Genomic DNA, 55316 nt, shown 5'->3' with positions numbered 1-55316 from the left:
TGACCTTGCCGAAGACGTCGGCGCGGATGTCGCGGCCGGCGCCCATCGCGGCGCGCGCGGCGAAGAAGGTCGCCGTGACCGAGGCGATGATCTGCCCCAGCGACACCGCGAGCATGAACAGACCCGTGCCCCAGATGTAGGCGGTGTCACCCTGGGCGACACCCTTGTCGATGATGTCGGCGTTCAGGCGCGGGAGGTAGAGGGTCGCCGCGGCGCTGGCGAGCTGGAACACCAGCACGCCGAGCAGCAGCCACCGGTATCGAGAGAGATAGCGGAAGAGGATTTTTCCCAGCACAGGCGAACTTTCTAGGAAGGATGAAACGGCGGGTTTCTCGGCAGACGGATGCCGACCGACAACCGGCCACAAGACAGAGTGCCACGAACCGTGGACATTCGTATCCCCCTCGAGGCTGACCTTCGCTGACAGCGAACCCCTCCACCCGGGGATCATCCGTTTCTGCACGCGGGCGAACAAGTGACGAGCCCGACCGCAGCGCTTCTTGTGTTTTCCTGTTGATACAACTTGTGATAGACATATGACACAACCGAGAACGGACCTCCCATGCTTCCGCACATCGCATCCCTGCTCGACCCGATCCAGCTGCTCGGCGGCCTCCTGTCGTTGCCGCTGGTCTCCCTGATCCTCGCGGCGATCATCGCGGTGGGGATCGCCGTCTCGCCCCGAGGGGCTGCGCGACGACGCGGTCGCGTCCGGCTCACGCCTTCGGCATCCACCGCGGTGTCCGCCCGCTATACGCCGGAGCACCGCGCCCTCGGCATCGCGGCGATCGTCGTGATCGTGATCTTCATCGCCGAGAACCTGATCACGCGGTACGTCCTGGGGATGTTCGGCGTGAGCCTCAACGGCGTCGTCGGCTGGTGGCGATACGCGACACCCGTCTTCACGGCATCCGTCGGCGTGGCCATCCTGCTGGCGATGATCGTCATGCACGGCAGCACCCCTCCGGAGCGACCCGTCGTCTCCGCGCGCCGGACCTGGCTGACCTTCAGCTCCCGCGTGGGGTCGGTGGGCACCGCCCTCGCCCTTCTCGCCCTCGCGACGACCACGCTGCTCGCCGGACTCGCATCGTCGAACCTCAACGGCGGTCCGTACGTCTACCTCGAGATCGACGTCCCCAACGAAACCATCGACCCGATCCGCCCCTGGTTCTACGGATGGGCCTACGGCATCCCCGTCCTGATCTGCACCGCCGCCCTCGTGGGAGTCGTCGTCGCGGCACTGCACGCGAACGCGGCCCGCGCGTTCCTCCGTCCCGAGACGGTCGTCGCCGAGCAGCAGGAGCGCCGCGACATCGCGAGCGGGATCGCCCGGCTCGCGGCGTCCGCGGCCCTGCTCGCTCTGGCGGGGGCGCTCCGGTTCATCGCCGAGGCGGGATCGGTCGCCGGGCTCACGATCCAGGGCGACAGCGGCAGCGACTCCTACGACGTGTTCTGGCGATACGGCGAGCTCGCCGCCATCGGCGGTTGGGTGGCTCCGGCGCTCGAGATCACCGCGTTCGTGCTCCTGTTCCTCGTGACCGCACAGCTGGCGCACGGCACAGGTCCCGCCGCCCCCGCCGAGCAGGCCGCCGAATCGAGGGCCGCACAGTGAGCCCGAGCCCGAAGCTGTCGCCGGCCGATGAGGCGAATCCAGCTCGCGACATCTACCGACAGCTGCGCGGCCTGATCGTGTCGGGACAGCTCGGCGCCGGCGAACGGCTGCCGACGGTGCGCCAGACCGCGAGCGATCTGGGTGTGGCTCCCGGCACGGCCGCACGCGCATACAAGATGCTCGAGAGCGAGGGGCTCGTGATCTCGCGCACCGCAGCGGGCACACGGGTGGCGGAGACCGCGGGTGTGCTTCCGGCATCCGTGATCCGGCGCATCCGCGAACTGGTCGAGGAGGCCGCATCCGTCGATGCCGATCCGGATGACGTGGTCGACGTGCTCCGGACGATCTGGCAGACGCGCACCCCGGATCCGTCCGCGGCCGGCGAGGGCGCGTAAGGCCGGATCCCGCGACGCGACCTCAGAACAGGGCGAGCTGCGGCACGTAGTCCCGTGCGGGGGCACCGGCATCCGGGGCGAGCTCCGCCAGTGTCGGCGGATCCCACTTCGGGTTGCGGTCCTTGTCGACCAGCTGTGCCCTGATGCCCTCGACGAGGTCAGGATGCTCGTTCACGAACCACAGCACCCGTCGGTACTCACCCTCGAGCGCCGCGCGCAGACCCGGCATCTCCCTCGCCTCGCGCACAGCGTCGAGGGTCACGGTGAGCCCGGTCGGCGCGAGCCCCTCCAGCAGTTCGGCCGTGGCGGCGGCATCCGTGTGCTCCTGCGCGCGCAGTCGATCGACGATCTCGGTCACGGTCGGCGCGGAGAAGGCCTCGTCGATCCACTCCCGCGATGCCGGAAGCTGCGTGGGCTCGGGCGTCTCGTCGAAGAGCAGCACGATCTCGCTGGGCCCGGTCGGGTCCGCGCGGAAGGCGAGCGCCTCGCTCAGGGCCTCCAGCCGCTCCGACGGCACGAAGTGGTCGGCGAAGCCGAGGTACACGGCATCCGCACCGTTCATCGTCGATCCGGTGAGCCCGAAGTACTCGCCGAAACGCCCCGGCGCCCGCCCGAGCAGCCAGGTGCCGCCCACATCGGGCGTGAAGCCGATACGGGTCTCGGGCATCGCGAGCTTCGATCGCTCGGTGACGATGCGGATGGCGGCGTGGCCGGCGAGCCCGATGCCGCCGCCCATGGTGATGCCGTCCGCGAAGGCGACGACCGGCTTCGGGTACTCGGCGATCATCGCGTTCAGGGCGTACTCGGCGCGGAAGAACTCCGCGGTCCGCTCGGCCTGCCCTGCCACGATCTGCGCGTGCAGCGCGCGCACGTCGCCGCCGGCGCACATGCCGCGCTCCCCCGCGCCGTCGATCAGCACGATCTGCACATCGGTGTCGTCGCGCCATGCGGTGAGGGTCTCGGTGAGGATCCCGATCATCTCCACGTCGAGGGCGTTGATCGCCTCCGGACGGTTGAGGGTGAGCCGCCCGAGCGCCCCTTCGGTGCGGACGAGGACACGGGAGGCAGCCTGAGAATCGGTCACGCGTGCCAGGCTACCTTTCCCGAAGGGCGGTATTCCGCGCGAAATGCGGGATCCGACAGGCTTTTCCGGCAGGATAGGGAGGAACTGTTCCACGCGACGAGAGGTCACGATGCCCGAAGGACAGGTGCTGGAGTTCACGCACGTGACGAAGCGCTTCAATGAGGTGACCGCCGTCTCGGACTTCTCCGCGCGCGTCGAGCCGGGTGCCGTCACCGCCTTCCTCGGCCCCAACGGAGCCGGCAAGACCACCACGCTGCGCATCCTGCTCGGTCAGGTGCGCGCCACCTCCGGAACCGCGACGATCGGCGGCACGGCCTACGGCGAACTCCGCCAGCCGCTGCGCACGATCGGTGCCGTGCTGGAAGAGACCGCCTACCGCCCGCGCCGCACCGCCGAGCGACAGCTGACGATCGCCGCGAAGGCGAACGGTGTGCCGCTGGCGCGCGTGGGTGAGGTCCTCTCGCTGGTCGGGCTCGACGGCGAGGGCGACTCGCGGATCGGCGGTTTCTCGCTCGGCATGCGCCAGCGGCTCAGCGTCGCGCACGCGCTTCTCGGCGACCCGGGCGCCCTGGTCTTCGACGAGCCGGCCAACGGGCTCGACCCCGAGGGGATCCGCTGGATGCGGCTGCTGATGCGCCGCCTCGCGGACGAAGGGCGCACGGTGCTCGTATCGTCGCACGTCCTCAGCGAGGTGGAGCAGGTCGCCGACAACGTGCTCGTGCTGTCGAAGGGCGAGCTGGTCCTGGCCAGTGGCATCGAGACGCTGGCCGACCCGAAGGGCGGCTCCGTCATCGTCGACGCCGCCGACCGCGATGCGCTCAGCGCTGCGCTCTCCGCAGCCGGATTCGACATCGAGGTGCTGCGCTCGGGCCTGACCGTCCGCGGCGGCGACGCCGGCACGGTCGGCGCAGTGGCCGCCGACGCAGGCATCGCGCTGAGCACGCTCGTGCAGCGCGGACCGACGCTGGAAGACGTCTTCATCGACCTGATGCGCGGCGGTAGGCACGCGCCGCCCGCCTACCCGGCCCAGGTACCGGCACCGGCACCGGCACCGATCGCGCCGCCCGTGGCCGCCGAGGCTCTGGCCGCCGACGCCACCCTCGCGCCGAACGAGTCCGTGGTCGCGATCCCCGTCGCCGCAGCGGCAGCATGGGCGGCCGAGGTCGCCGCCGCTCCCGCCGATGAGGCCGTGGCAGACGATCTCGCGGCAGTGGGCACCGCCCGCGCCGACGACGACTCCGAGGAAGAGGCGGGCGACGAGCCTCTCACCGACGAGTCCGCCGAAGAAGTTCCCGCCGAAGAGGCTCCCGCCGACGACGCGGAGAACGCCGCGCCCGTCGAGGCCGCCGACGACACCGACGGAGCGAGTGCGGACGAGGCCACCGCGGACGAGGCAACCGGCGACGAGGCGACCGGCGACGAATCCGAATCCGAATCCGAATCCGAATCCGAGACCACCGCGCCCACGGCACGGTCCTTCGACGAGATCCTGTTCGGGGCGGCGGCTCCGGTCGCGGCCGACGCACCCACGTCCACCGACGAGGCACGTCACAGCGTCGCCGAGATCTTCGACACATCCGACGACGAGCACACCGCTGATGACGCTTCCGAGCAGCAGCCTGCCGACGTCGAAGCCACCGCCGACGGCGCGGCGGGTGCACCCGAAGCCACCGACGACGTGAGCACCGGCGACAGCCCGTCAGACGACGAGGGCACGCCGCTGGACGAGGATGCGTCCGAGGTCGAGCACACGGGTGTCGAGATCTTCTCCGATCTCGCTGACGCTTCCGATGCCGACCACGACGGCGCAGAAGACGACACCGCGGACCGCGACGACTCGGACCACGACGACTCGGATGGCTCGGACGCCGACGAGGATCCGCGCTCCGCTGCCGTCAGCTCGATGCTGGCCGCAGCCGCTCGCGCCTATTACGAGGACGAGCCGAAGGACTACCCCCTCAGCCCGGAATCGGCGGACGACGCCTCGACCGAGAGCGCGCACTGGAGCATCGCATCCACCGGCGTCATCGACACGGTGCCGCTGGCCGCGTCCGATGAGGCGACCGACGACGAGTCCGCCCCGGAGGAGACTCCCGCCGAGGAGGCCGCCTCCGCAGATGGCGAGTCCGACGCCGACGCCCAGTCCGGCAGCGACGAGCATCATGACGGAGATGAGCACGAAGGTGGCGAGAACCACCACGGCTGACTCTCGTCGCCGATGAGAACCGAGAACGCCCTCCCGACCACATGGTCGCGGAGGGCGTTCCTCTGTTCGGTCAGGGGCGACCGCAGCCGTCGACGCCGTCGTCAGGCAGGTCGGGGACGGATGACCGGCCGACGGCTGCCCTTCGGGACGGCGGTGGGCGAGGTCGCGACGATCTCCTCGACGTCTGCCGGCTCCGCGGACACATCGAGGCGCAACGCCTGAGTGAGCGCGAGCCCGTGCCGCGTGGTCAGGATCAGGCGGCGGTACTGCGCGTCGCCCTCGAGGTCGATCACGACGCTCGGGCGACGCTTGCGGATCAGCACGAAGTCCAGGCTGCCGGCCGCCTTCCAACTGCCGGCGGCGAGGATGCCGGGGATGTGCGTGCCGGGGTTCGGGACGCCCCGCAGCCACGTCCACGCGTCATCCGTGAGCTGGACCTTGGTGATGGTGTCGCGCGCGATGCGGACGTTCTCACGGTGGAAGGTGGCGGCCCGTTCGAGCGGCGAGAGCACGACTTCGAGTTGCGTCTGGTCCAGCAGCAACGTCACCATGCACTCAGTCTGCCAGCGCGGCCCTGCCAGTTGTCTGGAAGTTGCTCACAGGAACGCAACGATCCCTTGTCGATTGCCACCATCCGTCGCGGTTTCTCGCGGCCGGTTCGCCGAAATCGGGTCAGGGGCGCGCAGCAGCCGCGGCATCGGCGGCAACCGGGAGTGCCCCTTCGATGAGCTGGAGCTCCCGCTCGCCGTGCGCGGCCGTGAGGAACCAGGCCTCGAAGACACTCGGCGGTAGAGCGACGCCCTGCTCCCGCAGGGAGTGGAAGAACGGGGCGTAGCGGAACGACTCCTGCGCCTGCGCCACGGCGTAGTTCCGCGGCTCGGACGCACGGAACGACGCGCTGAACAGGTTGCCGGCTCGGGCCACGGCATGCGTGACGCCGGCCGACGTGAGGGCGGCATCGAGGGCGGCCGACACCCGGGCGGATGCCGCGTCCACCGTGGCGTACACCTCTGGGGTCGCGAGTCGCAAGGTCGCCAGGCCCGCAGCGACCGACAGCGGGTTCCCCGACAGGGTTCCCGCCTGGTAGACCGGGCCGAGAGGTGCGAGCAGGTCCATGACCTCGGCGCGACCGCCGAGCGCGGCCAGGGGCATGCCTCCACCGACGACCTTGCCGAAGGTGAAGATGTCGGGCAGATAGTCCTCGCCCGCCGCCGCCTGCAGACCCCAGAACCCCGCCGGGTGCACGCGGAAGCCCGTGAGCACCTCGTCGAGGATCATGAGGGCACCATGTGCGTGCGCGGTCTCCGCGATCAGACGGTTGAAGCCGGGCAGGGGGGCGACGACTCCCATGTTCGCGGCCGACGCCTCGACGATCACCGCGGCGATGCGCGGGCCGTGCTCGGCGAACACCGCGGCCAGCGCCTCGGGGTCGTTGTAACCGATCACCAGGGTCTGCGCGGCGATCGGCGCAGGAACACCGGCCGAACCGGGGAGCGCCAGCGTCGCGACACCGGAACCCGCCTCCGCGAGAAGCCCGTCGGAGTGACCGTGGTAGTGCCCGGCGAACTTCACGAGCAGGTCGCGACCGGTCGCGCCGCGCGCGAGGCGGATCGCCGTCATGGTCGCCTCGGTGCCGGTGGACACCAGACGCACACGTTCGATCGGACGGGTCTCCCCGAAGCGGACCCGGTCGGCGATGAGCGCGGCGAGCTCGACCTCACCCTCGGTCGGGGCGCCGAACGAGAGTCCTCGAGCCGCGGCTTCCTGCACCGCAGCGACGATCTCCGGGTGCGCGTGGCCGAGGAGAGCGGGGCCCCAGGAGGCGACGAGGTCGACGTACTCGCGCCCCGCGGCATCCGTCACGGTGGCGCCCTTCGCCGAAGCGAGGAATCGCGGCGTGCCTCCCACCGAGCCGTAGGCACGCACGGGTGAGTTGACCCCACCCGGGATCACCGCGCGGGCAGCGGAGAACAGGTCGTCATTGCGGTCGGTCATGAGAGATCCTCGGAGGTATCAGTCGCGCAGCCAGCCGGCGGCCTCGGTCGCCCAGTAGGTCAGCACGGCATCGGCACCCGCGCGGCGGATGGAGAGCAGGGATTCGAGCACGGCGGCCCGGCGGTCGATCCAGCCGTTCGCGCCGGCGGCCTCGATCATCGCGTACTCGCCGGACACCTGGTACGCCCAGACCGGGATGCTCACGGTGTCGCGCACCTCGCGCAGCACGTCGAGGAAGGCCATCGCCGGCTTCACCATGACGATGTCGGCGCCCTCGGCCTCGTCGACGACGGCCTCGCGGACGCCCTCGCGCCGGTTGCCCGGATCGAGCTGGTACGTGCGACGGTCACCCTGGAGCTGAGAATCCACGGCCTCGCGGAAGGGGCCGTAGAAGGCGCTCGCATACTTGGCGGCGTAGGCGAGGAGGAGCGTGTCGGTGAAGCCCTCGGCGTCGAGCGCCGCGCGGATCACCGCGACCTGGCCGTCCATCATCCCCGACAGTCCGAGCAGCTGGGATCCGGCACGGGCCTGGGCCAGAGCCATCGAGGCGTAGCGCTCGAGCGTCGCGTCGTTGTCCACGGAGCCGTCGGCCGCGAGCACGCCGCAGTGGCCGTGATCGGTGAACTCATCGAGGCACAGGTCGGTCTGCACGACGAGCGCGTCGCCGACCTCGGCGGCCAGCGCTTCGGTCGCGACGTTCAGGATGCCGCGCGGATCGTCTGCTCCGGACCCGCGAGCGTCGCGAACCGACGGCACACCGAACAGCATCACGCCGCCGACGCCGGCCTCCGCCGCCTCGACGGCGGCAGCACGCAGCGAGTCGATCGAGTGCTGGGCGACCCCGGGCATCGAACCGATCTGCACCGGCTCCGCGATGCCTTCGCGGACGAAGAGCGGCAGGACGAGCTGTCGGGGCTGCAGCGAGGTCTCGCGCACGAGATCACGCACGGCCCGCGACTGACGCAGGCGCCTCAGTCGGACATCGGGGTGGCTCACGGCGCGAACTCGTCGGCCGCGTGCGGAAGCGTGAAGTGCGAGACCGCATCGATCAGCGCATCGATGGTCTGCCGGTCGGCGACCACCGACACCGGGAGGCCCGCACGCTGCGCATCGTTCGCGGTCCGTGGACCGATGGCGGCGAGCAGCGTCTCGTCGGGGATCTCCGGGAACTGCTCGCGCACCTGCTCGGCGACGGAGCCGCTCGTGATGAGGATCGCGTTGATCCGGCCGTTCTCGACGTCGCGGCGGATGCGCTCGGTCACCGGGACGCCCACCGTGCGGTAGGCGACCACGCCGTGCACGTCGTGACCCGCCTCGGAGAGGAGCAGGCTGAGCACGGGCTTCGCGATCTCGCTGCGGAGAGCGAGGATGCGGCGCGGCTCCTGTTCGAGAGCGATGAGCTGCTGCGCCATGCCCTCGGCCGAGTTGTCCTGCTCGGGCACCAGCGTGACCTCGTAGCCGACCGCCTGCAGGGCGGCCGCGGTGGTCTCGCCCACGGCAGCGATCTTCGTCGACCGAGGGATGACGGCTCGATGCGCGAAGAGCACATCGACGGTCGTGGCGCTCGTGACGGTCAGCCAGTCGAACTCGCCCGCGGCCAGCTGCGCCAGCGCGGTGTCGAGCGTCGCCTGATCGGTGGTCGGCGCGAAGTTGATGAGCGGCGCGACGACGGGCACCGCGCCCAGTGCGCGCAGGCTCGCGGCGACGCTGTCGCCCCACGGCCCGCCACGCGGCACAAGAATGCGCCAGCCGTCCAGCGGTCGGTCCTGCTTGATTTCGGAAGTGGTCATGAGGGTTTATTGCTCTCGGGGTACGAGGCCGGCCGCCCCTTGATCGAGCAGCCGACGGGCAACAGTGAACCCGAGCTCGCGCGCTGCGTGCACCGGGTCTGCACCATCGGCAGCATCCGCTCCATTGCCACTGCCGTTCCGACGAATATACTCCCCGTTCAGGTCTTCGGTGACGTCGAGGCCGATCCGGCGCCCGCCGTCGACGGCGTAGACGACGGTCCTGACACGGATCGAGGACCCGTCGACCACGGCGTGAGCGGCCATCGGCGCCTGGCATCCCGCGTCGAGTCCTTCGAGGATCGCGCGCTCCACCGTGATGGCGAGTCGGGTGTCGAGGTCGTCGAGACCAGCGAGCGCCGCGCGTAGCTCCTCCGGCGCGTCCTCCCGTGTTTCGACGGCGAGAGAACCCTGGCCCGGCGCGGTCGGCCACTCGGCGAGACCGAGCTCCTCGCGACGCAGCGGAGACTCCGCCCCGAGCCTCGAAAGCCCTGCCGCGGCGAGGATCACCGCGTCGAGCTCCCCGGTGGAGACCCGCGCCAGCCGGGAGTCGACGTTGCCGCGGATGTCGACGACTTCGGCGCCCGGCGCCCGCCTGCGCACCTGGGCGATGCGGCGCGGCGAGCCGGTGCCGACCGTACTCCCGGAGCGCAGCTCGTGCAGCGGGATGCCGTCACGGGTGAGCACCACGTCACGCGGATCCTCCCGCTTCGGGGTCGCCGCGATCACGAGGCCGTCGGGGATGACCGTCGGCAGATCCTTCAGGGAGTGCACCAGGAAGTCGCACTCCCCGGCGAGCAGGGCCTCGCGAAGTCGCGTGGCGAAGATGCCCTGGCCGCCGATCTCGGAGAGCGAGGCGCGATTGGTGTCACCCTCGCTGGTGATGGGGACGAGCTCGACCCGGCGCCCCGAGAGCTTCTCGAGGGCCGTGGCGACATGACCGGACTGCGCCTGCGCGAGCGCGCTGCGACGGGTGCCCAGACGGATGGGGGTGCTCATGGCGCTTACTGCAGAACGTCCGCGATCTCGTCGAACCGGAGTCTGCGCCCCGTGTAGAAGGGCACCTCCTCCTTCACGTACAGGCGGGCGTCGGTGTAGCGGAGGTCGCGCATCAGGTCGACGAGGTCGGTGAGCTCGTCGGCCTCGAGGGGCAGCAGCCACTCGTAGTCGCCGAGCGCGAACGAGGCGACCGTGTTGGCGAGCACGCCGGTGAACGCAGCGCCCTTGCGGCCGTGGTCGGCGAGCATCTTGCGACGCTCCTCCTCGGGGGCCAGGTACCACTCCGGCGTGCGCACGAACGGGTAGAGGCACAGCCAGTCCTTCGGCTCGACCCCGCGGAGGAAGCCGGGCACGTGGGCGCGGTTGAACTCGGCGTCGCGGTGCACGCCCATGACGTTCCACACCGGGAGGAGCGGGCGGAGCAGTTCGGTGCGGCGCAGGCGACGCAGCGCCTTCTGCAGCTCCTCGGCGGTCTCGCCGTGCAGCCAGACCATGAGATCAGCGTCGGCCTTGAGGCCGGAGACGTCGTAGAAGCCGCGGACGGTCACGCCGGAGTCCTCGACGTAGGAGACGATCGTCTCGAGCTCGGTCGACTCGGTCTCCGTCACGGGAACGTCGGGGTTTCGTCGCCAGACGGCCCAGAGGGTGAAGCCGGACGGGTTCTCATCGCGCTCTTCGGACATCATGCTCCCCAGTCTGCCTCGTTTGCGCAGGAGCCGCTAATCCCCCCGACCGGGGGAATCAGCGGCATCCTGGAATGCGGTCGTCAGCGTGAAATGGCGCGCGCGATAGCCCAGACCGCGCCCCCCACGACGGCTGCGATGCCGACGGTCGCGGCGATCGCGCCGAGCGGATTGCGGTCGGCGAAGACCCGGGCCTTCGCCGCAGCGCGGGTCGATGCCTTCTCGACACGGCGGGGGATGTTCCCCTTCACCTCGATGGCGGCAAGCGCCGCCTTCAGCTCGGCTCGAGCGGAGGTCACCGGGTCGACGATGCCTGCGGGGACGACGGTGCGCGGCAGGGACTCAGAATTCGTCATCGCCGGCCTCCTTCACGAGTCGGATGTCTTCGGCCACGGCCTGCGCCGGGTTCTGACGGCGGAGAACCTTGCGGAACTTCAGGATGCCCAGCAGCGCGAATAGCAGCACGGCGAGGATCAGGATGCCGAACACGACGATCGCCGACAGCCACACCGGCCACCAGGACGACAGCCCCGCGATCGCGAACACGAGGATCACCGGCACGGCCCAGAACAGGAAGAACAGCGCGACGACGAACCACACGGAACCGATGCCGGCATCCTTCGAGGTGCGCGAGACCCACGCCTTGGCGGCGTCGATCTCGGCCTTGACCAGATTCGTGACGAGTTCCGGAAGATCCCCGAGGAGGGTCAGCAGACTGTCGTCGGCACGATCTCGGTATCCGCGGGGCATGTCAGGCGCCGGTCTTCTTGGGTGCGGACTTCGAGGCCGTGGACTTGGAGGCCGTGGACTTGGAGGCCGTGGACTTGGAGGCAGTGGACTTCGACGCGGCCGGCTTCGACGCGGGCTTGCTCGTCTTGGCGGTCGCCTTCGCCGCCTCGACGGCCTCCTCGGTGGCCTCGGCCAGGTCTTCCGCCGCCTCGCGGCCGGTGGCGATGGCGGAGTCGAGCCGCTGTCCGGGTGTGCCGTTGCCCGTCACCGACTTGGCCACCTTGACGACGCCGGTCCAGAGAGCGCCCGGCACGGCCGCAGCCTTGTCACCGACGAAGCCCTTGACCTTGGAGACCTGCTCCTGCACGGGATCGAGTTCCCACACCTTCAGCCACTGCGTCTTGATCTGCTCATAGCGCTCACGTCCGGCACGGGTGCCGAGGACGTAGCCCACGCCGAGTCCGACGACGAGTCCGATCTTCCCCTTCATGGGGTCTCCTCACCTAGTTCCGGTTGTCCGGCCTGCTTCGCCCGGCTTGGATGGCCCGCAGGCTTCCGCTCCCCGCGACCAGGCTCCCAGCGTAGCCCCGTATGCCGATTTCGGCATCTATGGGTCAGAGGGTTGACACAGAGCGTGCACTCACTCCCACAACAGGGCGCGGCGCAGGCGGTCGGCTTCGTCGCGCGCATCCGGGATCACCTGTGCGAGGCCGGTGCCGGCGAGCCAGGCTCCCACCGCCGCGATACCGGGGACGGCCTGCACCGCGGCACGTGCGGCGGCGCGACGCTCACCGGAACCGATGATCGACGCCGGCTGCGACTGCACGAACCGACCGCGGTGGGCGGCGATCACGGCTTCGGGGGCGAGCGTGACCCCGAGCATCGTGGCGGCTTCGGTCCGCGCGAGATCGGCGGCGGCCTCGTCGCTCAGCGCCGCCGTCGCTGCGGGCTCCCCCTGCGCTCCGAACGACACCCGGACGAGGTGTCGCCGACCTGCGGCTTCCCGCACCCAGGCCCACTTCGCGGTCGAGTGCGTGAGCGCCTTGGCCGTGTGGCTGTCGGGCACCGTGAGCACGCCGGTGCCGCGCGGCGCGGCATCCAGCACGGGGGCGTCGAGCAGGAGCGTGACGATCTCGATCTCGGGCGACGCGGCGGCCTCGGCCTTCTTCAGCGCCGGCACCGCAGCGGAGAGGAGCGCGCGGGCGGCGGCCTCAGGCGTGGCGACGATGACCGCGTCGGCGGCGATCTGCTCGATCACGGGCTCGGACTCGACCGCCTCGGCCGCGTGCAGTTCGGCGACCACTGCATCAGCCTCTTCTGCGGCCGCCGGGGCGACCATCGGCACGGCCTCGGTCTCGACGTCCCACCCCTTCGCCGTCTTCCGGATGCCGCGCACCCGCACTCCGGTGCTCACCTCGGCGCCGAGACGGATCAGGTCGGCTGCCAGCGCATCGACGAGCCCGCTCATCCCGCCGGACAGCCCCTCGACCGCGGCGCCGGGGGTCTTCGCCGCCGTGGCGACGCCGGCCTTCGTTGCCGCATCGTCCCGAAGAGATTGCACCGCACCGGACAGCGACCCGACGCGGGTGAGCGCGGCATTGAGGCCGGGAGCCGCGATGTCGATGTCGACGTCGTCGGGAGATGCGGAGTAGACGCCGGTGGTCACGGGAGCGACGAGGCGGTCCCGCACCTTCGATCCCATCCGCGAGGAGACCAGCTTGCCCAGGCTCAGCTGGTGGCCGATCGTGAGCGGCGGACGCACTCGGTCGAGGTAGGCGCGCCAGACTCCGGACCACCCGAGGATGCGACGGACGTCGTCCTGGAAGGGGTTCGCGGGGATGCCGAGGATGCCGCCGACAGGCAGCGGCGCCGCACCCACGCCCGGGATGCCGGCGAGCCATGCACCGCCCGGCCGAGGGGCGACGATACGGTCGGCCAGCCCCAGCTCCTCGACCAGTGCCCGCACCAGGCCGCCCCTGGTCGCGTAGCTCTCGGCGCCGGCGTCCACGACGACTCCGTCGAGCTCGATCCGGCGGATCGCGCCACCCAGTTCGTCTGCGGCTTCGAGCAGCGTCACCTGCATGCCGACCTTGGCGCACTCGCGCGCGGCGACGAGTCCGCCGATGCCGCCGCCGATGACGACGACGTGCTTCTCCGCCGCGCGGGCGGCGAGGTCGGACGGCTCGGCGGAAGACGGCTCTGAGGTCATGCGGTCAATTCTCCCATCGGCCGTCTCGGCCTGATCGTCAGACGGTGTGCGCGAGCTCGACGATGCGGGTGAGCTGGTCGGGGTCGGTCTCGGGCGGGACGCCGTGGCCGAGGTTGAGGATGTGTGCCCGGGCCGCGCGGCCGCGCGCGATCACATCGCGCACGTGTGCCTCCAGCACGGGCCAGGGGGCGGAGAGCAGGGCGGGGTCGATGTTGCCCTGCACCGTGACATCCGGGCCGAGGATCGCGGCGGCCTCATCCAGCGGCTGACGCCAGTCGACGCCGACACCGTCGGCGATGCCGTCGAGGCGCATGTCGGCGAGGAACGGACCCGTGCCGACACCGAAGTGGATGGTCGGCAGGCCGATGCCCTCGAGTGCCGCGCGGGAGTGCGGGGCGACGAAGGCGCGGTAGTCCGCGGTGCTCAGCGAGCCGGCCCAGCTGTCGAAGAGCTGCACGACGGATGCCCCGGCATCGCGCTGGGTCTCGAGGAAGCGGCGCGAGACCTTCGCGAGCCAGCCGGCGAGACGGTTCCACGAGTCGGGGTCGGAGTGCATCATCGCCCGTGCACGCAGGTGCTCCTTGGAGGGGCCGCCCTCGACGAGGTAGGCCGCGAGAGTGAAGGGGGCACCCGCGAAGCCGATCAGCGGGGTGTCGCCGAGTTCGGCCGTGACGAGGCGCACGGCCTCCGCGATCGCCGTGCCGTCGAGGCCGTCGGGATCGATGGCCGTGATGCGATCGACGTCGGATGCGGTGCGCACCGGGTTCGCGAACACCGGCCCACGCCCCGGCTCGATCTCGACGTCGACCCCGGCGAGGCGCAGCGGGATGACGATGTCACTGAAGAAGACGGCCGCATCCACCCCGTGGCGGCGTACCGGCTGCAGCGTGATCTCGGCGGCGAGGTCGGGGGTGAGACAGGCATCGAGCATCCGCGTCCCGACCCGCAGGTCGCGGTACTCCGGGAGCGACCTGCCGGCCTGCCGCATGAACCACACCGGAGCGTGGGCGGGGCGGGAGCCTGCGAGGGCGCGCAGGAGCGGAGCATCGGAGAGGGCCATGCCCCCATCCTCCCATTCCGCCCTTATGCGGCCGCCGAGTTCGCCCGGTCGAATCTCGGTCGCCACGCTCTCCGGTACAATCGATCTGTGCTGCTGTGTGTGACGGCGAGTCACAAGACCGCCTCCTTCGAATTGCTCGAACGCCTGAGCCGCACCCCCGACGACGTCGCTCCCACCATCGTGGGTATGACGCCGTGCGTGCAGGGTGCCGTGGTCCTCGCGACGTGCAACCGGTTCGAGGCGTACGTGGAAATGGACGAACCGCTCACCGCGGCCGGCGCCATCGGGGTCGAAGCGGTCATCGAGGCGGTCGAATCCGCCACCGGCATCCCCGCCACCGAACTCGACGGCGCCTACACCGTGCACTCGGGCCGCCGCGTCGCCGAGCACCTCTTCTCAGTCGCCTCCGGTCTCGAATCCGTCGTCTCCGGCGAGGGTGAGATCGCCGGTCAGGTGCGCCGCGCTCTGAAGTCCGCCCGCAAGGACGGCACCACCTCGCCCGAGCTCGAGCGCCTCTTCCAGCGCGCCAGCCAGGCGCAGCGCAAGGTCAAGAACGTCACCGCCCTCGGCCGCGCCGGCCGCTCGCTCGTGCGCCTCGCTCTCGAGCTGGCCGACAGCCGCATCGCGGATTGGTCCGCCGAGCGGGTGCTGCTGGTCGGCACCGGCGCCTACGCGGCGGTCACCCTCGCCACGCTCCGCGAGCGCGGCGCCGTCGACATCTCGGTGTACTCCCCCTCCGGCCGCGCTGCGGTGTTCGCCGCGAAGCACGGCATCCGTCCGGTCGCCGCCGACGAGTACGCCCGCACCGCCGCGCACTCGAGCCTGCTGATCACCTGCACCACGGCGACGGAGCCCGTTCTCGGCCCGGAGCACCTGCAGCTCCCGGTCGCCGCCGTCGCCGCGGGCTGCCCGGTCGGCGCCCACAGTCGGCTCGTGGTCGACCTCGGCATGCCGCGCAACGTCGACCCCGCCGTCGCCGCCCTCGAGGGTGTCGCCCTGCTCGACCTCGAGACCATCCGCCTGCACGCGCCGCTCGAAGAGCTGCAGGCGACGGATGCCGCACGCAGCGTCGTCCGTGAGGCCGCGGAGACCTTCCATGTGGTGGGTTCCCGCCAGAGCGTGACCCCGTCGGTCGTGGCACTCCGCTCGCACATCTTCGAGCTGCTCGAGCGCGAGATCGACCGTGCCCGTGCCCGCGGCGATGAGGACGGCAAGGTGGAACAGGCTCTGCGTCACCTCTCGGGCGTACTCCTGCACACGCCGACCGTGCGCGCTCACGAGCTCGCCGCCGCCGGCCGCGCCGACGAGTTCACCGCGGCGCTCGCCGCCCTGTACGGCATCGCGCCCGAGGCCGACGCGTCTGCCGCGGACAACGCAGCCACCGCCTGACCCGCGCTCGCGCTCCCTTCGGCCTTCTGCACTTCCCTCGGCCGTTTCGCGCCCATACGGCCGAAGCACGCGCGATCAGCCGATCGATGCGTGCCTCGACCGCAGGGTGCGACACTGGAGGCATGGCCCTTCACATCACCGGAGACACCGCCGCCGACGAGCTGCTGACCGACAATCCGCTCGCCCTGCTGGTGGGGATGCTGCTGGATCAGCAGGTCCCCATGGAGACCGCGTTCGCCGGTCCGCTCAAGATCGAGCAGCGCACCGGAGCGGCGGATGCCGCGACCATCGCGCACATGGCACCGGACGAGTTCCTCGAGGCGTTCAAGCAGACGCCCGCCGTGCACCGCTTCCCCGGGTCGATGGCGACGCGCGTGCAGACGCTGTGCCAGACGCTCGTCGATGACTGGGACGGCGACGCCGCCGCCCTCTGGACCGAGGGCGACCCGGACGGGCCCGAGGTGCTGAAGCGCCTGAAAGCCCTTCCCGGATTCGGCGAGCAGAAGGCGAAGATCTTCCTGGCTCTGCTGGGCAAGCAGTACGGCTTCACGGGCGAGGGCTGGCGCGAGGCCGCAGGTGCATACGGCGAAGACGGCTCGTACCGCAGCGTCGCCGACATCGTCTCGCCCGAGTCGCTCACGAAGGTGCGCGAGCACAAGAAGGCCATGAAGGCCGCGGCGAAGGCTCCGAAGTGAAGCCCACGGGCGATGATGTCGCGGGACTCATCGCCCGCTCCTCCCCCGCCGTCCGACGCCGGGACGCCGAGACGCTGACCGCACTCATGCAGGAGATCACCGGACGCGAACCGCAGACCTGGGGCACGATCATCGGCTTCGGTTCGTGCCACTACCGCTACCCGACCGGCACCGAGGGCGACAGCGGACTGCTCGGCTTCGCACCCCGCAAGGCCGCGACCACGATCTACCTCTTCGACGGCGTCGGTGCCCACTCCGAGGCTCTCGCCGAGCTCGGCCCGCATACGACCGGCGTCGGATGCCTGTACATCAAGGACCTGGAGCAGGTCGACCTCGACGTGCTGCGCGGCATCCTCGAACGCTCGCTCGCGTGGGTCGAAGCTGGCGGCACCCCCGAGGTGCAGCTCACCGTCACCGGTTGACACGCGAGACCCGCCCGTGCGGCAGCGGCACGGACGGGTCTTCAGTGTGCGGGATCAGGACTGCGTGGCGAAGAATGCGCGGATGTCGTCGGCCAGCAGGTCCGGACGCTCCAGGGCGGCGAAGTGTCCGCCCTCGTCGAAGCGGCTCCAGTGCACGATGTTCGTGTTGTCGCGCTCGGCGAAGACCCGGATCGTCTGGAAGTCGTCCGCGAACACGGCGACCCCGGTCCGTGCGGCATTGATCCGCGGCTCGGCGCCCTCTGCCGCGGCATCCGCCCTGGCGTTCTCCAGGTAGCTGCGGCTCATGCCCGAGGCCGCGTTCGCGAACCAGTTCACGCTGACCTCGAGCAGGATCTTCTCGAGCGGCACGAGCGACGTGCCGTTGCCGAACGAGTTGAACAGCTCGCTGTAGGCGAGCAGCCCGACCGGGGAGTCGCTGAGCCCCACCGACACGGTCTGCGGGCGCGAGGCGTTCATCGTGTTGTACCCGCCGACGGACTGGAACCACTGCATGTGCTCGAGGCCGGCGTAGTCCGCGGGCTCCAGCTTCTCGAACTCCGCCGGGTCGCCGGAGGGGAACGAGAACAGCTGCAGCACGTGGAGTCCGAGGAAGCCTGCGGGCTCGAGCAGACCCAGCTCACGGGCCACCATCGCGCCGTTGTCGGAGCCGTGGATGCCGTAGCTGTCGTAGCCGAGCCCGCGCATGAGGCGGTCGTACGCCGCGGCGACCCGACCGACCGTCCAGCCCGTCGAGGCCAGAGGCTGCGAGAACCCGTAGCCCGGAGCATCCGGGATCACGACGTCGAAGGCGTCTTCGGCACGGCCGCCGTGAGCCACCGGGTCGACGAGCCGGTCGATCAGGTCGAGGTAGTCGACCGACGAACCGGGGTAGGTGTGCGCGAGGAGCAGCGGAGTCGCACCCTCGTGAGCCGAGCGCACGTGGAGGAAGTGGATGGTCTGGCCGTCGATCTCGGTGGTGAAGTGCGGGACCGCGTTGATCCGCTCCTGGGCCGCAGCCCAGTCGAAGTCTCGCCAGGCGGCGACGGCCTCGCGCAGGTAGGAGTTGGGGGTGCCGGCATCCCAGTCGTCCGTCGGCGACGGCTGCGGAAGACGGGTGCGGGCGAGGCGATCCTGGAGATCGGCGACCTCGGTGGCGGAGACCGAGACGGTGAAGGGGCGGAAGGCGAGCGTCGTGTTTTCCATATCTCGAAGGTAGAAGGGCATTAGGTTGGATTCGTTCCTAATAAACAGATCACTTTCGAGGAGTTCCGATGGCCGACCCGACCGCTCGTCTGCTCGCGTTGCTGGCGCTCTTGCAGACCGGTCCGGAGCGCTCCGGAAGCGACCTCGCGTCGCGTCTCGGCGTCTCGGCGCGCACTGTCCGACACGACGTCGAGCGACTGCGTGACCTCGGCTATCCCGTCGACGCCACGCGAGGGTCCGTCGGCGGCTACCGGCTCGGTGCAGGAGGAAAGCTGCCGCCCCTGCTGCTCGACGACGAGGAGGCGGTGGCCGTCACCGTCGGACTCCGCGCGGCGGCCGGTATCGCCGGAATCGCGGAGTCGAGCGCCAGAGCCCTCGCCAAGCTGGAACAGGTGCTGCCGTCGCACCTGCGCCCCACGGTCGACGCCCTGCGATCGAGCGTCGAGCGCGCACCGGAGAACAACGACACGGATGCCCCGGACCCCGAAGTCGACGCCGCGTCGCTGCAGGCCATCGCGAGCGCGATCCGCAACGGGGAATGGCTGCGCTTCGACTACGACGGAGCGCCCGTGCTGGTCGAGCCGTACCGGCTGCTCACCTGGGTGCGGCGGTGGTACCTCGTGGCCCGCGATCCGCAGACCGACGAATGGGGAACCTACCGCGTCGACTGGATGGAGCTGCGGATGCCGACGCATCGCCGCTTCGATCCGCAGCCGCTCCCCGGGGGCGACTACACGGCGTTCGCGATGCGGACCATCGCGGTGAGCGGCTGGAAGGTGCACGCCCGACTGCGGATCGACGCACCCGCCGAGGCCGTGCTCGACCGGATCCATGCCGCGGTCGGCGTGGTCGAACCGGTCGACGACGAGCACTGCATCCTCGTCACGGGTGCGGACAGCCTCGACACCGTCGCCGCCTACATCGGGATGCTGATGATGGACTTCACGGTCGAGAGCCCGCCCGAGCTGCTCCCGCGGCTGCAGCTGCTCTCCGAGCGGTATGCGCGGGCGGTCGCCGGGAGCGCATGAAAGACCCCGCCGGCCACTCGGGCCGACGGGGTCTTGATCGCGGGAACCTCAGGCGCCGCGCAGACGCTCCGCGAGGTACGCGTGCAGCTCGTCGATCGAGACGCGCTCCTGCGCCATGGTGTCGCGGTCGCGCACCGTGACGGCGCGGTCGTCGAGCGAGTCGAAGTCGACCGTGACGCAGAACGGGGTGCCGATCTCGTCCTGGCGACGGTAGCGGCGACCGATCGCACCCGCGTCATCGAAGTCGACGGCCCAGGAGCTCCGGAGCGTGTCGGCGACCTCGCGGGCGAGCGGCGACAGCTTCTCGTTGCGCGACAGCGGCAGCACGGCGGCCTTGACCGGGGCGAGGCGCGGGTCGAGCTTGAGCACCGTGCGCACGTCGGTGCCGCCCTTGGCGTTGGGCACCTGCTCCTCGCGGTACGCGTCGACGAGGAACGCCATCATGGCGCGGGTGAGACCGAACGACGGCTCGATCACGTACGGGGTGTAGCGCTCGCCCGTGGCCTGGTCGAAGTACGTCAGGCTCTGGCCGGACGCCTCGCTGTGGCTGGAGAGGTCGTAGTCGGTGCGGTTGGCGACGCCCATGAGCTCGCCCCACTCCTTGCCCGCGAACCCGAACTTGTACTCGACGTCGATCGTGCCGGCCGAGTAGTGCGCGCGGTCGTCTTCGGGCACGTCGAACTGACGCATGTTCTCCGGGTCGATGCCCAGGTCGATGAACCAGTTCCAGCAGGCCTCGACCCAGTGCTCGAACCACTCCTGCGCCTCGGCCGGGGGCGTGAAGAACTCGATCTCCATCTGCTCGAACTCGCGGGTGCGGAAGATGAAGTTGCCGGGGGTGATCTCGTTGCGGAACGCCTTGCCGACCTGGCCGATGCCGAACGGCGGCTTCTTGCGGCTCGCGGTGAGCACGTTCGAGAAGTTCACGAAGATGCCCTGCGCCGTCTCGGGGCGCAGGAAGTACAGACCCGACTCGTCGTCGACAACACCCAGATAGGTCTTCACCAGGCCGGAGAAAGCCTTCGGCTCGGTGTACTGACCCTTGGTGCCGCAGTTCGGGCAGGGGATGTCGGCGAGACCGTTCTCGGCCTGGCGGCCCTTGCGCGCCTCGAAGTCCTCGATGAGGTTGTCGGCGCGGAAGCGCTTGTGGCACTGCAGGCACTCGACCAGCGGATCGGTGAACGTGGCGACGTGACCCGACGCCTCCCACACGCGCTTGGGGAGGATGATGCTGGAATCGAGGCCGACCATGTCGCCGCGGCCGCGCACGAACGTCTGCCACCACTGGCGGCGGATGTTCTCCTTGAGCTCCGTACCGAGGGGCCCGTAGTCCCAGGCCGATCGAGAACCGCCGTAGATCTCACCCGCTTGGAACACGAACCCGCGGTGGCGGGCGAGGGCGATGACCTTGTCGAGGCGGGACTGTTCGGCCATGGTGGCTCCAATGGTCGGATGCGGGAGAAGACCCGTGAACACGGGCACCTCATTCTATCCGTCGTCCCGCGCGGGACCTGGCCCCTCGGCCCACCGCGGAGTACCGTCCTGGGATGAGCACTTCTGCGCGCACTCGGCGGACCCGCGACGAAGACACCCGCTTCTTCGGCCAACCCTGGGCGCTCGTGCACATCTTCGGCGTGGAGATGTGGGAGCGGTTCAGCTTCTACGGCATGCAGGGCATCCTGCTCATCTACCTGTACTTCGAGATGACCGAGGGTGGCCTCGGCATCCCCAAGGCGGTCGCGGGCGGCATCGTGGGCGCGTACGGAGGGTCGGTCTACCTGTCGACGATCCTCGGGGCCTGGCTCGCCGACCGCCTGTTCGGCGCGGAGCGGGTGCTGTTCGTCAGCGCGATGGTGATCGTGGCGGGGCACCTCGCCCTCGCCCTTCTTCCGGGCGCGGTCGGCGTCGGCGTCGGCCTCGTGCTCGTGGCACTGGGATCCGGCGGGCTCAAGGCGAACGCCACATCGGTCGTCGGCAGCCTCTACAGCGCCGACGACCCGCGACGGGATGCCGGCTTCTCGCTGTTCTACCTGGGCATCAACCTCGGCGCTTTCCTGGGCCCGATCCTCACCGGCATCCTGCAGTCCTCGCTCGGCTTCCACTACGGCTTCGGACTTGCGGCCATCGGGATGACGCTCGGGCTCATCCAGTACTCGTTCGGCCGCAAGGCGCTGCCCGCGTCGGCGCGGGAGGTGCCGAACCCCCTCCCGAAGTCCCGCTATCCGCTGGTCGGACTCATCGCGGCCGCCGCGATCGTGCTCATCGCCGTCCTGGTGCTCACCGGCGTGATCCGACCCGACAACCTCGCCACCCTGGTGATCGGTGTCACGATCGTCGCCGCGATCACCTACTTCTCCGTGATCCTCGGCAGCCGTCGCATCGACGCGACCGAACGATCGCGGGTGTGGGCGTTCCTGCCGCTGTTCATCACGAGCGTCGCGTTCTGGTCGCTGTATCAGCAGCAGTTCACGGTGCTGACGATCTACTCCGACCAGCGTCTGAACCGCAACCTGTTCGGCTGGGAGATGCCCGTCTCCTGGGTGCAGTCGATCAACCCGGTCTTCATCATCATCCTGTCCGGAGTCTTCGCCGCGATCTGGACCAAGCTCGGAAAGCGTCAACCATCGACGCCGGTGAAGTTCGCGCTCGCGGCCATCATCATGGGGTCGGCATTCCTGCTCTTCCTGCCGTTCGCCGGCGGCGGGGAGAACTCCACGCCGCTGCTGGCGATCGTCGGGATCCTCTTCGTGTTCACGGTGGCGGAGCTGCTCATCTCGCCGGTCGGCCTGTCGGCCGCCACGAAGCTCGCACCTGGCGTGTTCCGCACGCAGATGGTCGCGCTGTTCTTCCTGTCGATCGCGCTGGGGACGGCGATCTCCGGCTGGCTGGTGCAGTTCTACAACCCCGACGACGAGGTGCCCTTCTTCTCGATCCTCGGGGGGATCGCCATCGTCGTCGGCATCGGGCTGCTGCTGAGCGTCAAGCCCGTGCTGAAGCTCATGCGCGGGGTGCGCTGAGCGCGTCCCGCATCGGCGATCCGGCGGCTCGGCTCAGGCGGTGAAGAGGTAGCCGCGCGCGTTGTCGTAGCCGGCGATGGTCAGGCCGCTGCCGAGCAGCCCCTCCATCTGCGCGCGCAGTCGGAGACGCCACTCGTGGGCGGCCGCCGGGTCGGAGACGCGCATCGCCTCGATGTCGGCGGGGATCTCGAGGGTCTCGACCACTGCGTCGTCGGCCGGGGGCTTGGCGATGTCGGCGAGCGCCCACTCGACGTCCAGCCGGTCGCTCTCGTCACCCGCGTCGCCGCCGCCGAAGATGCCGTAGCGGTTCACGGAGTAGCCGGTGGCGCGGGCGCCCAGCACCGAGAAGAAGAAGTGCGCGTTGCGCGCCACGAGCGGGTCGAACACCCAGGTGATGCGTCCGACGTCGCGCGAGAACGCCCACTGACGCTGGTGCTCCTTGAGCTCGCGACCCCAGCCGCGCCCGCGGTACTCCGGCAGCAGCGCCGTGATGTGCGAGTGCATCGCACGTCGGGCGGGCTCGCCGAAGAAGGCGATGGAGGCGCCGACCATGCGCTCCTCGTCGCCCTCGCCGTCGAAGAAGCCGACGACGTAGTTGCCCGACTGCTGCAGGGCGCGCAGGGTGCCGGCATCCACCACGCGCTGCGGACCCCGGATGGAGTCGAGCAGGCCCTGCGCGTCGAGGATGAGTTCAACGGTGTCGAGATCGCGGATGGTTCGCACGCACCCAGTCTGCCCCTCCTGGGGCGGTTCGGGGAAACGGAGCCCGGATCGGACCTCTCCGACGACCCCGCACCGTCGGATCGCCGATAGCCTGAGCCGGTGGGTGCGAACGACGACAGAGCCAGGAAGCGCCTCTCCCGAACCCCGCCGAAGTGGGCGATCGTCGCGGTCCTCGCCTTCGCGGGTCTCTGCTCGTCGTTCATGTTCACGCTCGTCGTGCCGTTGCAGGCCGAGCTGCCGCAACTGCTGAACGCGTCCCGCGAGGACACCACCTGGGTCGTCACGATCACGCTGCTGGTGGCCGCGGTCGCCACGCCGATCTCCGGCCGACTGGGCGACATGTACGGCAAACGCCGCGTCGTGATCGTGCTGCTCGCGATCCTGATCCTCGGCTCGGTGATCGCCGCGGTCTCCGGCTCGATCATCGGCGTGATCATCGGGCGCGCACTCCAGGGCGCCGTGACGGGCGTCGTCCCCCTCGGCATCGCGATCATGCGCGACGTGCTGCCGACCGAGCGGCTCGGCACCGCGGTCGCCCTGATGAGCGCGACCATGGGCGTCGGCGGCGCGATCGGCATGCCCGTCGCCGCACTCCTCGCCCAGAACGCCGACTGGCACATGCTGTTCTGGCTCGCGGCCGCGCTCGGCGTCGTCGGACTGCTGCTCGTGCTGGCCGTGATCCCCGAGGATGTGCTCCGCTCCCCCGGGCGCCTCGATGTGCTCGGCGCCATCGGGCTGGCCATCGGCCTCACCGGCATCCTGCTCTTCGTCTCCCGGGGTGCGCAGTGGGGCTGGACCTCACCCCTCACACTGGTCTGCATCATCGGCGGGCTGGCCGTGCTGCTGGTGTGGGGCTGGTACCAGCTGCGCACGAAGGACCCGCTGCTCGACCTGCGGGTGGCGGCGCGCCCCGCCGTACTGTTCACCAACATCGCCGCGATCGGCATGGGGTTCGCACTGTTCGCCTCGAACGTGACGTTCCCGCAGCTGCTCGAGATGCCCGCGGTCGGCGGCGCCGGTTTCGGGCTCGACATGCTCGCGGCGTCCCTCGTGATCATGCCCGCCGGCCTCGTGATGATGGTGATCTCACCGCTCTCCGGCTGGCTCGAGCGCACGGTCGGACCGCGGCCGCTGTTCACCGTCGGCGCCGGCGCGATCGTGCTCGCCTACGTGTTCGTGCTGCTGTGGTCGTCCGAGGTGTGGCACATCTTCGTCGCCAACATCTTCATCGGAGTCGGCATCGGCTTCACCTTCGCCGCGATGCCCATGATCATCATGCGGTCGGTGCCGGCGAACGAGACCGGCGCCTCGAACGGCCTGAACGCCCTGTTCCGCTCGGTCGGCACCTCGAGCGCCTCGGCCGTGATGGGCGGCGTGCTCGCGGCGATGAGCATCGACGTCGACGGTGTCGCGGTTCCGACCCGCGCCGCGTTCGAGGTGTGCTTCTGGCTCGCGATCGCCGCCGGCATCATCGCGGTCGTGCTGTCGCTCTTCATCCCGAAGCAGCGCAGCTCCGAGCAGCATCCGTCCCTGCCCGGCTGAGTTCCGCTCCCCGCGCCGTCAGCGGGAGATCGTGCGCGGGTCCGGGTCGCCGTCTCGCGGCGGTCGCAGCCGGTCCGGGATCGGCCACGCCAGGGTGAACTGCGCCGTCGCCGGACGGGTCATGTCCCCGAAGTCGTCGATCTTCACGACGATCCGACCGGGCACGCCCTCCTCGTCCGGCGTCACCTCGAGGATGCGCACCCGCAGCGGGCGGTCCCCCTCGCCCTCGAGCATCCACGGATCGGCGAGCCACGCGATGCCGTGCTCCTCCAGCGCAGCCTCGGCATCGAGCCACTCGGTCGGGACGGATGCGGGTCGCCCGAGCACGTCCACGGCGACCCAGTCGTCTCCCTCAGGATGGATCCACCCGAGCAGCTCACCGTCGTCGCGGCGGTGCGGGGTCCAGTCGGGTCGGGGCATCCTCCGATGCTAACGACACGGAACCGCTCTCAGTGCGTGTACTCCATGAGCTCGACGCCGAGCACCCGGAAGGCGTCGTGCGCGCGCAGCCGGTGCGTGATGGAGAGGTCGTCGAAGCAGACGATGAGCGAGTAGGCGACGCCGGCACGGGGTCCGGCCAGCACTCCCGCCTCGGCGCGGACACCACGATCGCGGCCGGTCTTGTTCACGAACAGCAGACCGTGCGCGTCGTGATCGTGCGAGAACGGGTCGAGGCCGGTGGATGCCGCGACCAGGCTCAGGTCCTGGTTCAGGCTCAGCCACTCCGACACCTGCGCGCTGACCGCGGCGTCGACGACCTGCGAGTTCACCAGGGCCGAGAACAGCCCGGCGAGCTCCCGAGCGGATCCCACGGCGACCTGCGGGGCGTCGTCCGGACCGCGGCGGTCACGGAACCGGTCGAGCAGGGCCGTACGGCGCAGCCCGAGCGACTCGATGCGCTCGCGCACCCGGTCATGTCCGACCTTCTGCAGCAGGGCGTTCACGGCGATCGGATCGCCGGCTGTCGCGGCCAGCACGGCGAGATCCTCGAGCGGCAGCGCCGGAGCGTGCAGATGCCGCCACAGGCCGGAGGTCTCCACGGCCTCGACACTGTCCCGCTCGATGATCTCGAACGGATCGAGCGCTCCGCTCTGGAAACCGGCGGCCACCTCGATCAGCAGTGGGACGACGCCGAGCCCCGCGACGGGCATGGTCACGTGATCGTCGCCGGCCAGCACGTGCACATGATTGTCGAGGTCGACGACGTGCACCGACACCTGAGCGCCGGAATCGACCAAACCCTCGAGCGACCGCAGGGTGGCCGTGAAGGAGCGGCGCCCGAGCGCGGCGCGGCGCGGGAGGCGGCGACTGGTCCGCTGGGAGCGACGGCCCGCAGAAGACTCCGGCGCACCGCCGACAGACTCCGGGGCCGAGGAGTTGCGGAACCCTTCACCAGGCTCGAGAGCGCCCACGCGTGATCCTTACGAGGGGGGGATTTGCGGGATACCGCGGGGAAGCGCTCCCCAGCGGCAGGGCTATCGTAACCCCACCGCCGGGGGATGCATCACAGAGTCAGACGATTGGTCACCAGATGGTCACACGCGACGACTCGGGGAGCCAGAGGGCGTCTTCCTCGCTCACGCCGAACGCCTCGTAGAACGCATCGATGTTGCGCACGATCTGGTTGCAGCGGAACTCGTTCGGCGAGTGCGGATCGATGGTCAGCAGCCGCAGCGTCTCGGCGTCGCGGCTCTTCTGCTGCCATACCTGCGCCCACGAGAGCAGCAGGCGCTGCACGCCCGTGTACCCGTCGATGACCGGTGCCTCCGCGCCGCCGAGCGACAGCTCGTAGGCCTTGAGTGCGATGCCGAGGCCGCCGAGATCCCCGATGTTCTCACCGATCGTGAGGGCGCCGTTGACGTGGTGCTCGGCGTCCAGCCCCTCGGGGACGAGCGCGTCGTACTGCGCGATGAGCGCCTTGGTGCGCTCCTCGAAGGCCGAACGGTCGGCGTCGGTCCACCAGTCCTGGAGTCGGCCGTCGCCGTCGTATCGGCTGCCCTGGTCGTCGAAGCCGTGGCCGATCTCGTGCCCGATGACCGCGCCGATCCCGCCGTAGTTCGCGGCGGCGTCGCGATTCGCGTCGAAGAACGGGTACTGCAGGATGGCCGCAGGGAACACGATCTCGTTCATGGACGGGTTGTAGTACGCGTTGACCATCTGCGGCGGCATGTGCCATTCGAGGCGGTCGATGGGCTTGCCGACCTTGTCGACGTGCCGGTCGTGCTCGAAGATCGACGCCCTTCGCACGTTGCCGAACAGGTCGGTGCGGTCGATCTCCAGGCTCGAGTAGTCGCGCCACACCTCGGGGTGGCCGATCTTGGGCGTGAAGGAGTCGAGCTTGGCGAGCGCGCGCTCCCGGGTCTCGGCGGTCATCCACTCGAGGTCGGTGATGCTCTGGCGATACGCCTCGATCAGGTGGGCGACCAGCTCGTCCATCGCGGCCTTCGCCGTCGGCGGGTAGTGCCGCTCGACGTAGACCTTGCCGATCGCCTCGCCGAGCGCGCCCTCGGTCAGAGAGACGCCGCGCTTCCAGCGCTCGCGGATCGTCGGCACGCCGGTGAGCTCGGTGCCGTAGAACGAGAAGTTCTCCTGCACCAGGTCGTCGGTGAGGTACGGAGCCGCCGCGTGCACGACCTTGGCCCGCAGCCACGCCTTCCAGTCGTCGAGCCGCTCGGGCGTGAGGAGCGAGCCGAGTCCCTCGAAGAAGCTGGGCTGCGAGACGACGACCTCGTCGAAGGCCGCCGGGTTCGACGGCGACACCGCTTCGCGCCACGGAGCCAGGTCGACGCCGGCGAGCTCCTGCAGCTCGTCCCAGGTCTTGAGGTTGTAGGTCGCCACGGCGTCGCGGCTGCGCACGTTGTCCCAGTGGTGCCCGGCGAGCTCGGTCTCGAGCGCGATCGCCCGGTCGGCGTTCGCCGCGGCATCCGGAACACCGGCAAGGTCGAGCAGCCGTTCGAGGTGTGCGCGATAGGCGGCCCGGGTGTCGGCGAACGTGTCGAGCCGGAAGTAGCTCTCATCCGGCAGGGACAGCCCGGCCTGCATGAGCACGGGCAGGTAGCGCTCCGGGTCACCCGGGTCACCGTCGACGTACATGCCGATCACGGCCGCGCGACCGTCGCGGTCGTAGGCGCCCACCGTGCGCAGGAACGCCGGGATGCCGTCGATGGCGTCGACCTCGGCGAGGGTCTCCTCCAGCGGAGAGAGACCGGCGGCATCGATGCGCTCGGTGTCCATGAAGCTCGCGAACAGGTCGCCGATCTTGCGGGCGAGCGTGCCCTCCTCGGCATCCTGCGATTCCTCGATGATCGCCCGCACGTCTTTCTCGGCCTGCTCGGCGAGAAGATGGAACGAGCCCCACCGCGCCTTGTCGCCAGGGATCTCGGTGCGCGAAAGCCAGGCGCCGTTCACGTGACGATAGAGGTCGTCCTGCGGGCGGATGTCGGAGCTGAACTCATCAAGGGCGAGGCCCACGGGAAGAACGTCAGTCATGCGCACCAGCCTATGACCCGCCTCGGACGTCAGGCCGATTCGCTGCACCATCTTCGGCCGATCGCGCTTCGTTCGGCCAGACTCGCGGCATCCGGCCGAACGAGGCGCATTTCACCGCGGGAAGCGCAGCGGACTTCAGCGGCGTCGCCGACCGAAGCGTCGGCGGCGCGGCTCCGGCACCGGCGCGGCCGCGGGCCTCACCGCCCGACGCTCCGCCCAGGCCACCACCTCGGCGTCGACATCCCTCGGTTCGGTCACGACGGGAGGTCCGCCCTGGAGCTGGCGACGCGCCTCGCGCACGCGCTTGTTGAAGTCCTCGAGCACGTCACGCACGTCCGACTCGCGGCCGAGCAGGTCGAGCTGGTCGTTGAGTTCCCGGTCCTCGGTGCGCAGCAGGATGGCGGGCGGGCCGAGTCCGGTGAGGTTCTCGGTCTCGATCTTGCGGCGTATCCACCAGTCCGGGTCGTGGTGGGTGCCGAGTCCCTCGAGCGGCTTGCCCGCGCCGGGAAGATCGTCGAACTCGCCGCGACGGATCGCCACCTGGATCGCCGTCTCGATGAAGGCGGCTCTGTCGACGGCGGCGCCGGCTCCCGGCGGGACGCCCGGCTCCTCGTCGCCGTCCGCGGTCTCGGCCTGCTGCTGCTGCGCGCGGTAGCGCGCCGCAGCTTCTCGGGGATCCGTCATGATGCACCTCCGCGGCATCCGATTCCCTCCACCCTACGACGGCTCTCGGGGGCGCGGACGGACGAGGTCGGCGCCAGGTCATAGGCTCGGAGGATGACCGCGCGCGCCTCCCTCAACCGAGAGATCCTGCGCCTCGCGGTCCCGGCCCTCGGCGCGCTGATCGCGGAGCCCGCGTTCCTGATCGTGGATGCCGCCCTGGTCGGGCACCTCGGCACGACCCCGCTCGCGGGCCTCGGCATCGCGGGAGCCGTGCTGCAGACGATCGTCGGACTCATGGTGTTCCTCGCCTACTCGACCACTCCGGCGGTCGCCCGCCGCTTCGGCGCCGGACAGCCGGGCGAGGCCGTGTCGGTCGGCATCAACGGCATGTGGCTCGCGCTCGGACTCGGCGCGGTGCTCGCCGTCGTCGGCGCGGTCTCCTCACCGTGGCTGGTCTCGTTGTTCGGCGCGAACGAGGCCGTCGCACAGCAGGCCAACGAGTACCTGGTGATCTCGATGTGGGGCCTGCCGGCGATGCTCATCGTGTTCGCCGCGACCGGCCTGCTGCGCGGCATGCAGGACACGATGACGCCGCTCTGGATCGCGGGGCTCGGCTTCGGCGCGAACGCCCTGCTCAACTGGCTCTTCATCTACGGACTCGGGTGGGGTATCGCGGGCTCGGCCGCCGGCACCGTGACGGCGCAGTGGGGCATGGTCGCCGCGTACGCCCTGGTCATCCGCCGCCTGGCGACCCGTCACAGCGCCTCGCTGCGTGCCCAGCGCGCGGGCATCCGCAGCACGGCGACGTCGGGCGGATGGCTGTTCCTTCGGACCGTGAGCCTGCGCATCGCCCTGCTCGCGACCGTGGGCATCGCCACCGGCATCGGCACCGAGGAGCTGGCAGGGTGGCAGATCGTGTTCACGATCTTCTCGGCCGCGGCATTCGCACTCGATGCCCTCGCGATCGCCGCGCAGGCACTCATCGGCAAGGAGCTGGGCGCCGGAGACGAACGGCAGGTCCACCGGGTGCTGGCCCGCACCGTGGCCTGGGGCGCGTGGTTCGGCGTCATCGTCGGCGGCCTGATCGCCGCGCTCTCCGGGGTGCTCGGCATCGTGTTCACCGGCTCGGCGGAGATCGCCGCCCTCGTGCAGCCGGCACTGCTCGTGCTCGCCGTCGCCCAACCGATCGCGGGTGTCGTGTTCGTGCTCGACGGGGTGCTCATGGGTGCGAACGACGCCCGCTACCTCGCGATCGCCGGCGGCCTGAACCTGGTTCCGTTCCTCCCGGCGCTGTGGATCATCGCCGCGACCGGGGTCGACGGCACCGCGGGACTCGTCTGGCTCGCGGTCGCCTTCTTCGGCGTCTATCTGCTCGCGCGTCTGGGCACTCTCGGCTGGCGCGTGCGATCCGGGCGCTGGCTCGCGGCGACAGCCTGACGCCGCTGGCCGGCACTGCACCGATCCGCTCCATCGCGACTTCTCCCCCACCATCGGATTCCGCGGAATACTACGCGCGGAAACCCTGGTGCACTCGACGATGATCGGGGGACACTGAAGGGATGCTGGGGATGACGGAACCACAGGTATGGACGCTGATCGGCGTCTTCGCCGCGGGCATGTTCGGCACGATCACGCTGATCTCGACGATGTTCCTGCGCACGATGCAGAACGAGTTCGAGAGCGTGCGGACCGAGGTCCGCAACGAGTTCGCCAGCGTGCGGACCGAGATGCGGAGCGAGTTCGCCCATGTGCGCACGGAGATCAGCTCGGTCCACGGGCGCATCGATCATCTGGATCGCGACGTCAACGCGATCTACCGCCACCTCTTCGGCATCGATCGCGGCTGAGCGCGCCGTTCATCGCCACCGAGAACGCGAGCTCAGGCGATCTCGAGCTCCGAGATCACGATCTTCTTCATGTGCATCAGCGCCTGGATCTGCTCCGGCCGCTGCTGCAGAAGGTCGAGCCCGGCGGGGACCACCTGCCAGCTGACGCCGAACCGGTCTTTGCACCAGCCGCACGCCTCCGCCTCCGGCACCGCGGAGAGCGCCTGCCAGTAGCGGTCGATCTCTTCCTGGTCGGCGCACTCGATCACGAAGGAGACGGCCTCGTTGAAGGTGAACTCCGGACCCCCGTCGAGGCAGCCGAATCGCGTTCCGTTCAGAGTGAACTCCCCGTTGATGACCTTCCCGGTCATGCCCTCGAAGTGCTCGCTGAGGTTCTCATCCGGATAGTAGGTCACGCTGTCGATCGACGAGTTCGGGAACACCGAGACGTAGTACTCCATCGCCTCCTGCGCCCTGTCGACGAACCAGAGGAACGGGCGGATGGGTGTGACGACTGCCATGTCGACCTCCTCGATCGGCACTCACGCTACGCCCGCAGCCACCGCCTGTCGAGGGGTTTCCGGCGGCGCTCAGCCCGCGTATCTCCGGCACCACTCGTACATGATCACGGCGGCAGCGGCACTGGCGTTGATCGAGCGCGTCGAGCCGTACTGGGTGATCTCGATGTGGGCGGATGCTGCGGCGAGCGCCTCGGCGGAGAGCCCCGGTCCCTCCTGTCCGAACAGGAGCACGCAGCGCTGCGGGAGATCGGCCCGATCCACGGGCACGGCACCCTCGACGTTGTCGACCGCGATGATCGGGAGGCCCTCCGCCGCAGCCCAGGCGGCGAAGGTCTCGACGTCTTCGTGGTGCACCACGTGCTGGTAGCGATCGGTGACCATCGCCCCGCGCTTGTTCCAGCGGCGGCGACCGATGATGTGCACGGTGTCGGCGAGGAACGCGTTGGCGCTGCGCACGATCGATCCGATGTTCATGTCGTGCTGCCAGTTCTCGATGGCGACGTGGAACGGATGCCGCTGAGTGTCGAGGTCGGCGACGATCGCCTCCATCCGCCAGTAGCGGTAGCGGTCGATCACGTTGCGGGTGTCGCCCGCCGCGAGGAGCTCGGGGTCGTACTGCTCCCCCTCGGGCCACGCCTCTTCGCCTCCGGGCCAGGGGCCCACTCCATAGCCGGGCTGGGCAGTCGAGCCGCCGCGCGTCGGGCCCGCCGGAGTGTCGGCGTGCGAGGGGTCCGAAGCGGCGTCATCCATCTCGCCAGGCTATCGCCGGAGCGAACATCCAGATATTTAGGTGTGCCGAAAAATACGCTACGGTTTCGGTGTGCCTAAAAATTCCTCCCTTCCGATGACGACCCCGACCGCGTCCCCGGCCAGGGCCCCGCGCAGCCTGTGGCTGCTCGGTCCCGCCCTCGTCGCCGGCGTCGCGTACCTCGATCCCGGCAACGTCGCCAGCAACATGACCGCGGGGGCCCAGTACGGCTACCTGCTGGTGTGGGTCGTGCTCGCAGGCAACATCATGGCGTGGCTGATCCAGTACCTCTCCGCGAAGCTGGGCGTCGTCACCGGGCAGAGCCTGCCCGAGGTGCTGGGCGCGCGGTTGAAGCGACCGTGGGCCCGCCGCGCGTACTGGCTGCAGGCCGAGCTGGTCGCCATGGCCACGGACCTGGCCGAGGTCATCGGCGGCGCCGTGGCCCTGAACCTGCTGTTCGACGTGCCGCTGCTGCTGGGCGGACTCATCACCGGCGCGGTCTCGATGATCCTGCTCACGGTCCAGTCCCGCCGCGGGGCCCGCCCCTTCGAGTTCGTGATCATCGGGCTCATGGTCATCATCACGGTCGGCTTCGTCGCGGGCGTCTTCGTCGCTCCGCCGGACCCGGCCGGGGTGCTCGGAGGAATGATCCCGCGTTTCGAAGACACCGGCTCGGTACTGCTGGCCGCATCCATCCTCGGCGCGACGATCATGCCGCACGCGATCTACGCGCACTCCTCCCTCGCCCGTGACCGCTTCGGCGCCACGACCGCTCACGCCGGCGACGAGGCGGTGCGCACCGAGACCTCGCGCATCCGCCGCCTGCTCACCGCCACCCGCTGGGACGTATCGATCGCGATGGTGATCGCCGGCTCCGTGAACCTCTGCATCCTGCTGCTCGCCGCCGCGAACCTCGCCGGCGTCGAGGGCACCGACTCGCTGGAGGGCGCGCACGCCGCCCTCGCCGCGGGGCTCGGGCCGGTCGTCGCGACGTTCTTCGCCGTCGGACTCCTCGCATCCGGACTGGCCTCGACCTCGGTGGGCGCCTACGCGGGAGCCGAGATCATGCACGGCCTGCTGCACGTGCGCATCCCGCTGCTCGCCCGCCGCCTGGTCACGCTGATCCCCGCGCTCATCATCCTCGGCATCGGCTTCGATCCGACACTCGCCCTGGTGCTCAGCCAGGTGGTGCTCTCGTTCGGCATCCCCTTCGCCCTGATCCCGCTGGTCGTGCTCACCGCGCAGCGACGCACCCTCGGCGCCTGGGCCAATCGGCGCTGGACGACGGCCGCCGGCATCGTGGCCTCGGTGCTGCTGATCGCGCTCAACGGAGCGCTGCTCTGGCTCGTCCTGACGGGGGCCTGACCCCGGATAGGCTCGACAGCATGTCTGCCGATAACGCCCGCCGCAACGTCCGCATCCTCACCTGGATCGGTCTCGCGACGGGCGTGATCGGCGGCCTGCTGATCGCGTTCCCGAAGGTCATCGGCCTCGGCAGCCCGTGGGTGCAGCTGGCCCTGGGCGTCGCCACTCTCGTGCTGGCGTTCCGCGCGCGCAAGATCGGCATCGCCGAGATCGAGGGGTTCGACGGCCGGCTCTCGTTGGCCGCCGCCCTCCTCGGCTTCCTGGTCCTGTTCTTCGCGGGTCAGGCCGCGTACAGCCTGCTGGCCGCCGCGACGAGCTGACCTAAGCTGGTCCGGTGGCATCCCCTGCAGCTGACGACTATCTGAAGACCGTCTACGCGCACACCGAGTGGCAGGACGCACCGATCACTCCCTCGGTGCTCGCCGCGAAGCTCGGCATCGCCCCGTCCTCTGTCACCGAGATGGTGAAGAAGCTCGCCGCCGCGGGTCTCGTCTCGCACGTGCCCTACGGTGCGGTGCGGCTGACGGATGCCGGAACCCTGCGCGCGCTCGCGATGGTGCGCCGGCACCGCCTGATCGAGACCTGGCTGGTGCAGGAGTTCGACTACGGCTGGGACGAGGTGCACGACGAGGCCGAGGTGCTCGAGCACACCATCAGCGACCGGCTGCTGGAGGGCATCGACGCCCGACTGGGACGCCCGCGCTTCGACCCGCACGGCGATGCGATCCCCGATGCCGAAGGTCACATCGAGCGCGAGCCCTTCGTGCTCCTCGCCGACGCGCCGGCCGGGCACGCGGGACGGGTGCTGCGCGTCGACGACCGCGACCCCGAGCTGCTGCGATCTCTCGAGGCGCTGGGCCTGGCGGTCGCATCGACCGTCACGGTGACGGCATCCGGGGTGGAGATCGACGGCGCGCAGACGGCGCTGCCCGAAGGCGCGGCACAGGTCGTCTGGCTCAGCGCCTAGCTCCCCCGCAACACGGTCAGGTGCGCGTCGCCTGGGGCCTCTAGGCTGTGCACATGGCTCAACGTGACGACATCGAATGCTGGCTCACCGACATGGACGGCGTGCTCGTCCATGAGAACGACGCCATCCCCGGAGCATCCGAACTGCTCGCCGGTTGGGAGAGCGCGAGCATCCCGTACCTGGTGCTGACGAACAACTCGATCTTCACCGCTCGCGACCTGTCGGCTCGCCTCCGCACCAGCGGACTGCACGTGCCGGAGGAGCGCATCTGGACCTCGGCCCTCGCGACCGCCGACTTCCTCAAGCAGCAGCTCCCCGGGGGCTCTGCCTTCGTGATCGGCGAGGCCGGCATCCTCACCGCACTGCACGATGCGGGTTTCATCATGACCGAGACCAACCCCGATTTCGTGGTCGTGGGCGAGACGCGCAATTACTCGTTCGAGGCGATCACGAAGGCCATCCGCCTCATCATCGGCGGCGCGCGCTTCATCGTGACGAACCCGGATGCCACGGGCCCGAGCGCCGACGGACCGCTGCCCGCGACGGGCGCCATCGCCGCGCTCATCACGAAGGCCACCGGCAAGGAGCCGTACGTGGTCGGCAAGCCGAACCCGATGATGTTCCGCTCGGCCCTGAACAAGATCGGCGCGCACTCGAAGCGCACCGGCATGATCGGCGACCGCATGGACACCGACGTCGTCGCCGGCATCGAGGCGGGTCTGCACACGATCCTGGTGCTCACCGGCATCAGCGACCAGGCCGAGATCGAGAAGTACCCGTTCCGCCCGGATGAGATCGTGCAGTCGGTCGCCGACCTGCTCCCGCGGATCACCGAGACGATCACGACGGTCAAGATCAAGAAGTAGCCGATGGGCGCACTCGACGAGGGTGAACGGCTCAGGGCGGCGGACGCCGCGGCCTGGCGCGCCTGGCTCGAGGCGAACCACGAGCGCGCGGCGGGCGTCTGGTTGCTGAGCGTGCGCGGCTCGTCCGACGACGTCGGCTACGAGGATGCCGTGCGGCAGGCGCTGTGCTTCGGATGGATCGATGGCCCCGTGCGTGTCTTCGACGACGGGACCGACGACCGCGCCAACGGGCAGTGGTTCTCCCCGCGCCGCCCCGGCAGCGGCTGGGCGGCGACGAACAAGGCGCGGATCGCGGAACTCGAGGCGGAGGGGATGCTCGCTCCGGCCGGCATCCGTGTGCTCGAGGTCGCGAAGGCGAACGGCTCGTGGACCATGCTCGACGGCCCGGAGGCCGGTACCGAACCGGAGGAGTTCGCCGCCGCACTCGACGCGGTGCCCGCCGCGCGCGAGAACTGGGATGCGTTTCCGAAGTCGGTCAAGAAGTTCGGACTCACGCACATCGCGATGGCCAAGCGCCCGGAGACCCGGGCGGCCCGCATCGCGAAGATCGTGGCGGATGCCGCGGAGGGGAAACGCCCATGAATCAGAGCGACGTGCTGTTCCTGGTGGTCTTCCTGATCCTGCTCAGTTCGCTGACCGTGTTCGTCGTGCAGTTCGTCCGCTCCCGCCGCGGACGCGGTGGCTCGGACGACGGCCGCGCCGGCTGGTGGGAAGGCCCCTGGGACGACGACGACAAGTCCCGCTGACCCCGGAGCCTGCCACCTGGTCAGGACGCCAGCGACGCTCCGGGGATCGCGGCGAGGAGCTCGCGGGTGTAGGGATGCTGCGGGTCGTCGAAGATGCGCTCGGGGGTGCCGCTCTCGACCACGACGCCGCGCTGCATGACATGCACCTCGTCGGAGATCATCCGCACGACCGCGAGGTCGTGGCTGATGAACAGGTAGCTCAGGCCCAGGCGCTTCTGCAGGTCGGCGAGCAGGTCGAGGATCTGCGCCTGCACGAGCACGTCGAGCGCCGACACGGCCTCGTCGAGCACCACGAGTTCGGGTTCGAGCGCGAGCGCCCGGGCGATCGCGACGCGCTGGCGCTGACCGCCCGACAGCTCGTGCGGCAGGCGCTCGGCCATCGCCGCGGGCAGGGCGACCTGCTCCAGCAGCTCGAGCACGCGCGCGTGACGCGTGGCCGCGGTGCCGATGCGGTGCACCCGCAGCGGCTCGGCGATCGACTGCTCGACCGTGTAACGGGGGTCGAGCGAGGCGTAGGGGTTCTGGAACACCGGCTGCACACGGCGGCGCAGCGCAAACAGCTCCTTACGGCGGAGCGTGGTCAGGTCGAGCCCGTCGAACAGGATCGATCCCGACGTGGCGTCCTCGAGGCCGAGCACCATGTTCGCGGTGGTCGACTTGCCCGAGCCGGACTCGCCCACGATCGAGACGGTGGTGCCGCGACGGATCTCGAAGCTCACCCCGTCGACCGCGGTGAACGTCTGCGGCTCGCCCGCCTTGGGGGAACGGAGGGCGAACTCCTTGCGGAGGTCGCGGATCTCGACGAACGGCGTCCCGGTAGCGGCCTCGCGCTGCGGCAGGGCTTCGCGGCGGGAGGCGAGGCTCGGCGCCGCGGCGAGCAGCTGCTTCGTGTACTCGTGCTGCGGGTTGCCGAGCACCTCGGCCGAGGTGCCCTCCTCCACGATGTGACCGCGGAACATCACGACGATGCGGTCGGCGCGCTCGGCAGCGAGGGCCAGGTCGTGCGTGATGAGGAACACGGCGGTGCCGAGGTCATCGGTGAGCGCATCGAGCTGGTCCAGGATGCGCCGCTGCACGGTCACGTCGAGGGCCGAGGTGGGCTCGTCGGCGATCAGCAGGCGCGGCTTGCAGGCGAGCCCCATCGCGATCAGCACGCGCTGGCGCATACCGCCCGAGAACTCGTGCGGGTACTGGTGCGCCCGCTGCGCGGCATCCGCGATCCCCACCATCTCGAGCAGCTCGACGACCCGTGCCTTCGTGGCATCGCCGTGGGTGTGGCCGTGCACCTCGAGCGCCTCGCCGATCTGCTCGCCCACGCGCATGAGCGGGTTGAGGTTCGACATCGGGTCCTGCGGCACGAGGCCGATCCCGGCACCGCGCAGGGAGACCATCGCGTTCTCGGGCAGATCGGTCAGCTCGCGCCCGTCGAAGCGGATGCTGCCGGCGGTGATCACCCCGTTCTCGGGCAACAGACGGTTGACAGCGGCGGCGGTGGTCGACTTGCCCGACCCGGACTCCCCGACGATCGCGACGGTCTCACCGGCGGCGACGTCGATGCTGATGTCGCTGATGGCGGTGACCAGCTCGGAACCGGTTCGGAAGGCGACGGCGAGGCCGCTGATGCTCAGCACGGGCTCGGTGGTGCTCATGGTGTTCTCGTTCCTTCGTTGTCGTCCAGGTCGTTGCCGCCCAGATCGTTGTCACCCAGGAGTGCGGGGAGCGCCGTGCGCCACAGCGCCTCGGTCGGCGCGGGTTCGGGGGCGAAGAGGCGGTTGCTCAACAGGACCGCGGCGGTGCCGGTGCCCGGCACCAATCCCAGCGCGCAGCCCGTGAAGCCCGGGTGCCAGAGCATCCGGGTCGGTCGGCCGCCGACCGCGACCGTGTCGCTGCGCCAGCCCAGCGCCTGCCCGGCGTCGGGTCCGTCGCGGAACAGGTCGGCTGTCGCATTCGGATGCCACAGCTCGGGATGCCGCTCGGGAGCGGCGAGTGCAGCACCCAGGGTGAGCAGGTCGTCGGCGGTGCTGAAGAGCCCGGCGTGTCCGGAGATCCCGCCGAACGCATGGAAGCTGTTGCCGTCGTTCACGCTGCCTGTGATCTCGCCCTCGCGCCAGGCGAATGTGCGGTCGGCGGCGAGGATCGGATAGGGCTCACCGGTCGCGACCATGCGGCGTTCGGCGGCGTCACCGACCGACGACGAGGCGACGGGCGCGGTGACCGGGCCGTATCCTGTGCGGTCGAGCCCGAGGGGTACGGTCACGAGCTCGCGGACGGCGGCGTCCAGGGGCAGCCCGGTGACGGCGGCGATGATGCGGCCGAGGAGCAGGAATCCGAGGTCGGAGTAGTGACGGCCCTCGTCGAGGCCGTAGCGGAGCGGGATCGCGTCGGCCGCGGCCCCGGGGTCGGCGGCGTGTGCGTGATCGAGGTAGAGCGGCTGCCACTCCCACAGACCCGCGCGGTGCTGCAGCAGGTGACGCGCGGTCGTTCCCGGCGCACAGGACGTGCCGGGGACGAAGCGGTCGACCGGATCGTCGAAGCCCACCTCACCACGGCTGACGAGTCGCAGGATCGCGGTCGTGGTCGCGGCGACCTTCGACACCGAGGCGATGTCGAACGCGGTCCCGGTCGTCATCGGCGTTCCGGCGAGATCGGCCAGGCCGCCCGCGGCGATGTCGCGCCCGGCATCGGTGACGACACCCGCGACGGCGCCGCGCGGCGCGGAGTCCGTGGCGAGGACGGCGGCGACGGCCGCGGCGGCGGTCATGTCCACCCCCTGCGCATGCGCTGTTCGGGCTCACCGAACTCGGGCTGCGTGCGGGTGGCTCCGTCGGCGCGCCACCCCTTGGCCTCGTAGAAGCCGATCGACGGGGCGTTCGCCGCGAACACCCAGAGCGTCGCGGCCTCGGCCCCGGCATCCTGCAGCTCCGCCGTCGCCTGAGTCAGCAGCGCGCCGCCGATCCCGCCCCCGTGGGCCCGCGGCGAGACGTACAGCGAGTGCACGGCGCCGTCGATGCGGCCACCCGCGCCCGGCGTCGCGGCGTACCGGGTGATCCCGACGATCTCGCCGTCGCGCTCGGCGACGAGCACGACGCCCACCGGATCGGCGAGCACCCGGCGCCACAGCGCCTCGGCCCGCTCATCCGTCATCGCGTCGATCGCCGCGTCGGGGAGCACACCCCGGTAGCTCTCCCGCCAGCACGCGAGGAACACCTCGAGCACCCCGGACAGGTCGTCCGGGGTGGCGGGGCGCACCTGGAGGTTCACGATGCCGAGGCCTCCGCGAGCAAGAGGGAGTCGATGGAGGCGACGGGCTCGGGCATCTGCAGCGGGCCGACGCCCGGCGTGATGGTGCCCAGGATCCGCGGCTCGCGCGCACCGGTGCCGCCGGGCACGATCGCGGGAACGCCGTGCATCGTGGACCAGCCGATGAGGGCGAGGAGGATCGCCTCCTTGCTGTCGGCCGCGGCACCCAGCTCGTCGGCGAGCACGACCTCGGTCGCCGGCAACGCGGCGCGCAGTCCGTCGAGGATCAGCGGGTTGCGGCATCCGCCGCCCGACACGGCGAGGAACCCGATGCCCGCGGCCTCCACGTCGCGCGCGACCGTGCGGACCGTGAGCTCGGTCAGGGTGCGCACCACATCGGCGACGGAGATCTCCCGCCCCTGTGCGGCGAGGTGCTCGTGCACGTAGCCGAGGTGGAAGTGCTCCTTGCCCGTGCTCTTGGGCGGGGTGAGGGCGTAGTACGGATCCTCGAGCAGAGCGGCCAGCAGCGCCTCGTCGACCTGTCCGGTGCGGGCGATCGCGGCGTCGTCGTCGTAACCGAGCGGGTTGAGGCCGTGCTCGACGATGACCGCGTCGACCAGGGCGTTCGCCGGGCCGATGTCGTACGCGACGAGGCCGTCCTGGCGCACCACCGTCATGTTCGAGATGCCGCCCAGGTTGAGGGCGGCGGAGACACCGGCGCGCGAGCGCAGCAGCAGCTCGTCGAGGAACGACACCAGCGGGGCGCCGTGACCGCCGACCGTGATGTCGCGGATGCGGATGTCGGAGACCACCGGGGCGCCGACCTTCTCGGCGATCCAGGCCGGCTGCCCGATCTGCAGGGTGCCCAGCGCGTGCGCGCCGTCGACCCAGTGGTACACGGTCTGTCCGTGCGAGCACACCGCGTCGACCCCGCCGACCTCGGCCGCGATGTCGGCCGCGACATCGGCGAACGCCTGCCCGATGAGGGTGTCGAGCTCGGCCACCTCGGCGAGGGTCGTCTGGGCGGGCGGCAGGGCAGCGATCAGCCGGGCCCGCAGCTCGGGGGCGTAGGGCACGCTCGTCGCCGCGAGCACCGTGCCGTGCAGATCCACACCGTGCGCGGTGAACCCGCCGCTGGTCGTGAAGTCGACGACGGCGGCATCGATCCCGTCGTGCGAGGTGCCGGAGATCAGTCCGAGGACGCGCATCAGTTCTCCTCCAGTGCGGTGCGCAGCCGTCCGTCGGCGGCGCCCAGTCGTGCGGTGGCCGCGGCGAGGTCCTCGCCGCGGCGGATCATGATCGACGCGAGCTTCACGTCGTAGGCGGCGGTCTCCAGCGCAGCCACCGCGGCGTCACGGTCGACGCCCGCGATGGTCTGCACCATCCGGATCGCCCGCTCGCGCAGCTTGTGGTTGGTGGCCTTCACATCCACCATCAGGTTGCCGTAGGCCTTGCCGTTCCGGACCATCGAGATGGTCGAGAACATGTTGAGCACGAGCTTCTGCGCGGTACCCGACTTGAGACGGGTGGAGCCGGAGAGCACCTCCGGACCGACCTCGACCTCGATGCCGTGTTCGGCGGCGGCACTCAGCGCGGTGTCGACGTTGCACGAAAGGCCGATGCTGAGCGCTCCGAGCTCGCGCGCCCGGCGGACGGCGGCGATCACATAAGGCGTGCGTCCGCTGGAGGCGATCCCGATCACGGTGTCGAGCGGGCCGATGCCGGCGGCGTCGATGGCCGCAGCCCCCGCCTCCGCGTCGTCCTCCGCGCCTTCGACGGGGTTCACGATCGCGCCGGGCCCTCCGGCCATGATCGCGAACACCAGCTCCGGCGGGGTGCTGAAGGTGGGCGGGCACTCCGAGGCGTCGAGCACGCCGATGCGGCCGGGGGTTCCGGCGCCGACGTAGACCAGGCGACCGCCCTGCGCCATGCGGGCGGCCGTGGCCTCGATCGCGGGGACGATCTGTCCGAGGGCGCGCTGTACGGCAGCCGGCACCGTGGCGTCCGCCTCGTTCATCGTCTGCGCGAGTTCCGCCACGCTCATCAGGTCGAGCTCCGCGTAGCGGGGGTCGCTGGCCTCCGTGGCGAGTCCGCCGAGGTCCTCCGTGGTCATCGCTTTCCTCTGTTCCGGGGGTCGAGACTGTCGCGGAGGCCGTCGCCGAGCAGGTTCAGCCCGACCACGAGCAGCACCACGATCACACCGGGCGCGATCATCGTCCACGGGGCGATCGTGACGAGCGTGCGCGCCTCGAAGATCATCGAACCGAGCGAGGGCGCGGGCGGCGGGGTGCCGAGCCCGAGGAAGCTCAGCGAGGCCTCGGTGAGCACGGCCCAGGACAGCGAGAGCGTGACCTGCACGATGATGATCGACGTGATGTTCGGCAGCACGTGCCGGAACATCGTCGCCATGCGGCTCTGCCCCGTGCTCTTGGCGGCCTTGACGTATTCGACCTCGCGCAGCGAGAGCACGGGGCCTCGGGTCACGCGGATGAAGATCGGCACGTAGACGATCGCGATGGCCACGGCGATGGTGAACCAGTTGCGCTCGAACACCGACGCCAGCGACAGGGCGAGCAGCAGCGGCGGGAAGGCGAACAGCACGTTGGTGACGGCCGTGATCGCGCCGTCGGAGAAGCCGCGGTAGAAGCCGGCGATGAGTCCGCACACGGTGCCGACCACGGTGGCGAACGCGACCGCGACGACCGAGATCAGCGCCGAGTTCGCGACTCCTGCGGCGACGCGCGAGAACACGTCGCGCCCGAACTGGTCCGTCCCGAACCAGTGCACGGCCGATGGCGGCTGCAGGCGCGACGGCGGATCCTGGGCGAGCGGGTCGAAGGGCAGCAGCCCGAACGCCGAGACGAGGCTGAGCACCGCGAGCAGCACGACGATGATGAGGCCGGTGAGCCCGCTGCGGCTGCGCAGCAGGAGGCGCACGCGCTCGCCGGTGCGCCCGCCGCCGGGGGCGAGGGCGGATGTCTGAGAGATGTCGGTCATGCGGCACGCACCCGAGGATCGATGACCCGGTAGAGCAGGTCGGTGAGCAGGTTGACGATGACGAAGGCGAGGGCGATCACGAGGACGGTGCTCTGCACGAGCGCGTACTCCTTCTGCTGGATGCCGAGCAGCACCTGTCGTCCGATGCCGGGGAGCGAGAAGATCTGCTCCACCACCACGGCGCCGCCGAGGAGGTAGCCGAACTGCAGGCCGGTCATCGTGACGATGGGGACGAGCGCATTGCCGAGCACGTGCCGCACCTGCAGGCGGCGCGGCGGGACGCCCTTCGCCTTCGCGGTGCGGATGAAGTCGTTGGCGCGGATCTCGAGCACCGCGGTGCGGGTCGTGCGCATGATCGGCGCGGCGATGCCGAAGCCGAGCACGATCGACGGCAGCAACATCTGCTGGAGATTGAGCAGCGGGTCCTCGAAGAGGGTCGCGTAGGCCTGACCGTTGGGGTTGAATCCGAACGACGAGGCGAGCACCGCCAGCAGTGCGGTGCCCAGCAGGAACGCCGGGATCGAGAGACCGGCGAGACCGACCACCTGGCCGAAGCCGTCGCGGACCGAGTCGGGCTTCGACGCCGAGAGCATGCCGAGCGGGATGCCGATGGCGAGGGCGATCACGATCGAGAAGATCGCGAGCTCGAACGTGACGGGGAGGGCGGCGGCGGTCAGGTCGAGCACGCTGGTTTGCGCCCGTGACGAGAAGCCGAGGTTGCCGGTGAAGATGTTGCCGAGCCACGAGAAGAACTGCACGAAGAGCGGCTGGTCCAGGCCGTAGTAGGCCTCGAGGGCCGCGCGCTGCGAAGGCGTGAGGGCGGCTGCCTCGGTGCCGAGGCCGGAACTGATCTGGTCGCCGGGGATGGCGCGCAGCATCAGGAAGACGAAGATGGCGACGCCGAGGAGCGTGCCGAGGGCTGCGAGGATGCGTCGCAGCACGCTGTTGCGGAGGATCTGTCTGAACATGCGCGTGTGGGGGTGCCTGTCGTCGGGGAGGGAGGGGGCGCGGGCGTGCCGCGCCCCCTCGATCCGCTACTTGATGGAGGTGGTCCGCAGGTACTGCAGCGAGCCGTTCACCATGGGGACGAAGCCGTCGACGGTCGAGGCCGTCGCCGTGTAGGTGTAGCTCGTGAACAGCCAGATCCACGCGGCGTTGTCCTCGAGGTTCTCGGAGACCTGCGCGTAGATGTCCTTGCGCTTCTCCGGGTCGGCCGTCTGGCGTCCCTCGGCGAACAGCGCGTCGAGCTCGGGCGAGGAGTAGCCGGCGACCTTGTTCAGGTTTCCGGTGCTGGTGAAGTAGCGGCCGTACATGCCGTCGGGGTCGGGACGACCGCCGTTGAGCGCGACAGCGGCGTCGAAGTCGGCCGCGATCCAGCGGTCGACGAAGGCACCGGATTCGAGGACCTCGATGTCGAGCGTGATCTTCGCATCGGCGAGCTGGGCCTTGAGGTTCTGCGCCTCGTTCACCGAGGTCGCGTACTCGCCCTGCGAGACGATCGTCTTGATGGTGACGCCGTCTTCCTTGCCCGCCTTCTTGAGGTAGTCGGCGGCCTTGTCGAGGTCGCGCTCGGGGCACGGACGCGCCTCGGGGTCGGACTTGTACGCCGGAGAGGTGATCGGGCCGGTGACCTCGCCCTCGCCGAGGGCGGCGGTGTCGAGCACCTCCTGGCGGTCGATCGCGCACTGGATCGCGAGGCGCACGTTGACGTCGGTGAGGTCGCCGCGCGTGGCGTTCAGCTGCAGGGCGTGGTAGCTCAGCTGCGGGGTCGTGGCGACCTCGACGTTGGCGCCCTCAGCGGTCTGCGCGACCAGCGGGTCGTCGAACACCGCGAGCTGCACGTTGCCGGACTGCATCGCCGAGACGATCGACGACTCGTCGGGGATCACCCGGAACTCGACGGTGTCGAGCAGTGCCGCGTCGCCCCAGTAGTCCTCGTTCTTGGCGAGCGTGATCGACTGGCTGGCCTTGCGGCCGTCGAGGATGAAGGGACCGGTGCCGTTCGGGGTCGTGTTGAGCCCCTCTTCGGTGTCGTCGGACGACAGCATGGCCATGTTGATCACGGCGAGGTTGGCGGGGAGAGCGGCGTCGGGAGCGCTCAGCGTGAGGGTGACGGTCGTCTCGTCCGTGGCCTCGACCGCGGTGACGGAGGCGAGGGAGCTGCTCGCGACGGCGGCGGTGGCCTCGGCGGCGATCGCGTCGAGCGAGTACTTGACGTCTTCGGAGCCGAACGTGGTGCCGTCGGCGAAGGTGACGCCCTCCCGCAGGTGGAAGGTCACGGTGAGGCCGTCGTCGGAGACGTCCCAGGACTCGGCGAGGCCGGGGACAACGTTGAGGTCCTCGTCGAACTCGGTCAGCGTGCCGTACAGGTTCTGCAGCACGTTGACGGCCTGGAACTGCGTGGCCTTCCAGGGGAACAGGGTGTCCGGGTCGCTGGTGACGCCGATGACGAGGTCGCCGCCCGCCGCGCCCTCAGAGGACTCGGAGTTCGATGCCGGTGCGGAACAACCGGTGATCACGAGCGCCAATGCGGCGGCCGTGGCGGTGAGAGCGCCGAATGACGCTCGCCGTGCTGTGCTCATTGCAGATTCCTCCTGGCTGGGACGCGTCGCCGTGGCGTCGGGTCAGGCGCTGTTGCCTGCCGCCCCGTGAACGTCGTCGGTCTTGGTTGGTACCAAAAGTACACGAAGGTCACTACAGATGTAACAGAAGTTCCTCTACTGTTATGAACAGCGATCGGAGACCGCCATGTCCAATGAAGCTGCCCGCGAAGAAGCCGGCGCACACCCCGTCCTCGTCCGCATGCGCGCGATCCGTCCCGAGCTGCGTCCGAGCGAGCAGCGCATCGCCGACCTCTTCCTCGCCGACCCCGCGGGCACCGCGGGACTCTCGGTCGCCGAGCTCGCGCAGCGCTGCGACACCTCCACCACCTCGGTCGTGCGATTCTGCAAGCGGCTCGGCTACGAGCACGTGCGGGAGCTGCGCAACCACGTCCTGCGCGATGTGGAACGGGAGACCTTCGACACGGCAGCCCTCCCCGCCGTCTCCGGCGACATCGACCGCAACGACACCCTGGCCGACATCGTCGCCAAGGTTTCGCTCGCCGAGACGCTCTCCCTCGCCGACACCGCGAAGGTACTCGACACCGAATCGTTGCGCGCCTCGGTGGAAGCCATCACGTCGTCGACCAGGGTCGACATCTTCGGCGTGGGCGCGAGTTCCATCGTCGGGCTCGACCTGCAGCGCAAGCTCACCCGTATCGGTCGCACGGCCCTCGACTGGTCCGACCCGCATGCCGCCTGGACCTCGGCGGCGACCCTCGGACCGGGGAACGTCGCGATCGCGGTGTCGCACAGCGGTGCCACCACCGACACGATCGAGTTCCTCCTGCTCGCCCGTCGGGCAGGCGCCACGACCATCGCGATCACGAACCACGCCGGGGCACCGCTGGCCGATCAGGCCGACATCGTGCTCACGACGGCCGCCCGCGAGACGGGGTTCCGCTCGGGTGCACTCGGCAGCCGGATCGCGCAGCTCATGGTGGTCGACTGCATCTTCATCGGCGTCGCCCAGTCGAACTACGACCGCTCGATGGAGGCGCTGCGCGACACGTTCGCCGCCGTGCACCGCGTGCGCGCGGCTGGGGCGTGACGAACGCGGGGCGCACTCGGGCGGGGCTGTTCACCGCATTCGCGGGGCTCGGCGTCACAGCGGCCTTCGTGCCCGCGGTCCTCCCCCGCGCCGAGCGGGCGATCGGGGCCGACCTCAGCGCCGCCGTCCCCGCCCTGTTCGCGGGGCTGCTGGTGGGCGTGCTGGTCTCCGGTCCGATCCTGATCCGCCGACCGCCGCAGACCGCACTCATCCTCGGCAGCGCGCTTCAGGCTGCCGCCATCATCGCTGTGGCCGTCGCGAGCACGCCCGGGGTGTTCATCGCCGCGGCGATCGTCGCCGGTTTCGGGTTCGGGCTGGTCGAGGCCTCGGGCTCGGTGGCGGCGAAGTCCCTGGCTGTCGGCAGCGCGACGGGACTGCTGAGCGCGCTGCTGGGTACGGTCGCGGTGTGCGCCGCGGTCACGCCGCTGCTCGTCGCCCTCGGGTCGGACGTGCGCCCGGCTCTCGGCATCCTCGCGGTGGTGCCCCTCGTCACGATCGTGATGCTCGCCGGCCCGACTCCTGCGGCCTCCCTTGCCGAAGCTCCTGCGCATCGCGACGTGCGCGGGCTCCTCGTGCTGCTGCCGTTCGCGGCGGCGCTGCCGCTCTACGTCGGCGTCGAGACCGTGCTGTCGGGCTGGTCGGCCGTGATCCCGGAGCGGATCCTCGATGTCGATCCGGCTCTCGCCGCGCTCGGAACCTCGGCGTTCTGGACCCTGATGGCCGTCGGACGCTTCGGCGCGGCGGCCCTGCGTCGGGCCTCCGTCTCGCCGATCTGGATCCTCGCCACCGCGACGAGCGGAGCGGCCGTACTGATGGCCGCGGCCGGCATGCTGGTGGGGTCCGAGCCGGTGTGGGCGCTGGTCGCGCTGGCCGCGGTGGTCGTGCTCCTCGCTCCCAGCTACGGGCTCATCCTGGGGCTCGCCCTCGACCGGCTGGATCCGGCTCGCAGCGCTGCCGTGACCGGTGCGCTCGTGGCCTGCGGCGCGGTCGGCGGCACGTTCGTCCCCACACTGATCCTGCTGGTCGGCCGCGACCCGGCGTCGAGCACGACGTTCTTCGTGTCTGCTGCCCTCTGTGCGCTCGTGCCGGTGCTGGTGCTGATCGCGGCGCGATCCCGCGTCACGGCACCGACGACCGACTGACTTCCCCTCCCCCTTTCCGGGTATCGAAGACCTTTCCACGGATGCCGGAATACCGCAGGTCGCCTCGGCAGATGCGGCGTAACGTCGATTCTGAACCCGCCCGCGTCAAGGGAAGCCCGTTGTCCACTGAAGTCCTCGCGATCATCATCAGCGCCGTCGGCGTCGCACTCACCCTCGGCACCAGCCTCTTCGCCGCCGGCGCCTGGATGATCCGCCGCTTCGACGACCGCATCGACGCGATCGCCGCCGACCCCACCGACCTGAAGATCTCCGTCGCGCGCCTCGAAGGCCCGCCGCGGCACCTCATCACCGCGGGAAGAGGATGACCCCGTGACCACGGAGACCCTCACCATCGTCATCAGCGCGATCGGCATCGTGCTCACCCTCGGCGCCAGCCTCTTCGCCGCCGGCGCGTGGATGATCCACCGCATCGACGACCGCATCGACGCCGTCGACGAGAAACTCAGCACCCGGATCGATGCGGTTGCCGCCGACGTCACCGACCTGAAGATCTCCGTCGCCCGGCTCGAAGGCCCGCCGCGGCATCTCATCACCGCAGGAAGAGGATGACACCGTGACCACGGAGACCTGGACGATCGTCATCAGCGCGATCGGCATCGTGCTCACCCTCGGCGCGAGCCTCTTCGCAGCCGGGGCATGGATGATCCGCCGTGTCGACGACCGCATCGACGCCGTCGACGAGAAACTCAGCACCCGCATCGATGCGGTCGACGAGAAACTCAGCTCTCGGATCGACGCGGTCGCCGCCGACATCACCGACCTGAAGATCTCGGTGGCGCGCCTCGAAGGTCCGCCACGGCATCTGCTCACGGCAGGGAGGGGATAACACCGTGACCACGGAGACGTGGACCATCGTCGTCAGCGCGATCGGCATCGTACTCACCCTCGGCGCGAGCCTTTTCGCCGCCGGCGCGTGGATGATCCGCCGCATCGACGACCGCATCGACGCCGTCGACGAGAAGCTCAGCACCCGTATCGATGCCGTCGACGAGAAACTCAGCACCCGTATCGATGCCGTCGACGAGAAGCTCAGCTCTCGGATCGACGCGGTCGCCGCCGACGTCACCGACCTGAAGATCTCCGTCGCCCGCCTCGAAGGACCGCCGCGGCACCTGCTCACGGCGAGTCGCTGAGCAGCGTTCCGGTACGACCTACCGCAGCACGAGGGCGGCGGCGCCGATGAGAGGCCCTTCGTCACCCAGCCCCGAGCGCACCACGCGGGTGCGCCGGGAGTATTCGTGCACCGCACTGGCGGTGAGCGCCTGCTGCACGAGGTCGATGTAGTCCGCAGACACCCGCGAGAAACCGCCGCCGATGGCGACCACGTCGAGGTCGACCAGGGTCGCGGCGTCCGCCAGCGCCTCTCCCACCGCTCGGGCCGAGCGCTCGATCGCCGAGCGAGCGACGGTGTCGCCGGCCGCTGCGTCGCGCGCGAGGTCTTCGCCCGTGGTGCCGGTCCAGCCCTGCTCCTGCGCCCAGGACGCACTCGCCGGCCCGGAGGCGATCTCCTCGAGGGTCAGCCCGCCCTCACGGCGCACCTGTCCGAGGTGTCCGGCGTTGCCGGTGGCACCGGGGATGTACGCACCGTTCGCGACGAAGCCGCCGCCGACGCCGGTCGAGACGACGATCGATAGCGACGCACCGGCACCCTGCGTCGCCCCGAGCCAGGATTCGGCGAGCGCGAGTGCACCGCCATCGTGGCCGAGGACGGTGCGCACGTCGCGCCCCATGACCGTGGATGCTGCGGCGCGAACCGCCTCAGCGAGCGCGAAGCCGCGCGCGAGCGGCATGTTGACCGGCATGATCGTGCCGAGCGTCCGGTCGACGGGGCCGGCGCTCCCCGCGCCCGCGCCGACGAGCTCGGCATCCGCGGGCAGGGCGGCGAGCGCGTGCTCGACGATCGCGATGACGGCGGCGTTCAACGACTCGACCGTGGCTTCGCGCCCGGTCGCCTGCCGGCTGCGGCTGCCCGCCACGAGCACACCGTCCTCCGCGACGAGCGCGGCCTCCATCTTCGTGCCGCCGACGTCGACGGCCAGTGCGTAGCGCGTCACTGGGGGTCGAGCCCGAGGTCGTCGAGGTCGAAGGCGGCGCGCCATTCGAGCCCCTCGGCTTCGATGGCGGCCTGCGCGCCGGTCTTGCGGTCGACGATCACGGCGACGGCGACGATCTCGGCGCCTTCCTTGCGCAGAGCTTCGACGGCCTTGAGCGCCGACTGGCCGGTGGTCGAGGTGTCTTCGAGCACGACGACCCGCTTGCCCTTGACGTCGGCACCTTCGATCTGGCGGCCGCGGCCGTGGTCCTTGGGCTCCTTGCGCACGACGAACGCGTCGAGCGGACGATCGGTGGCGACCGAGGCGTGCAGCACGGAGTTCGCGATCGGGTCGGCGCCGAGGGTGAGCCCGCCGACGGCCACGACGTCGAGGTCGCCGATCAGGTCGAGCATGATCCGGCCGATCGCGGGAGCCGCCCTATGGTCGAGCGTGAGCTTGCGCATGTCGACGTAGTACGTCGCCTTCTTGCCGCTGGAGAGGGTGAAGTCGCCGTGGAACACCGCCTCGTCCTTGATCAGGTCGAGGAGGGTCTGGCGGTCTGCGTCGAGTGCGGTCACGGCATCCAGTGTAGGAGGTGGGCTCTAGGCTGGATGCATGCGCTTGGCTACCTGGAACGTCAACTCCATCCGCACCCGCGTCACCCGCACCGTCGAGTTCGCCGTCCGTGAAGACATCGACGTGCTGGCGATGCAGGAGATCAAGTGCAAGCCCGAGCAGTTCCCCTACGGACCGTTCGAAGAGGCCGGGTACCACGTCGAGGTGCACGGGCTGAACCAGTGGAACGGCGTCGCGATCGCGAGCCGCCTGCCGATCACCGACGTGCGCACGGCGTTCGACGGGATGCCGGGGTTCGCGAAGGGGCATGAGGGCCCGGATGCTCCGCTCGAGGCCCGCGCGCTCGGCGTGATGGTCGACGGGGTTCGGGTGTGGAGCCTGTACGTGCCGAACGGCCGTTCGCTCGACGACCCGCACTACCTCTACAAGCTGCACTGGCTGGAGCAGCTGAAGAAGTCGACGGCGGCCGAGCTCTCGGCGAACCCCGACCTGCCGCTCGCTCTGGTGGGCGACTTCAACATCATCCCGTTCGACCACGACAACGGCGATCCCGACATCGTCGTCGGCCGGTCGACGCATGTCTCGCAGCCCGAGCGCGATGCGTTCTTCGCGTTCGCCGATGCCGGGGTCACCGATGTGGTGCGCCCGCTGCTTCCGGAGGGGTTCACGTACTGGGACTACCAGCGACTGAAGTTCCCGCGCAACGAGGGCATCCGCATCGACTTCGTCCTGGGTTCGCGCACTCTGGCCGAGGCCGTGACGGGTGCGTCGATCCACCGGAACGAGCGCAAGGGCGAGCAGCCCAGCGACCATGTTCCCGTGGTGGTCGACCTCAGTTTCGGCGGGTCTGCAGAAGACGACGACCTTCCGATGATCTTCTCCTGACGGCTGCTTCCGTGACCGTGCGGCTGATCGCCACCGATCTCGACGGCACGCTGCTCGACTCCTCATCCGCGGTCACGCCGCGCACCCGCGCTGCGCTCGACGCGGCTCGCGAACGCGGCATCCACGTCATTCCCGTCACCGCACGCCAGCCGATCGGACTGCGGGCGATCGCGGCCGGTGCGGGTTTCGACGGCTGGGCGCTGTGCAGCAACGGCGCCTATGCCGTGCGTCTGGACGACGGGCGGATGCTGTTCGCCGAAGAGCTCCCACCGGACACGATCCGCACGCTGGTCGAGGCGCTGCGCGCCAGCATTCCCGGCCTGCTCTTCGCGAGTGTGCGGGAGGCCGGCGAGACCTTCGTGGCGCAGGACGGCTACGCCGAGATCGCGCAGCTCTCCGACCACAAGCGCGACCCTCGAACGATGGGTGGCGTGCCGCTCGAGCAGGTGCTCGCGGCGCCGAGCCTGAAGCTCGTCATCCGGCATCCGGAACTCGCCCCTGCCGCTCTCTTCGACACGCTGCGCAGCCTCGGGCTGACCGGGTTCGAGGCGACCCTGTCGGGTGCTCCGTTCGTCGAGGTGATGGCCGAGGGCGTGACGAAGGCCACCGGCCTCGCCCGTCTGTGCGAGCACCTCGGCATCGACCGCGCCGACGTCGTGGCGTTCGGCGACGCGCTCAACGACGTCGAGATGCTGCGCTGGGCCGGGCGCGGTGTCGCCATGGCCCATGCGGAACCCGTGGTTCAGGACGCGGCCGACGAGACGACCGCGTCGAACGATGACGACGGTGTCGCGCGGGTGATCGAGCGCCTGCTCGGCTGACGCGGAACGCTCAGGTCGCCCACCCGCGCTACCCGAAGGTCCCGACCTCCGGCACGCGATCGGTCCGGCCGTAGCGGAGCACCGTCACGCCGGCCTCGTCGGTGACCGGCGGACGCAACAGCCGCAGCACCGACGGTAGGGCGTTGTCGTCGAAGACCTTCTTGCCGGCGCCGAGCAGGATCGGATAGACCCAGAGGTTCAGCTCGTCGAAGAGCCCCTCGGCGAGCAGCGTGTGCACGAAGTCGATGCTGCCGATCACGTGCACCTCGCGATGGGCGGCCCGCAGCGCTGCGACCTCCGACGCGAGGTCGTCGCCCACGCGAGAACTCCCCTGCCAGTCGAGCGCGAGATCGGCATCCCTCGTCGCCACATACTTCGGGACGCGGTCGAAGAGCCGCCCGATGTGCCCCTCGGGACCGTCGGTGTGGTGCGGCCAGTACGAGGCGAAGATGTCGTACGTGCGGCGGCCGAGCAGCAGCGCGTCGAGTCCCCGCATCCCGTTGTCGACCTCCGCACCCATCCCCGGGGACGGGTAACCCGCCTGCCAGCCGCTGAAGCGGAAACCACCCGACGTGTCTTCGCCGACGCCGCCCGGTCCCTGCGCGACGCCGTCGAGGGTCATGAAGAGGTCGATCAGGATGCGGCCGGATGCGTCTTCGGTCTTGTCAGCGCTCATGTCAGTCAGTCAATAACAAGCGAATCTCGCCTACCAGCCCCTCTCCGATCCGCCGCTCGGGGGATGCCGGGAGGCGGTCGCCGCTCTACGGTGGAGGGATGCCTGCCCCTGCGTTCACCCGCACGCCGACCGCGCGCGAACGACGAGCCGATGTCATCCTCGCCGCCGTCATGTTCGTCGGCGCGGTGCTGAGCGCGGGGCTCTCCTCGATCGCAGAGATCTACGGCGACGAGCAGGCACCCCTGTGGTGGGCGCTCGTCTACGCCGTCGTCGCCACCGCTCCCCTGGCGTTCCGCCGCCGCTGGCCCGGGACCGCCGCCGTGATCGTGGCCGCGGCCTATTTCACGGCCGTCACCATCCGCGTCCCCGAGATCTACGTCGGCAACATAGTGATGTTCCTCACGCTGTACACGGTCGGCGCGTGGATGAACGACCGACGTCGCGCGATGCTCGTGCGCGTCGGGATCATCGTGGGTATGTTCGTGTGGCTGATCATCACGATGTACCGCGACGCGATCAGCGAGGCCGACAAGGCCGATGTCGCCGCCGGAGCCATGTCGCCGTACGTCGCCTTCATGCTCATCCAGCTGCTGCTGAATGTGCTCTACTTCGGCGGTGCCTACTACTTCGGCGAGCGCTCCTGGGCGGCAGCTGCGCAGCTGGCCGTGCTCGAGCAGCGCACCGTCGAGCTCGAGCGCGAGCGCGAGGTCACCGCGGCGCAGGCCGTCGCCCTCGACCGGGTGCGCATCGCCCGCGAGCTGCACGACGTCGTCGCCCACCACGTGTCGGTGATGGGCGTGCAAGCCGGCGCCGCGCGTCTCGTGCTCGAGCGCGATCCCGCGGAAGCCGCCCGCATCCTCTCCGGCGTCGAGGGCTCGGCGCGCGACGCGATCCATGAGCTGCGCCAGTTGTTGGAGACTCTGCGCACACCGGGCGGCGAGACGACGGATGCGGCATCCACCCTCGCCCTGGACGACATCGCCGAGCTCGTGGAGGCGTCGACCGAGGCCGGGCTGCCCACGGACTACACGGTGATCGGCGAACCCGTGCCCGTGCCGTCACTGGTCGCGGTGAACCTGTACCGCATCGCCCAGGAGTCGCTCACGAACGCCCGCCGTCACGCCGGCAGCGGAGCGACCGCCGACGTCCGCGTGCGGTACGACGACGACGGCGTCGAACTCGAGATCGTCAACACCGGACGCGCGATCACCCAACTCCGCCCGGGGCTCGGCCAGCTGGGCATGCGGGAGCGCGCCGCCGCGTCCGGAGGCACGCTCGAGGTGACGTCGCGGCCGCTGGGCGGGATGCGTGTGCGCGCCCGCGTACCTCTCCCGACCCCGGCAAGTTCGGGGGCAGGGCGATGAGCGAACCGATCCGGGTGCTGCTGGTCGACGACCACGCGCTGCTGCGCGCGGGCTTCCGCACCATCCTCGACACCCAGCCCGACATCACGGTGGTCGGCGAGGCCTCATCGGGAGCAGAGGCCGTGGCGCAGGCATCCGCCCTCCATCCCGACGTGATCACGATGGATGTGCAGATGCCCGACATGGACGGCATCGAGGCGACCCGTCGCATCGTCGCCGATCCCGCGGTCGCGGCGGCCATCGCGATCGTCACGACCTTCGACCGCGACGACTACCTGTACCAGGCGCTGGATGCCGGAGCCAGCGGATTCCTGCTCAAGAACGCCGGCGCCGAAGACTTGATCGCCGCCGTCCGCGCTCTGGCTGCCGGCGACGGGATGCTCGCCCCCGAGGTGACCCGGCGAGTCCTCGCGCGGTTCGCCGCGGCCCCCGCACCGACACGGACGGCTGTTCCGATCGACAGCGGCGCGACCCCGAAGGTCACGCTCATCGAGCCGCTCACCGACCGCGAGGCGGAGGTGCTGACACTGCTCGCCGATGCGCGGAGCAATGCCGAGATCGCACGCGCGCTGTACATCGGCGAGGCCACGGTCAAGACGCACGTCTCCCGCATCCTGCAGAAGCTCGGTGCCCGCGATCGTGTGCAAGCCGTCGTGCTCGCGCACCGCATGGGGCTCGCGTAGGCGCCCGGTACACCGACGCTCCGCGATAACCTCGGAGCCATGCCCGAAACCGCACCCCTGTCCCGCCCGATCCTGGCGGGGGTGGTGACGGCACTCGTCGGATTCACCAGCTCGTTCGCGGTCGTGCTGACGGGTCTGGATGCGGTCGGGGCGGATGCGGCCCAAGCGGCGAGCGGACTGCTCGCCGTGAGCCTGATGATGGGCCTCGCGTGCGTCGTGCTCGCGTGGCAGTATCGGATGCCGATCACGGTCGCGTGGTCCACTCCCGGTGCCGCGTTGCTGGTGGCGACGGGCACCGTCGAGGGCGGCTGGCCGGCGGCGGTCGGGGCCTTCCTCGTGGCCGCCGCACTCATCCTGCTCACGGCGCTGTGGCCGGCACTCGGAGCTCTCATCGCCCGCATCCCGCCGTCGATCGCGCAGGCGATGCTGGCCGGCGTGCTGCTCCCGCTGTGCCTGGCGCCGATCACGGGCATCGTCGCGAACCCCTGGGGCGTCATCCCGGTCGTGCTCACCTGGCTGGTGTTCGCCCGGCTCGCGCCGCGGTGGGCGGTTCCGCTCGCGTTCGTCGCGGCTGCCGTCGTAGTCGCGGTCTCCCTGATCGGCGCTTCCGTGGTGGACGAAGGCGCCCCGTTCGACCCCGCCGTGCTGCTGCCCCGGCTCGAGTTCACCGCCCCGACGTTCACGGTGGGCGCGCTGGTCGGCCTCGCGCTGCCGCTGTTCATCGTGACGATGGCCTCGCAGAACGTCCCGGGCATCGCGATCATGCGCAGCTTCGGCTACGAGGTGCCGTGGCGTCCGGCCATGCTCGTCACCGGCCTCGGCACCGCGCTCGGGGCGACGGCGGGCGGTCATGCCATCAACCTCGCAGCGATCAGCGCGGCCCTCGCCGCCTCACCGGATGCCGACCCCGACCCGAAGCGACGGTGGGTCGCCGGCGTCTCGACCGGGGCGTCGTACCTGGTGCTCGCGGTGTTCTCCGCTGCCTTCGCCGCTCTCGTGGTGCTCGCGCCCGCCGCCGTGATCCCCGCGGTTGCCGGCCTCGCGCTGTTCGCCGCGTTCGGCTCATCCGTGCAGCAGGCCATCGACGATCCGGGCGAACGGATCCCCGCGGTCGTCACCTTCCTGGTCGCGGCATCCGGCATCGCCGTCTTCGGCGTCAGCGCCGCGTTCTGGGCCCTGGTGGCGGGCCTCCTCGTCCGCGCGGTCCTGCACGCGGGTCGTCGCTGACGCTCCTCCCTCTCCCCCTCCCTCTCCCCCT

At 70.2% G+C, this 55316-nt stretch carries 61 protein-coding genes (1 of these 61 running past the window's edge); 28 read left to right on the top strand and 33 right to left on the bottom strand.

Translation table 11 applies throughout. From position 1 onward, the window contains the following. Positions 1-295 carry the 5' portion of an ABC transporter ATP-binding protein gene (locus CQ034_RS12000; protein ID WP_029261224.1) on the bottom strand. The gene continues 1433 nt to the left of window position 1, outside the view, so 295 of the gene's 1728 nt are visible here — the first part of the coding sequence; the start codon lies at positions 293-295; the stop codon falls past the left edge of the window. 267 nt (positions 296-562) lie between these two features. Here CQ034_RS12000 and CQ034_RS11995 point away from each other — a divergent pair, with 267 nt between their 5' ends. Next, entirely contained in the window at positions 563-1612 is a 1050-nt protein-coding gene (locus CQ034_RS11995) for a hypothetical protein (protein ID WP_105711224.1), read from the top strand. Continuing rightward, the gene (locus CQ034_RS11990; RefSeq protein ID WP_105711223.1) at positions 1609-2007 is read left to right on the top strand and encodes a GntR family transcriptional regulator; all 399 of its coding nucleotides are present in this window, start codon (positions 1609-1611) and stop codon (positions 2005-2007) included. The genes CQ034_RS11995 and CQ034_RS11990 overlap by 4 nt, the downstream gene beginning before the upstream one ends. A 22-nt stretch (positions 2008-2029) precedes the next feature. Here CQ034_RS11990 and CQ034_RS11985 read toward each other — a convergent pair whose 3' ends face one another. Continuing rightward, positions 2030-3091: an enoyl-CoA hydratase/isomerase family protein gene (locus CQ034_RS11985; protein WP_105711222.1), complete on the bottom strand. Its 1062-nt coding sequence runs from the start codon at positions 3089-3091 to the stop codon at positions 2030-2032. A gap of 109 nt (positions 3092-3200) precedes the next feature. Between CQ034_RS11985 and CQ034_RS19590 the strand changes: the two genes are divergently transcribed. Next, positions 3201-5297 (top strand): ATP-binding cassette domain-containing protein, encoded by a 2097-nt coding sequence (locus tag CQ034_RS19590; protein WP_181156302.1) that lies wholly within the window; start codon positions 3201-3203, stop codon positions 5295-5297. A 101-nt stretch (positions 5298-5398) separates the two neighbouring features. On the opposite strand, the gene CQ034_RS11975 is transcribed toward CQ034_RS19590, so the two are convergent. The 11 genes from CQ034_RS11975 to hemE all read right to left on the bottom strand — a co-directional run bounded on the left by CQ034_RS11975 (position 5399) and on the right by hemE (position 14759). Next, a complete protein-coding gene (locus CQ034_RS11975) occupies positions 5399-5848 on the bottom strand; it encodes a hypothetical protein (protein ID WP_029261229.1) in 450 nt (149 codons plus the stop codon). A 121-nt stretch (positions 5849-5969) separates the two neighbouring features. After that, complete coding sequence (locus CQ034_RS11970) at positions 5970-7292, bottom strand: glutamate-1-semialdehyde 2,1-aminomutase (protein WP_105711221.1); 1323 nt, start codon at positions 7290-7292, stop codon at positions 5970-5972. A gap of 18 nt (positions 7293-7310) precedes the next feature. Further along, positions 7311-8288: a porphobilinogen synthase gene (hemB, locus tag CQ034_RS11965; RefSeq protein WP_105711220.1), complete on the bottom strand. Its 978-nt coding sequence runs from the start codon at positions 8286-8288 to the stop codon at positions 7311-7313. Further along, complete coding sequence (locus CQ034_RS11960) at positions 8285-9082, bottom strand: uroporphyrinogen-III synthase (RefSeq protein WP_029261232.1); 798 nt, start codon at positions 9080-9082, stop codon at positions 8285-8287. Before CQ034_RS11960 ends, hemB begins: the two co-directional genes overlap by 4 nt. Before the next feature lie 6 nt (positions 9083-9088). Further along, a complete protein-coding gene (gene hemC / locus CQ034_RS11955; RefSeq protein ID WP_105711219.1) occupies positions 9089-10078 on the bottom strand; it encodes a hydroxymethylbilane synthase in 990 nt (329 codons plus the stop codon). A 5-nt stretch (positions 10079-10083) separates the two neighbouring features. Then, positions 10084-10764, bottom strand: coding sequence for a hydrogen peroxide-dependent heme synthase (gene hemQ, locus CQ034_RS11950; protein ID WP_029261234.1), 681 nt, complete (start codon positions 10762-10764; stop codon positions 10084-10086). A gap of 80 nt (positions 10765-10844) precedes the next feature. Further along, complete coding sequence (locus CQ034_RS11945) at positions 10845-11117, bottom strand: hypothetical protein (RefSeq protein ID WP_029261235.1); 273 nt, start codon at positions 11115-11117, stop codon at positions 10845-10847. Further along, positions 11104-11511 carry a phage holin family protein gene (locus CQ034_RS11940; RefSeq protein ID WP_029261236.1) on the bottom strand — a complete coding sequence of 136 codons (408 nt, stop codon included), beginning with the start codon at positions 11509-11511 and terminating at the stop codon, positions 11104-11106. The genes CQ034_RS11945 and CQ034_RS11940 overlap by 14 nt, the downstream gene beginning before the upstream one ends. A gap of 1 nt (position 11512) precedes the next feature. Continuing rightward, positions 11513-11980: a hypothetical protein gene (locus CQ034_RS11935; protein WP_105711218.1), complete on the bottom strand. Its 468-nt coding sequence runs from the start codon at positions 11978-11980 to the stop codon at positions 11513-11515. 150 nt (positions 11981-12130) lie between these two features. After that, positions 12131-13699 carry an NAD(P)/FAD-dependent oxidoreductase gene (locus tag CQ034_RS11930; RefSeq protein WP_105711217.1) on the bottom strand — a complete coding sequence of 523 codons (1569 nt, stop codon included), beginning with the start codon at positions 13697-13699 and terminating at the stop codon, positions 12131-12133. 37 nt (positions 13700-13736) lie between these two features. Beyond that, positions 13737-14759, bottom strand: a complete 1023-nt coding sequence (gene hemE, locus CQ034_RS11925; protein WP_105711216.1) for a uroporphyrinogen decarboxylase — start codon at positions 14757-14759, stop codon at positions 13737-13739. 87 nt (positions 14760-14846) lie between these two features. Between hemE and CQ034_RS11920 the strand changes: the two genes are divergently transcribed. The 3 genes from CQ034_RS11920 to CQ034_RS11910 all read left to right on the top strand — a co-directional run bounded on the left by CQ034_RS11920 (position 14847) and on the right by CQ034_RS11910 (position 17265). Further along, on the top strand, positions 14847-16148 hold the full coding sequence (locus tag CQ034_RS11920) for a glutamyl-tRNA reductase (RefSeq protein WP_105711292.1): 1302 nt from the start codon (positions 14847-14849) through the stop codon (positions 16146-16148). A gap of 122 nt (positions 16149-16270) precedes the next feature. Next, the gene (locus tag CQ034_RS11915) at positions 16271-16843 is read left to right on the top strand and encodes an HhH-GPD-type base excision DNA repair protein (protein ID WP_105711215.1); all 573 of its coding nucleotides are present in this window, start codon (positions 16271-16273) and stop codon (positions 16841-16843) included. Next, positions 16840-17265: a DUF1801 domain-containing protein gene (locus CQ034_RS11910; RefSeq protein WP_105711214.1), complete on the top strand. Its 426-nt coding sequence runs from the start codon at positions 16840-16842 to the stop codon at positions 17263-17265. The genes CQ034_RS11915 and CQ034_RS11910 overlap by 4 nt, the downstream gene beginning before the upstream one ends. 54 nt (positions 17266-17319) lie before the next feature. Here the strand turns inward: CQ034_RS11910 and CQ034_RS11905 are convergent, their stop codons facing one another. Next, on the bottom strand, positions 17320-18468 hold the full coding sequence (locus CQ034_RS11905) for an epoxide hydrolase family protein (protein ID WP_105711213.1): 1149 nt from the start codon (positions 18466-18468) through the stop codon (positions 17320-17322). A 68-nt stretch (positions 18469-18536) separates the two neighbouring features. Between CQ034_RS11905 and CQ034_RS11900 the strand changes: the two genes are divergently transcribed. Continuing rightward, the gene (locus CQ034_RS11900; protein ID WP_105711212.1) at positions 18537-19496 is read left to right on the top strand and encodes a YafY family protein; all 960 of its coding nucleotides are present in this window, start codon (positions 18537-18539) and stop codon (positions 19494-19496) included. Positions 19497-19544: 48 nt separating this feature from the next. Here CQ034_RS11900 and CQ034_RS11895 read toward each other — a convergent pair whose 3' ends face one another. Continuing rightward, the gene (locus CQ034_RS11895; RefSeq protein ID WP_105711211.1) at positions 19545-20930 is read right to left on the bottom strand and encodes a glycine--tRNA ligase; all 1386 of its coding nucleotides are present in this window, start codon (positions 20928-20930) and stop codon (positions 19545-19547) included. 113 nt (positions 20931-21043) lie between these two features. On the opposite strand from CQ034_RS11895, the gene CQ034_RS11890 reads away from it, so the two are divergent. Next, positions 21044-22513, top strand: coding sequence for a peptide MFS transporter (locus tag CQ034_RS11890; RefSeq protein WP_029261246.1), 1470 nt, complete (start codon positions 21044-21046; stop codon positions 22511-22513). Between the two features lie 33 nt (positions 22514-22546). On the opposite strand, the gene CQ034_RS11885 is transcribed toward CQ034_RS11890, so the two are convergent. Continuing rightward, positions 22547-23236, bottom strand: coding sequence for a GNAT family N-acetyltransferase (locus CQ034_RS11885; protein ID WP_029261247.1), 690 nt, complete (start codon positions 23234-23236; stop codon positions 22547-22549). Between the two features lie 99 nt (positions 23237-23335). Between CQ034_RS11885 and CQ034_RS11880 the strand changes: the two genes are divergently transcribed. Beyond that, complete coding sequence (locus tag CQ034_RS11880; RefSeq protein WP_029261248.1) at positions 23336-24778, top strand: MFS transporter; 1443 nt, start codon at positions 23336-23338, stop codon at positions 24776-24778. Between the two features lie 18 nt (positions 24779-24796). Here the strand turns inward: CQ034_RS11880 and CQ034_RS11875 are convergent, their stop codons facing one another. The 4 genes from CQ034_RS11875 to CQ034_RS11860 form a co-directional block, all read right to left on the bottom strand. Beyond that, entirely contained in the window at positions 24797-25198 is a 402-nt protein-coding gene (locus CQ034_RS11875; protein ID WP_105711210.1) for a hypothetical protein, read from the bottom strand. 29 nt (positions 25199-25227) lie between these two features. Beyond that, positions 25228-26190, bottom strand: a complete 963-nt coding sequence (locus CQ034_RS11870) for a serine hydrolase (protein ID WP_029261249.1) — start codon at positions 26188-26190, stop codon at positions 25228-25230. 112 nt (positions 26191-26302) lie between these two features. Further along, complete coding sequence (locus CQ034_RS11865; RefSeq protein ID WP_105711291.1) at positions 26303-28267, bottom strand: M13 family metallopeptidase; 1965 nt, start codon at positions 28265-28267, stop codon at positions 26303-26305. A 135-nt stretch (positions 28268-28402) separates the two neighbouring features. Next, complete coding sequence (locus CQ034_RS11860) at positions 28403-28951, bottom strand: DUF1992 domain-containing protein (RefSeq protein ID WP_258134190.1); 549 nt, start codon at positions 28949-28951, stop codon at positions 28403-28405. Between the two features lie 93 nt (positions 28952-29044). Between CQ034_RS11860 and CQ034_RS11855 the strand changes: the two genes are divergently transcribed. Both CQ034_RS11855 and CQ034_RS11850 read left to right on the top strand, forming a co-directional pair. Further along, positions 29045-30367 carry an MATE family efflux transporter gene (locus tag CQ034_RS11855; protein WP_105711208.1) on the top strand — a complete coding sequence of 441 codons (1323 nt, stop codon included), beginning with the start codon at positions 29045-29047 and terminating at the stop codon, positions 30365-30367. Between the two features lie 131 nt (positions 30368-30498). After that, positions 30499-30777 carry a hypothetical protein gene (locus CQ034_RS11850; RefSeq protein ID WP_029261253.1) on the top strand — a complete coding sequence of 93 codons (279 nt, stop codon included), beginning with the start codon at positions 30499-30501 and terminating at the stop codon, positions 30775-30777. Between the two features lie 32 nt (positions 30778-30809). On the opposite strand, the gene CQ034_RS11845 is transcribed toward CQ034_RS11850, so the two are convergent. Further along, complete coding sequence (locus CQ034_RS11845; RefSeq protein ID WP_091032286.1) at positions 30810-31277, bottom strand: VOC family protein; 468 nt, start codon at positions 31275-31277, stop codon at positions 30810-30812. A gap of 69 nt (positions 31278-31346) precedes the next feature. Then, on the bottom strand, positions 31347-32027 hold the full coding sequence (locus CQ034_RS11840; RefSeq protein WP_181156301.1) for a TrmH family RNA methyltransferase: 681 nt from the start codon (positions 32025-32027) through the stop codon (positions 31347-31349). 94 nt (positions 32028-32121) lie between these two features. On the opposite strand from CQ034_RS11840, the gene CQ034_RS11835 reads away from it, so the two are divergent. The 6 genes from CQ034_RS11835 to CQ034_RS19585 are packed head-to-tail and all read left to right on the top strand — an operon-like array spanning position 32122 to position 35969. Beyond that, positions 32122-33390, top strand: coding sequence for an Nramp family divalent metal transporter (locus CQ034_RS11835; protein WP_105711207.1), 1269 nt, complete (start codon positions 32122-32124; stop codon positions 33388-33390). A gap of 20 nt (positions 33391-33410) precedes the next feature. Then, positions 33411-33710 (top strand): hypothetical protein, encoded by a 300-nt coding sequence (locus tag CQ034_RS11830; RefSeq protein ID WP_105711206.1) that lies wholly within the window; start codon positions 33411-33413, stop codon positions 33708-33710. A 14-nt stretch (positions 33711-33724) separates the two neighbouring features. Beyond that, positions 33725-34357 carry a metal-dependent transcriptional regulator gene (locus CQ034_RS11825; RefSeq protein WP_105711205.1) on the top strand — a complete coding sequence of 211 codons (633 nt, stop codon included), beginning with the start codon at positions 33725-33727 and terminating at the stop codon, positions 34355-34357. Positions 34358-34410: 53 nt separating this feature from the next. Continuing rightward, the gene (locus CQ034_RS11820; protein WP_105711204.1) at positions 34411-35223 is read left to right on the top strand and encodes an HAD-IIA family hydrolase; all 813 of its coding nucleotides are present in this window, start codon (positions 34411-34413) and stop codon (positions 35221-35223) included. Between the two features lie 3 nt (positions 35224-35226). Continuing rightward, the gene (locus tag CQ034_RS11815; protein WP_105711203.1) at positions 35227-35805 is read left to right on the top strand and encodes a YdeI family protein; all 579 of its coding nucleotides are present in this window, start codon (positions 35227-35229) and stop codon (positions 35803-35805) included. Further along, positions 35802-35969, top strand: coding sequence for a hypothetical protein (locus CQ034_RS19585; protein ID WP_181156300.1), 168 nt, complete (start codon positions 35802-35804; stop codon positions 35967-35969). Before CQ034_RS11815 ends, CQ034_RS19585 begins: the two co-directional genes overlap by 4 nt. 20 nt (positions 35970-35989) lie before the next feature. Here CQ034_RS19585 and CQ034_RS11810 read toward each other — a convergent pair whose 3' ends face one another. The 8 genes from CQ034_RS11810 to CQ034_RS11775 form a co-directional block, all read right to left on the bottom strand. After that, positions 35990-37618, bottom strand: a complete 1629-nt coding sequence (locus CQ034_RS11810; protein ID WP_105711202.1) for an ABC transporter ATP-binding protein — start codon at positions 37616-37618, stop codon at positions 35990-35992. Continuing rightward, complete coding sequence (locus CQ034_RS11805) at positions 37615-38730, bottom strand: serine hydrolase (protein ID WP_105711201.1); 1116 nt, start codon at positions 38728-38730, stop codon at positions 37615-37617. The genes CQ034_RS11810 and CQ034_RS11805 overlap by 4 nt, the downstream gene beginning before the upstream one ends. Continuing rightward, on the bottom strand, positions 38727-39230 hold the full coding sequence (locus CQ034_RS19580) for a GNAT family N-acetyltransferase (RefSeq protein WP_181156299.1): 504 nt from the start codon (positions 39228-39230) through the stop codon (positions 38727-38729). Before CQ034_RS19580 ends, CQ034_RS11805 begins: the two co-directional genes overlap by 4 nt. Then, positions 39227-40417, bottom strand: coding sequence for an anhydro-N-acetylmuramic acid kinase (locus CQ034_RS11795; protein WP_105711199.1), 1191 nt, complete (start codon positions 40415-40417; stop codon positions 39227-39229). The genes CQ034_RS19580 and CQ034_RS11795 overlap by 4 nt, the downstream gene beginning before the upstream one ends. Then, the gene (gene murQ / locus CQ034_RS11790) at positions 40417-41322 is read right to left on the bottom strand and encodes an N-acetylmuramic acid 6-phosphate etherase (RefSeq protein WP_105711198.1); all 906 of its coding nucleotides are present in this window, start codon (positions 41320-41322) and stop codon (positions 40417-40419) included. Before murQ ends, CQ034_RS11795 begins: the two co-directional genes overlap by 1 nt. Beyond that, positions 41319-42206, bottom strand: coding sequence for an ABC transporter permease (locus CQ034_RS11785; protein WP_091031742.1), 888 nt, complete (start codon positions 42204-42206; stop codon positions 41319-41321). The genes murQ and CQ034_RS11785 overlap by 4 nt, the downstream gene beginning before the upstream one ends. Beyond that, entirely contained in the window at positions 42203-43174 is a 972-nt protein-coding gene (locus CQ034_RS11780) for an ABC transporter permease (protein WP_029261266.1), read from the bottom strand. Before CQ034_RS11780 ends, CQ034_RS11785 begins: the two co-directional genes overlap by 4 nt. Before the next feature lie 66 nt (positions 43175-43240). Continuing rightward, the gene (locus CQ034_RS11775) at positions 43241-44788 is read right to left on the bottom strand and encodes an ABC transporter substrate-binding protein (protein ID WP_105711197.1); all 1548 of its coding nucleotides are present in this window, start codon (positions 44786-44788) and stop codon (positions 43241-43243) included. A 166-nt stretch (positions 44789-44954) separates the two neighbouring features. On the opposite strand from CQ034_RS11775, the gene CQ034_RS11770 reads away from it, so the two are divergent. The 6 genes from CQ034_RS11770 (at position 44955) to CQ034_RS11745 (ending at position 48153) form a co-directional block, all read left to right on the top strand. Further along, positions 44955-45857, top strand: a complete 903-nt coding sequence (locus tag CQ034_RS11770) for a MurR/RpiR family transcriptional regulator (RefSeq protein ID WP_029261268.1) — start codon at positions 44955-44957, stop codon at positions 45855-45857. Next, positions 45854-46999 carry a sugar MFS transporter gene (locus tag CQ034_RS11765; RefSeq protein WP_105711196.1) on the top strand — a complete coding sequence of 382 codons (1146 nt, stop codon included), beginning with the start codon at positions 45854-45856 and terminating at the stop codon, positions 46997-46999. Before CQ034_RS11770 ends, CQ034_RS11765 begins: the two co-directional genes overlap by 4 nt. Before the next feature lie 119 nt (positions 47000-47118). After that, positions 47119-47325, top strand: coding sequence for a hypothetical protein (locus CQ034_RS11760; protein WP_105711195.1), 207 nt, complete (start codon positions 47119-47121; stop codon positions 47323-47325). Between the two features lie 4 nt (positions 47326-47329). Next, complete coding sequence (locus tag CQ034_RS11755) at positions 47330-47569, top strand: hypothetical protein (RefSeq protein WP_105711194.1); 240 nt, start codon at positions 47330-47332, stop codon at positions 47567-47569. A gap of 4 nt (positions 47570-47573) precedes the next feature. Continuing rightward, positions 47574-47846: a hypothetical protein gene (locus CQ034_RS11750; RefSeq protein WP_105711193.1), complete on the top strand. Its 273-nt coding sequence runs from the start codon at positions 47574-47576 to the stop codon at positions 47844-47846. Between the two features lie 4 nt (positions 47847-47850). Further along, positions 47851-48153, top strand: a complete 303-nt coding sequence (locus tag CQ034_RS11745; protein WP_105711192.1) for a hypothetical protein — start codon at positions 47851-47853, stop codon at positions 48151-48153. Positions 48154-48171: 18 nt separating this feature from the next. Here the strand turns inward: CQ034_RS11745 and CQ034_RS11740 are convergent, their stop codons facing one another. Together CQ034_RS11740 and pyrE are read right to left on the bottom strand one after the other, a co-directional pair. Further along, on the bottom strand, positions 48172-49074 hold the full coding sequence (locus tag CQ034_RS11740) for an ROK family protein (protein WP_105711191.1): 903 nt from the start codon (positions 49072-49074) through the stop codon (positions 48172-48174). Continuing rightward, positions 49071-49631: an orotate phosphoribosyltransferase gene (pyrE, locus tag CQ034_RS11735; protein WP_029262822.1), complete on the bottom strand. Its 561-nt coding sequence runs from the start codon at positions 49629-49631 to the stop codon at positions 49071-49073. The genes CQ034_RS11740 and pyrE overlap by 4 nt, the downstream gene beginning before the upstream one ends. Before the next feature lie 37 nt (positions 49632-49668). On the opposite strand from pyrE, the gene CQ034_RS11730 reads away from it, so the two are divergent. Continuing rightward, the gene (locus CQ034_RS11730; RefSeq protein WP_105711190.1) at positions 49669-50514 is read left to right on the top strand and encodes an exodeoxyribonuclease III; all 846 of its coding nucleotides are present in this window, start codon (positions 49669-49671) and stop codon (positions 50512-50514) included. Between the two features lie 11 nt (positions 50515-50525). Further along, entirely contained in the window at positions 50526-51335 is an 810-nt protein-coding gene (locus CQ034_RS11725) for an HAD family hydrolase (protein WP_105711189.1), read from the top strand. Between the two features lie 28 nt (positions 51336-51363). On the opposite strand, the gene CQ034_RS11720 is transcribed toward CQ034_RS11725, so the two are convergent. Continuing rightward, a complete protein-coding gene (locus CQ034_RS11720; protein ID WP_105711188.1) occupies positions 51364-52011 on the bottom strand; it encodes a dihydrofolate reductase family protein in 648 nt (215 codons plus the stop codon). A 98-nt stretch (positions 52012-52109) separates the two neighbouring features. Here CQ034_RS11720 and CQ034_RS11715 point away from each other — a divergent pair, with 98 nt between their 5' ends. From CQ034_RS11715 to CQ034_RS11705, 3 genes are read left to right on the top strand one after another with little or no spacing between them, the layout of a single operon-like run. After that, positions 52110-53375, top strand: a complete 1266-nt coding sequence (locus CQ034_RS11715; protein WP_105711187.1) for a sensor histidine kinase — start codon at positions 52110-52112, stop codon at positions 53373-53375. Beyond that, positions 53372-54058 carry a response regulator transcription factor gene (locus CQ034_RS11710; protein ID WP_105711186.1) on the top strand — a complete coding sequence of 229 codons (687 nt, stop codon included), beginning with the start codon at positions 53372-53374 and terminating at the stop codon, positions 54056-54058. Before CQ034_RS11715 ends, CQ034_RS11710 begins: the two co-directional genes overlap by 4 nt. Before the next feature lie 39 nt (positions 54059-54097). Further along, positions 54098-55285 carry a benzoate/H(+) symporter BenE family transporter gene (locus tag CQ034_RS11705; protein WP_105711185.1) on the top strand — a complete coding sequence of 396 codons (1188 nt, stop codon included), beginning with the start codon at positions 54098-54100 and terminating at the stop codon, positions 55283-55285. Positions 55286-55316 lie beyond the last annotated feature (31 nt).

It is taken from the genome of Microbacterium sp. MYb45 (genome assembly GCF_002979655.1).
Classification (GTDB): Bacteria; Actinomycetota; Actinomycetes; order Actinomycetales; family Microbacteriaceae; genus Microbacterium.
Note: the sequence above shows the minus strand (reverse complement) of the source record. Positions and strands in the feature narration are given on the sequence as shown.

Excerpts from the sequence above, each read along its gene's own strand:
- CQ034_RS11995 (WP_105711224.1), top strand. The coding sequence starts at position 563 with ATGCTTCCGCACATCGCATCCCTGCTCGACCCGATCCAGCTGCTCGGC.
- CQ034_RS19590 (WP_181156302.1), top strand. The coding sequence starts at position 3,201 with ATGCCCGAAGGACAGGTGCTGGAGTTCACGCACGTGACGAAGCGCTTC.
- CQ034_RS11975 (WP_029261229.1), bottom strand. The coding sequence starts at position 5,848 with ATGGTGACGTTGCTGCTGGACCAGACGCAACTCGAAGTCGTGCTCTCG.
- CQ034_RS11970 (WP_105711221.1), bottom strand. The coding sequence starts at position 7,292 with ATGACCGACCGCAATGACGACCTGTTCTCCGCTGCCCGCGCGGTGATC.
- CQ034_RS11960 (WP_029261232.1), bottom strand. The coding sequence starts at position 9,082 with ATGACCACTTCCGAAATCAAGCAGGACCGACCGCTGGACGGCTGGCGC.
- hemC (WP_105711219.1), bottom strand. The coding sequence starts at position 10,078 with ATGAGCACCCCCATCCGTCTGGGCACCCGTCGCAGCGCGCTCGCGCAG.
- hemQ (WP_029261234.1), bottom strand. The coding sequence starts at position 10,764 with ATGATGTCCGAAGAGCGCGATGAGAACCCGTCCGGCTTCACCCTCTGG.
- CQ034_RS11945 (WP_029261235.1), bottom strand. The coding sequence starts at position 11,117 with ATGACGAATTCTGAGTCCCTGCCGCGCACCGTCGTCCCCGCAGGCATC.
- CQ034_RS11940 (WP_029261236.1), bottom strand. The coding sequence starts at position 11,511 with ATGCCCCGCGGATACCGAGATCGTGCCGACGACAGTCTGCTGACCCTC.
- CQ034_RS11935 (WP_105711218.1), bottom strand. The coding sequence starts at position 11,980 with ATGAAGGGGAAGATCGGACTCGTCGTCGGACTCGGCGTGGGCTACGTC.
- CQ034_RS11930 (WP_105711217.1), bottom strand. The coding sequence starts at position 13,699 with ATGACCTCAGAGCCGTCTTCCGCCGAGCCGTCCGACCTCGCCGCCCGC.
- hemE (WP_105711216.1), bottom strand. The coding sequence starts at position 14,759 with ATGGCCCTCTCCGATGCTCCGCTCCTGCGCGCCCTCGCAGGCTCCCGC.
- CQ034_RS11915 (WP_105711215.1), top strand. The coding sequence starts at position 16,271 with ATGGCCCTTCACATCACCGGAGACACCGCCGCCGACGAGCTGCTGACC.
- CQ034_RS11905 (WP_105711213.1), bottom strand. The coding sequence starts at position 18,468 with ATGGAAAACACGACGCTCGCCTTCCGCCCCTTCACCGTCTCGGTCTCC.
- CQ034_RS11900 (WP_105711212.1), top strand. The coding sequence starts at position 18,537 with ATGGCCGACCCGACCGCTCGTCTGCTCGCGTTGCTGGCGCTCTTGCAG.
- CQ034_RS11895 (WP_105711211.1), bottom strand. The coding sequence starts at position 20,930 with ATGGCCGAACAGTCCCGCCTCGACAAGGTCATCGCCCTCGCCCGCCAC.
- CQ034_RS11890 (WP_029261246.1), top strand. The coding sequence starts at position 21,044 with ATGAGCACTTCTGCGCGCACTCGGCGGACCCGCGACGAAGACACCCGC.
- CQ034_RS11875 (WP_105711210.1), bottom strand. The coding sequence starts at position 25,198 with ATGCCCCGACCCGACTGGACCCCGCACCGCCGCGACGACGGTGAGCTG.
- CQ034_RS11865 (WP_105711291.1), bottom strand. The coding sequence starts at position 28,267 with ATGACTGACGTTCTTCCCGTGGGCCTCGCCCTTGATGAGTTCAGCTCC.
- CQ034_RS11860 (WP_258134190.1), bottom strand. The coding sequence starts at position 28,951 with ATGACGGATCCCCGAGAAGCTGCGGCGCGCTACCGCGCGCAGCAGCAG.
- CQ034_RS11855 (WP_105711208.1), top strand. The coding sequence starts at position 29,045 with ATGACCGCGCGCGCCTCCCTCAACCGAGAGATCCTGCGCCTCGCGGTC.
- CQ034_RS11850 (WP_029261253.1), top strand. The coding sequence starts at position 30,499 with ATGACGGAACCACAGGTATGGACGCTGATCGGCGTCTTCGCCGCGGGC.
- CQ034_RS11845 (WP_091032286.1), bottom strand. The coding sequence starts at position 31,277 with ATGGCAGTCGTCACACCCATCCGCCCGTTCCTCTGGTTCGTCGACAGG.
- CQ034_RS11840 (WP_181156301.1), bottom strand. The coding sequence starts at position 32,027 with ATGGATGACGCCGCTTCGGACCCCTCGCACGCCGACACTCCGGCGGGC.
- CQ034_RS11835 (WP_105711207.1), top strand. The coding sequence starts at position 32,122 with ATGACGACCCCGACCGCGTCCCCGGCCAGGGCCCCGCGCAGCCTGTGG.
- CQ034_RS11830 (WP_105711206.1), top strand. The coding sequence starts at position 33,411 with ATGTCTGCCGATAACGCCCGCCGCAACGTCCGCATCCTCACCTGGATC.
- CQ034_RS11820 (WP_105711204.1), top strand. The coding sequence starts at position 34,411 with ATGGCTCAACGTGACGACATCGAATGCTGGCTCACCGACATGGACGGC.
- CQ034_RS11815 (WP_105711203.1), top strand. The coding sequence starts at position 35,227 with ATGGGCGCACTCGACGAGGGTGAACGGCTCAGGGCGGCGGACGCCGCG.
- CQ034_RS19585 (WP_181156300.1), top strand. The coding sequence starts at position 35,802 with ATGAATCAGAGCGACGTGCTGTTCCTGGTGGTCTTCCTGATCCTGCTC.
- CQ034_RS11810 (WP_105711202.1), bottom strand. The coding sequence starts at position 37,618 with ATGAGCACCACCGAGCCCGTGCTGAGCATCAGCGGCCTCGCCGTCGCC.
- CQ034_RS11805 (WP_105711201.1), bottom strand. The coding sequence starts at position 38,730 with ATGACCGCCGCCGCGGCCGTCGCCGCCGTCCTCGCCACGGACTCCGCG.
- CQ034_RS11795 (WP_105711199.1), bottom strand. The coding sequence starts at position 40,417 with ATGCGCGTCCTCGGACTGATCTCCGGCACCTCGCACGACGGGATCGAT.
- murQ (WP_105711198.1), bottom strand. The coding sequence starts at position 41,322 with ATGACCACGGAGGACCTCGGCGGACTCGCCACGGAGGCCAGCGACCCC.
- CQ034_RS11785 (WP_091031742.1), bottom strand. The coding sequence starts at position 42,206 with ATGACCGACATCTCTCAGACATCCGCCCTCGCCCCCGGCGGCGGGCGC.
- CQ034_RS11780 (WP_029261266.1), bottom strand. The coding sequence starts at position 43,174 with ATGTTCAGACAGATCCTCCGCAACAGCGTGCTGCGACGCATCCTCGCA.
- CQ034_RS11775 (WP_105711197.1), bottom strand. The coding sequence starts at position 44,788 with ATGAGCACAGCACGGCGAGCGTCATTCGGCGCTCTCACCGCCACGGCC.
- CQ034_RS11770 (WP_029261268.1), top strand. The coding sequence starts at position 44,955 with ATGTCCAATGAAGCTGCCCGCGAAGAAGCCGGCGCACACCCCGTCCTC.
- CQ034_RS11730 (WP_105711190.1), top strand. The coding sequence starts at position 49,669 with ATGCGCTTGGCTACCTGGAACGTCAACTCCATCCGCACCCGCGTCACC.
- CQ034_RS11720 (WP_105711188.1), bottom strand. The coding sequence starts at position 52,011 with ATGAGCGCTGACAAGACCGAAGACGCATCCGGCCGCATCCTGATCGAC.
- CQ034_RS11715 (WP_105711187.1), top strand. The coding sequence starts at position 52,110 with ATGCCTGCCCCTGCGTTCACCCGCACGCCGACCGCGCGCGAACGACGA.
- CQ034_RS11710 (WP_105711186.1), top strand. The coding sequence starts at position 53,372 with ATGAGCGAACCGATCCGGGTGCTGCTGGTCGACGACCACGCGCTGCTG.
- CQ034_RS11705 (WP_105711185.1), top strand. The coding sequence starts at position 54,098 with ATGCCCGAAACCGCACCCCTGTCCCGCCCGATCCTGGCGGGGGTGGTG.